The 57,671-nt window shown below is 62.0% G+C and carries 54 protein-coding genes, 3 tRNA genes and 2 riboswitches (2 of these 59 cut by a window edge); of the genes, 43 read left to right on the forward strand and 14 right to left on the reverse strand.

Features of this window, described 5'->3' with window-relative positions; all coding sequences use genetic code 11:
* The 5 genes from fdnG to AB1402_06230 form a co-directional block, all read left to right on the forward strand.
* Positions 1–1,279, forward strand: partial view of a formate dehydrogenase-N subunit alpha gene (gene fdnG, locus AB1402_06210; GenBank protein MEW6541190.1) — the final stretch only. It extends 1,814 nt beyond the left edge of the window; 1,279 of the gene's 3,093 nt are visible here — the last part of the coding sequence; the start codon falls outside the window, past its left edge; it ends in the stop codon at positions 1,277–1,279.
* A 58-nt stretch (positions 1,280–1,337) separates the two neighbouring features.
* On the forward strand, positions 1,338–2,117 hold the full coding sequence (locus AB1402_06215) for a 4Fe-4S dicluster domain-containing protein (GenBank protein ID MEW6541191.1): 780 nt from the start codon (positions 1,338–1,340) through the stop codon (positions 2,115–2,117).
* A gap of 39 nt (positions 2,118–2,156) precedes the next feature.
* Positions 2,157–3,341, forward strand: a complete 1,185-nt coding sequence (nrfD, locus tag AB1402_06220; GenBank protein ID MEW6541192.1) for an NrfD/PsrC family molybdoenzyme membrane anchor subunit — start codon at positions 2,157–2,159, stop codon at positions 3,339–3,341.
* A 513-nt stretch (positions 3,342–3,854) separates the two neighbouring features.
* A complete protein-coding gene (locus AB1402_06225) occupies positions 3,855–4,703 on the forward strand; it encodes a formate dehydrogenase accessory protein FdhE (GenBank protein ID MEW6541193.1) in 849 nt (282 codons plus the stop codon).
* Between the two features lie 66 nt (positions 4,704–4,769).
* Positions 4,770–5,453: a hypothetical protein gene (locus AB1402_06230; protein ID MEW6541194.1), complete on the forward strand. Its 684-nt coding sequence runs from the start codon at positions 4,770–4,772 to the stop codon at positions 5,451–5,453.
* Positions 5,454–5,534: 81 nt separating this feature from the next.
* On the opposite strand, the gene AB1402_06235 is transcribed toward AB1402_06230, so the two are convergent.
* The 4 genes from AB1402_06235 to AB1402_06250 form a co-directional block, all read right to left on the reverse strand.
* A complete protein-coding gene (locus tag AB1402_06235; GenBank protein ID MEW6541195.1) occupies positions 5,535–5,642 on the reverse strand; it encodes a desulfoferrodoxin FeS4 iron-binding domain-containing protein in 108 nt (35 codons plus the stop codon).
* On the reverse strand, positions 5,639–6,070 hold the full coding sequence (locus AB1402_06240) for an ACT domain-containing protein (GenBank protein MEW6541196.1): 432 nt from the start codon (positions 6,068–6,070) through the stop codon (positions 5,639–5,641). The genes AB1402_06235 and AB1402_06240 overlap by 4 nt, the downstream gene beginning before the upstream one ends.
* 3 nt (positions 6,071–6,073) lie before the next feature.
* Positions 6,074–7,399 (reverse strand): phenylacetate--CoA ligase, encoded by a 1,326-nt coding sequence (locus tag AB1402_06245; GenBank protein ID MEW6541197.1) that lies wholly within the window; start codon positions 7,397–7,399, stop codon positions 6,074–6,076.
* Between the two features lie 124 nt (positions 7,400–7,523).
* On the reverse strand, positions 7,524–8,819 hold the full coding sequence (locus tag AB1402_06250; protein ID MEW6541198.1) for a phenylacetate--CoA ligase: 1,296 nt from the start codon (positions 8,817–8,819) through the stop codon (positions 7,524–7,526).
* A gap of 276 nt (positions 8,820–9,095) precedes the next feature.
* Between AB1402_06250 and acs the strand changes: the two genes are divergently transcribed.
* The 9 genes from acs (at position 9,096) to AB1402_06295 (ending at position 20,060) form a co-directional block, all read left to right on the forward strand.
* A complete protein-coding gene (gene acs / locus AB1402_06255; protein ID MEW6541199.1) occupies positions 9,096–11,078 on the forward strand; it encodes an acetate--CoA ligase in 1,983 nt (660 codons plus the stop codon).
* Positions 11,079–11,385: 307 nt separating this feature from the next.
* Positions 11,386–11,751, forward strand: coding sequence for a DUF485 domain-containing protein (locus AB1402_06260; protein ID MEW6541200.1), 366 nt, complete (start codon positions 11,386–11,388; stop codon positions 11,749–11,751).
* On the forward strand, positions 11,744–13,825 hold the full coding sequence (locus AB1402_06265; GenBank protein MEW6541201.1) for a cation acetate symporter: 2,082 nt from the start codon (positions 11,744–11,746) through the stop codon (positions 13,823–13,825). Before AB1402_06260 ends, AB1402_06265 begins: the two co-directional genes overlap by 8 nt.
* A 56-nt stretch (positions 13,826–13,881) precedes the next feature.
* Positions 13,882–14,046 (forward strand): hypothetical protein, encoded by a 165-nt coding sequence (locus AB1402_06270; GenBank protein ID MEW6541202.1) that lies wholly within the window; start codon positions 13,882–13,884, stop codon positions 14,044–14,046.
* A gap of 96 nt (positions 14,047–14,142) precedes the next feature.
* On the forward strand, positions 14,143–16,047 hold the full coding sequence (locus tag AB1402_06275; protein MEW6541203.1) for a DUF294 nucleotidyltransferase-like domain-containing protein: 1,905 nt from the start codon (positions 14,143–14,145) through the stop codon (positions 16,045–16,047).
* A 17-nt stretch (positions 16,048–16,064) separates the two neighbouring features.
* On the forward strand, positions 16,065–16,772 hold the full coding sequence (locus AB1402_06280; protein ID MEW6541204.1) for a 3'-5' exonuclease: 708 nt from the start codon (positions 16,065–16,067) through the stop codon (positions 16,770–16,772).
* Between the two features lie 415 nt (positions 16,773–17,187).
* Positions 17,188–17,832, forward strand: a complete 645-nt coding sequence (locus tag AB1402_06285) for a DVU0298 family protein (GenBank protein MEW6541205.1) — start codon at positions 17,188–17,190, stop codon at positions 17,830–17,832.
* 284 nt (positions 17,833–18,116) lie between these two features.
* Entirely contained in the window at positions 18,117–19,607 is a 1,491-nt protein-coding gene (locus AB1402_06290) for a methyl-accepting chemotaxis protein (GenBank protein ID MEW6541206.1), read from the forward strand.
* Between the two features lie 12 nt (positions 19,608–19,619).
* Positions 19,620–20,060 (forward strand): chemotaxis protein CheW, encoded by a 441-nt coding sequence (locus AB1402_06295; GenBank protein ID MEW6541207.1) that lies wholly within the window; start codon positions 19,620–19,622, stop codon positions 20,058–20,060.
* 13 nt (positions 20,061–20,073) lie between these two features.
* On the opposite strand, the gene AB1402_06300 is transcribed toward AB1402_06295, so the two are convergent.
* From AB1402_06300 to AB1402_06310, 3 genes are all read right to left on the reverse strand, one after another.
* Positions 20,074–21,018, reverse strand: a complete 945-nt coding sequence (locus AB1402_06300; GenBank protein MEW6541208.1) for a GTPase — start codon at positions 21,016–21,018, stop codon at positions 20,074–20,076.
* Positions 21,019–21,314: 296 nt separating this feature from the next.
* Positions 21,315–22,379 (reverse strand): DUF2325 domain-containing protein, encoded by a 1,065-nt coding sequence (locus AB1402_06305; GenBank protein MEW6541209.1) that lies wholly within the window; start codon positions 22,377–22,379, stop codon positions 21,315–21,317.
* Positions 22,380–22,419: 40 nt separating this feature from the next.
* A complete protein-coding gene (locus AB1402_06310; protein MEW6541210.1) occupies positions 22,420–23,622 on the reverse strand; it encodes an MFS transporter in 1,203 nt (400 codons plus the stop codon).
* A gap of 164 nt (positions 23,623–23,786) precedes the next feature.
* Between AB1402_06310 and AB1402_06315 the strand changes: the two genes are divergently transcribed.
* Both AB1402_06315 and AB1402_06320 read left to right on the forward strand, forming a co-directional pair.
* Complete coding sequence (locus tag AB1402_06315) at positions 23,787–24,134, forward strand: DUF2512 family protein (protein ID MEW6541211.1); 348 nt, start codon at positions 23,787–23,789, stop codon at positions 24,132–24,134.
* Positions 24,135–24,311: 177 nt separating this feature from the next.
* A complete protein-coding gene (locus AB1402_06320) occupies positions 24,312–24,566 on the forward strand; it encodes a hypothetical protein (GenBank protein MEW6541212.1) in 255 nt (84 codons plus the stop codon).
* A gap of 551 nt (positions 24,567–25,117) precedes the next feature.
* Here AB1402_06320 and AB1402_06325 read toward each other — a convergent pair.
* Positions 25,118–25,573, reverse strand: coding sequence for an Rrf2 family transcriptional regulator (locus AB1402_06325; protein ID MEW6541213.1), 456 nt, complete (start codon positions 25,571–25,573; stop codon positions 25,118–25,120).
* Positions 25,574–25,716: 143 nt separating this feature from the next.
* Positions 25,717–25,911, reverse strand: a complete 195-nt coding sequence (locus AB1402_06330) for a hypothetical protein (GenBank protein MEW6541214.1) — start codon at positions 25,909–25,911, stop codon at positions 25,717–25,719.
* A gap of 381 nt (positions 25,912–26,292) precedes the next feature.
* On the opposite strand from AB1402_06330, the gene AB1402_06335 reads away from it, so the two are divergent.
* The 3 genes from AB1402_06335 to AB1402_06345 all read left to right on the forward strand — a co-directional run bounded on the left by AB1402_06335 (position 26,293) and on the right by AB1402_06345 (position 30,133).
* On the forward strand, positions 26,293–27,447 hold the full coding sequence (locus tag AB1402_06335; protein ID MEW6541215.1) for a YibE/F family protein: 1,155 nt from the start codon (positions 26,293–26,295) through the stop codon (positions 27,445–27,447).
* Positions 27,448–27,567: 120 nt separating this feature from the next.
* On the forward strand, positions 27,568–28,050 hold the full coding sequence (locus AB1402_06340; protein ID MEW6541216.1) for a metal-dependent transcriptional regulator: 483 nt from the start codon (positions 27,568–27,570) through the stop codon (positions 28,048–28,050).
* A gap of 238 nt (positions 28,051–28,288) precedes the next feature.
* On the forward strand, positions 28,289–30,133 hold the full coding sequence (locus AB1402_06345) for an NADH-dependent [FeFe] hydrogenase, group A6 (protein MEW6541217.1): 1,845 nt from the start codon (positions 28,289–28,291) through the stop codon (positions 30,131–30,133).
* 155 nt (positions 30,134–30,288) lie between these two features.
* On the opposite strand, the gene AB1402_06350 is transcribed toward AB1402_06345, so the two are convergent.
* Positions 30,289–31,128: a metal ABC transporter permease gene (locus tag AB1402_06350; GenBank protein MEW6541218.1), complete on the reverse strand. Its 840-nt coding sequence runs from the start codon at positions 31,126–31,128 to the stop codon at positions 30,289–30,291.
* Positions 31,129–31,872: a metal ABC transporter ATP-binding protein gene (locus AB1402_06355; protein MEW6541219.1), complete on the reverse strand. Its 744-nt coding sequence runs from the start codon at positions 31,870–31,872 to the stop codon at positions 31,129–31,131.
* Positions 31,873–32,017: 145 nt separating this feature from the next.
* Here AB1402_06355 and AB1402_06360 point away from each other — a divergent pair, with 145 nt between their 5' ends.
* The 5 genes from AB1402_06360 to AB1402_06380 all read left to right on the forward strand — a co-directional run bounded on the left by AB1402_06360 (position 32,018) and on the right by AB1402_06380 (position 40,487).
* Entirely contained in the window at positions 32,018–34,861 is a 2,844-nt protein-coding gene (locus AB1402_06360) for an HAD-IC family P-type ATPase (protein MEW6541220.1), read from the forward strand.
* A gap of 137 nt (positions 34,862–34,998) precedes the next feature.
* Positions 34,999–37,410: an ATP-binding protein gene (locus AB1402_06365; protein ID MEW6541221.1), complete on the forward strand. Its 2,412-nt coding sequence runs from the start codon at positions 34,999–35,001 to the stop codon at positions 37,408–37,410.
* 103 nt (positions 37,411–37,513) lie between these two features.
* Positions 37,514–37,634: riboswitch (molybdenum cofactor riboswitch) on the forward strand.
* A gap of 54 nt (positions 37,635–37,688) precedes the next feature.
* Positions 37,689–37,831: riboswitch (molybdenum cofactor riboswitch) on the forward strand.
* A gap of 144 nt (positions 37,832–37,975) precedes the next feature.
* Positions 37,976–38,821 (forward strand): substrate-binding domain-containing protein, encoded by an 846-nt coding sequence (locus AB1402_06370; GenBank protein MEW6541222.1) that lies wholly within the window; start codon positions 37,976–37,978, stop codon positions 38,819–38,821.
* Positions 38,822–38,982: 161 nt separating this feature from the next.
* Positions 38,983–39,756 (forward strand): ABC transporter permease, encoded by a 774-nt coding sequence (locus tag AB1402_06375; protein ID MEW6541223.1) that lies wholly within the window; start codon positions 38,983–38,985, stop codon positions 39,754–39,756.
* Positions 39,753–40,487, forward strand: a complete 735-nt coding sequence (locus AB1402_06380) for a phosphate ABC transporter ATP-binding protein (protein ID MEW6541224.1) — start codon at positions 39,753–39,755, stop codon at positions 40,485–40,487. The genes AB1402_06375 and AB1402_06380 overlap by 4 nt, the downstream gene beginning before the upstream one ends.
* Here the strand turns inward: AB1402_06380 and selD are convergent.
* Positions 40,484–41,551: a selenide, water dikinase SelD gene (gene selD / locus AB1402_06385; protein ID MEW6541225.1), complete on the reverse strand. Its 1,068-nt coding sequence runs from the start codon at positions 41,549–41,551 to the stop codon at positions 40,484–40,486. The two genes, AB1402_06380 and selD, sit on opposite strands and share 4 nt — an antisense overlap.
* Before the next feature lie 210 nt (positions 41,552–41,761).
* On the opposite strand from selD, the gene AB1402_06390 reads away from it, so the two are divergent.
* From AB1402_06390 to AB1402_06440, 11 genes are all read left to right on the forward strand, one after another.
* Positions 41,762–42,988 carry a glycosyltransferase family 4 protein gene (locus AB1402_06390; GenBank protein MEW6541226.1) on the forward strand — a complete coding sequence of 409 codons (1,227 nt, stop codon included), beginning with the start codon at positions 41,762–41,764 and terminating at the stop codon, positions 42,986–42,988.
* Positions 42,981–45,146: a glycogen debranching N-terminal domain-containing protein gene (locus tag AB1402_06395; GenBank protein MEW6541227.1), complete on the forward strand. Its 2,166-nt coding sequence runs from the start codon at positions 42,981–42,983 to the stop codon at positions 45,144–45,146. The genes AB1402_06390 and AB1402_06395 overlap by 8 nt, the downstream gene beginning before the upstream one ends.
* Positions 45,147–45,298: 152 nt before the next feature.
* Positions 45,299–45,826 carry a methylated-DNA--[protein]-cysteine S-methyltransferase gene (locus tag AB1402_06400; GenBank protein MEW6541228.1) on the forward strand — a complete coding sequence of 176 codons (528 nt, stop codon included), beginning with the start codon at positions 45,299–45,301 and terminating at the stop codon, positions 45,824–45,826.
* Positions 45,827–45,978: 152 nt separating this feature from the next.
* Positions 45,979–47,463, forward strand: a complete 1,485-nt coding sequence (gene gltX / locus AB1402_06405) for a glutamate--tRNA ligase (GenBank protein MEW6541229.1) — start codon at positions 45,979–45,981, stop codon at positions 47,461–47,463.
* 88 nt (positions 47,464–47,551) lie between these two features.
* Positions 47,552–47,625, forward strand: a tRNA-Gln gene (locus AB1402_06410).
* A gap of 17 nt (positions 47,626–47,642) precedes the next feature.
* Positions 47,643–47,718, forward strand: a tRNA-Glu gene (locus AB1402_06415).
* Between the two features lie 409 nt (positions 47,719–48,127).
* Positions 48,128–48,295 (forward strand): aspartyl-phosphate phosphatase Spo0E family protein, encoded by a 168-nt coding sequence (locus tag AB1402_06420; GenBank protein ID MEW6541230.1) that lies wholly within the window; start codon positions 48,128–48,130, stop codon positions 48,293–48,295.
* A 229-nt stretch (positions 48,296–48,524) separates the two neighbouring features.
* Positions 48,525–48,701 carry a hypothetical protein gene (locus tag AB1402_06425; protein ID MEW6541231.1) on the forward strand — a complete coding sequence of 59 codons (177 nt, stop codon included), beginning with the start codon at positions 48,525–48,527 and terminating at the stop codon, positions 48,699–48,701.
* A gap of 618 nt (positions 48,702–49,319) precedes the next feature.
* Complete coding sequence (locus AB1402_06430) at positions 49,320–49,577, forward strand: hypothetical protein (GenBank protein ID MEW6541232.1); 258 nt, start codon at positions 49,320–49,322, stop codon at positions 49,575–49,577.
* A complete protein-coding gene (locus AB1402_06435) occupies positions 49,561–49,809 on the forward strand; it encodes a hypothetical protein (GenBank protein MEW6541233.1) in 249 nt (82 codons plus the stop codon). Before AB1402_06430 ends, AB1402_06435 begins: the two co-directional genes overlap by 17 nt.
* 78 nt (positions 49,810–49,887) lie before the next feature.
* Entirely contained in the window at positions 49,888–50,352 is a 465-nt protein-coding gene (locus AB1402_06440; GenBank protein MEW6541234.1) for a hypothetical protein, read from the forward strand.
* Between the two features lie 78 nt (positions 50,353–50,430).
* Here the strand turns inward: AB1402_06440 and AB1402_06445 are convergent, their stop codons facing one another.
* The gene (locus AB1402_06445) at positions 50,431–50,592 is read right to left on the reverse strand and encodes a hypothetical protein (protein MEW6541235.1); all 162 of its coding nucleotides are present in this window, start codon (positions 50,590–50,592) and stop codon (positions 50,431–50,433) included.
* Positions 50,593–50,700: 108 nt separating this feature from the next.
* On the opposite strand from AB1402_06445, the gene AB1402_06450 reads away from it, so the two are divergent.
* From AB1402_06450 to AB1402_06475, 6 genes are all read left to right on the forward strand, one after another.
* Positions 50,701–51,633, forward strand: a complete 933-nt coding sequence (locus tag AB1402_06450; protein ID MEW6541236.1) for an L-lactate dehydrogenase — start codon at positions 50,701–50,703, stop codon at positions 51,631–51,633.
* A 124-nt stretch (positions 51,634–51,757) separates the two neighbouring features.
* Positions 51,758–51,832, forward strand: a tRNA-Arg gene (locus tag AB1402_06455).
* A 172-nt stretch (positions 51,833–52,004) separates the two neighbouring features.
* Positions 52,005–52,214 carry a hypothetical protein gene (locus AB1402_06460; GenBank protein ID MEW6541237.1) on the forward strand — a complete coding sequence of 70 codons (210 nt, stop codon included), beginning with the start codon at positions 52,005–52,007 and terminating at the stop codon, positions 52,212–52,214.
* Positions 52,204–52,464, forward strand: coding sequence for a type II toxin-antitoxin system RelE/ParE family toxin (locus AB1402_06465; GenBank protein ID MEW6541238.1), 261 nt, complete (start codon positions 52,204–52,206; stop codon positions 52,462–52,464). The genes AB1402_06460 and AB1402_06465 overlap by 11 nt, the downstream gene beginning before the upstream one ends.
* A 218-nt stretch (positions 52,465–52,682) precedes the next feature.
* Complete coding sequence (locus AB1402_06470; GenBank protein MEW6541239.1) at positions 52,683–53,159, forward strand: hypothetical protein; 477 nt, start codon at positions 52,683–52,685, stop codon at positions 53,157–53,159.
* Positions 53,160–53,311: 152 nt separating this feature from the next.
* A complete protein-coding gene (locus AB1402_06475; GenBank protein MEW6541240.1) occupies positions 53,312–54,226 on the forward strand; it encodes a quinate 5-dehydrogenase in 915 nt (304 codons plus the stop codon).
* 11 nt (positions 54,227–54,237) lie between these two features.
* On the opposite strand, the gene AB1402_06480 is transcribed toward AB1402_06475, so the two are convergent.
* On the reverse strand, positions 54,238–55,161 hold the full coding sequence (locus AB1402_06480; GenBank protein MEW6541241.1) for a peptidoglycan-binding protein: 924 nt from the start codon (positions 55,159–55,161) through the stop codon (positions 54,238–54,240).
* A gap of 214 nt (positions 55,162–55,375) precedes the next feature.
* On the opposite strand from AB1402_06480, the gene AB1402_06485 reads away from it, so the two are divergent.
* On the forward strand, positions 55,376–57,385 hold the full coding sequence (locus tag AB1402_06485) for an N-acetylmuramoyl-L-alanine amidase (GenBank protein MEW6541242.1): 2,010 nt from the start codon (positions 55,376–55,378) through the stop codon (positions 57,383–57,385).
* 151 nt (positions 57,386–57,536) lie between these two features.
* Positions 57,537–57,671 carry the 5' portion of a glutamate racemase gene (gene murI / locus AB1402_06490; GenBank protein MEW6541243.1) on the forward strand. It continues 687 nt past the right edge of the window, so only the first 135 of its 822 coding nucleotides appear in the window; it begins with the start codon at positions 57,537–57,539; its stop codon lies off the right edge, out of view.

Here is a 57,671-nt window from a genome sequence, read left to right on the forward strand (position 1 = left end):
CCCGGACCTCGACGCGGCCAAGATCGGCACCGAGGTGTTCCTGCTGCCGGCGGCCGGCCCGTTCGAGAAGGAAGGCACGGTGACCAACAGCGGCCGCTGGATCCAGTGGCGCTACAAGGCGGTCGATCCGCCCGGGGAGGCGAAGCCCGACCTGTGGATCGCCGACCGGCTGTTCAAGACCCTCCGCGCGGAATACAAAACCAAGGGCGGCGCGTTCCCGGATGCGATCCTGAACATGGTCTGGGACTACGGCGACCCGCCGGACCCGAACAAGGTCGCCATGGAAATGAACGGCACGAACCTCGAGACCGGTGAGCTCTTGCCGAACTTCGCCGCGATCGCGAATTCGGACCTGGGCGCCGTTTCATGCGGAAACTGGATTTACAGCGGTTTTTACAACAACGTGAACGACCCGGCCTGCAAGCGGCGCAACAAAGAGGACAAGAGCGGGCTGGCCATGTACCACAACTGGGCCTGGGCCTGGCCGCTCAACCGCCGCATCGTGTACAACCGGTGTTCCTGCGACCCGGCCGGCCGGCCCTGGGATCCCACCCGGGCCCCCGTGGAGTGGGATGGCGCCCAGTGGGTCTTGAGGGATGTACCGGACTTTAACGCCAAGGTTCCGCCCGAGGAAACGGCCGCTAAGCCCTTCATTATGCTGGCGGACGGCCAGGGGCTTCTGTTCTCCATCCCGTGTGCCGACGGCCCGTTCCCCGAACACTACGAGCCGATCGAGAGCCCGGTTAAAAACCTCGTTTCCAAGCAGCAGACCAACCCGTGCCTCAAGACCTACGGCGGCGAATTCCAGAAGTTCGCGGAAGTGGGCAGCACCGAGTTCCCGTACGTGTGCACCACGCTCCGGCTGGTCGAGCACTACCAGAGCGGCGGCCTGACCCGGAACCTGCCCTTCCTGGTGGAACTGCAGCCCGAGATGCACGTGATGATCTCGAAGAGCCTGGGCGAGAAGCTGGGCATCGAGAGCTACGACTGGGTCAAGGTCAGCACCGTCCGGGGCGCCATCGAGTGCAAGGTGGGTGTCACCCCGCTGGTGAAGCCGCTGGAGGTCGACGGCAAGCCGGTGGAGATCATCTACATGCCGTGGCACTGGGGCTTCATTGGCCTGTCCTCCGGTGCGATCGCCAACGATCTGACGCCGGCGGCCGGCGATCCCAACACGATGATTCCGGAGTACAAGGCTTTTCTGGTTAACATCGAAAAGGTCAGGGCGGGTGTGCCTCCGGCGCCGCGGACCCGGGCCCGGGCCATCTACGACCTGTAGGCGCCCGTGAGATGTCGCCGTGCAAAAAGCCGGACTCTATAAGCGGAGGTGCGAATAAGTGGGTTCATATGGAGTGTTAGTCGACATCACGAAATGCATCGGGTGTCGTGCCTGCCAGGTGGCGTGCAAGAACTGGAACGACCTGCCCGCCACCAAGACCGAGTTCCAGGCCGACGGCTCGAACCCGCCCGTGCTGGATGCGTATAACGTCACGCGGGTCGGGTTCCACACCTTGGAGATCAACGGCGAGTACAGGCAGCGGTTCGCCAAGGTCCAGTGCAACCACTGCCTGGAGCCGCTCTGCGCCGAGGTCTGTTTCGTCCACGCGTACGCGGTGCGGCCGGAGGGCCCGGTGGTCTACTTCAACCCGGAGATCTGCGTGGGCTGCCGTTACTGCCAACTGGCGTGCCCGTTCCTGAACATTTCCATGAAGTGGGACGAGACTTGGTCCCGGGTCAGGAAGTGCAGCTTCTGTTACGACCGGCTGGCGAACGGCATGCTGCCGTCCTGCGTCACCACCTGCCCGCCCGGCGCCCTGAAGTTCGGGAAGCGGGAGGAACTGCTGGCGGAAGCGAAGGACCGGATCGCGAAGAACTCGGACAAGTACGTCAACCACATCTTCGGTGAAAAAGAAGTGGGCGGCACTTCCTGGATGTACATCTCGGACGTCCCCTTCGAGGAACTGGGGTTCAACACCGACGTCATGCAGAAGAGCCCCACGCAGTACACCTGGAAGTACGTTTCCAAAGCGCCCATCCTCGCGGTGGGCCTGCCGATCTTCTTTGCGGCGCTGTACGTGTATACCAAACGGCGCGCTGAGAACGAAGACGGGCACTAGTCGGTGGCCAATACATACGGATAAGAGGAGGGTGCCCAAGTGTACGACGAAAGGTATACGAACCGGTTTGGTTTCCGGCTGACCCCGCTGCGCTGGGCCATGCTGGCCTTTCTCGTCTTCTTCGCGGCGGTCGCCGGCTACCGGTTTGCTTTCGGCCTGGGACCGGTAACCGCCCTGAACGACGAGTGGACCTGGGGCCTGTGGAAGTACCTGGTGTTCCCCGCGGTCGCGATCGCCGGCTGCGGGTACGGCACCGTTTTTCTGGCGCACATCCTGCACATCAAGGCGTTCCGGCCGGTGGTCCGGGTGGCGATGGTCGTGTCACTTCTGGGCTACACCGTCGCGATGACCGGACTTTTGTTTGACATCACTGTTTACTACAACTTCTGGCGTCCGTTCGTGTATTGGGGCTACACCTCGATCCTGTTTGAAGTGCTTTGGTGTATGACCCTGTACTGGACCATCCAGATCCTGGAGTTCGGGCACATCGCTTTCGAGCGGATTGACGCGCCCCGGCTCTACAACCTCCTGGACAAGGCGATGCCGCTTTTGATCTGCGTGGGCATCATGCTGCCGTCGCTGCACCAGGCCTCCCTGGGCGGGCTTTTCATCGCCACCGTCAACCTGTATCCCACTTGGTGGTCGACGTGGGTGCCGTGGTTCTTCCTGATTTCATCCCTATACGTCGGTCCGGCGGTGGTGGCCTTCTCCTGCTGGGCGCTGGCCCGGATCTACGGCAAGGACTTTGGCGACTACATGCCGTCCTTGAGCAAACTGACCCTGGTGGGGGCCTACCTGATGATCTTCTACCTGGTTCTCAAGGTTTGGGATCTGACGGCGCGCGGGGCCTGGGAATACGCGTTCAACGGCACGCTGCAGGCGAACATGTACCTTTTGGAGATGGTGCCGTTCTTCCTGGTGCCGCTGGCGATGTTCCTGATCCCGTCCATCCGGAACTCGGTCGGCGGGCTCATCACCGCTTCGATCTTAAGTTCGGTCGGGGTGATCTTAAACCGGACCAACGTGATCTTCACCGGGATGGCGCAGAACTACCAGATGCCCTACGCCCCGACCTGGATGGAGTGGGTGGGCTTTATCGGCCTGCTGGTCGGTGCGGTTCTGGTGATCCTCTTCTTCGTGGAGAACTTCCGCGTATTGGAAGGGGACCCCGAACATCATCACGGACACGAACCCGCGAAGGCGCCGGCAAGCGTGCATGCCTAAAAGGGGGACAGTCCCCTATTTTCCCCCTATTTTTCTGCAGAGGACCGGGGGGCGAAAGCCCCCCGGTTTCCATTCGGGGCGGCGGGGACCGCCGCTTGGCTCCGTGCTGCGCATCGACAGCGGCTTGCGGCTTGGCTCGGGGCACTGTACGCCGCCTGCGGATTGCCATCGAGGGGTGTTCAGGCTCAGCCGGCACGTCACCGCCCGAGAAGGAGTCAGTATTGGCCGTTCAGCAGGGTTGTGGTGTTGGCGTCCTCGGCGTCGGCAGTGCCGGCCTCGCCCGCGCCGGCCGCTGTTCACGATGCTTCGCAATGTCGCCTGCGCCGGCGGTCTCCCACCGCCTGAGGGCCAAAGAGGGGGGCCGCCGCTTGGCTCCGCGGCCCAAAAAAGGTGTCAGACACCTTTTTTGGGGGGACCGGGGGTGGGGGTCGAACGTCTGCAGGACGGGGAGGTTGCTTTTGCTGCGGGTGTTTGTTAGGATTGTGCTAGTCAATCAAATTAGGAGATGATAGCGTGTCCGAAAAGGAAGTCCCGTTTGTCGAACCGCACCTGCTGGACCTTTATCGCGAGCTGCGCAACGTGACGGTGCCCGCGGAGAAGCTGCAAACCGGTCCGGTAGCGCCTGAAATAATGGAAAACTGGGAGTCCGGCATCCCGATGCTCTACGGCCACCCCCCGCAGATCGAAGTGGAAAGCTTCTTTGAAGTGCTTGCAGAAATAAGCGGCATTCTCAAACAGTATCATCCCGACCGCTCAGAGGACGTGGACCGGATTCTGGCGGCCCTGCCGGCCGAGGCGGAGGCTCGGAGCAAGGCCGTGGCCGGGGTGCTGCGGCGGGACGGTGAATGGCTGAGCGATTTCGTCTCCGAGCAAGACCTCCCCGAGGAGATGGTGGGCTTCATGGTCAGCCTGACCCTGCGACCGTTTTTGCGGCATTTCTCGGCCCAGCTCCGGGAGTCGTTGGGCCTGGAATCATGGCGGAAGAGGTTTTGCCCGGTCTGCGGCGGGCACGCCAATTTCTCCCGCCTGTCAAGGGAGAACGGGGCGCGCACGCTTTACTGTTCGCTTTGCGAGACCGAGTGGCCCTTTGCCCGCATCGCGTGCGCCTTCTGTAACGAGAAGGACCAGAAGAAATTCCGGTTCTTCACGGTGGACGAGACGGAGCGGTACCGGGTGAACGTGTGCGAATCGTGCAAGGGTTACATCAAGACCATTGACGAAGGCAAGACGCCCATTGACGAAAAGATCGAGCTGTTCTGGGAGGATGTGAAGACCGTGCACCTCGACCTTTTGGCCATGCGGGAGGGGTACGAGAACAAGATCGCCGAGATTCCGGTCTACGGTGAAGAAGTGAAGAACTAGGCGCCACTATATTGTGGTATCATAATCAAAAATGAGTGTTTGGTACGTACGGTGAGGTGTTGATCAATGGGCGTGCCGGAAGATGTTCTCACCGCGGAGCAGCGACTTGCGGTACGAGAAATCGTGGAGGCCTGTCTTCACGGCCGATATCCGACCAGGGAGGACTTCTCGGAACTGAAGATGGTTGTTGCCGACCTGGCGCAGGCGCAGGTGCGCACCGAGAAGCGAGTGGAGCAACTGGCCCTGGCGCAGGAGCAACTGGCCCTGGCGCAGGAAAAACTGGCGCAGGCGCAGGAAGAACTGGCGCAGGCGCAGAGAAAGACGGAGAAGGCGGTACAGGAGCTGGCCCGTCAGGTCGGGAGCTTAAGCGAAAACTTGGGGGGCAACCTGGAGGATCTTTCGTACCAGGTGGTTCCCTATGTGCTGGAAAAAGAGTTGGGGCTTGAGTTCCCCGAGTTGGGCCGGGAGTTCCTGACCATTGACGGGAAGGAAATGGAGTTCAACATTTACGGCAAGGGCGTCTACCGGGAGCGGCCGGAACAAGAGGTGGTACTGCTGGGGGAAGTAAAGACGAACATCACTGCCCGGGAAATGACGCGGTTTGCCAGGCAGGTCGAACGGGCGCGGGTATATCTGCCCGGGGTGGAGATAATCCCGCTTTTTTTCGGGTTTCGAGCTCGGCCCGCAGTCCGGCAATTGGCTCAGGAACTGGGGATCCGCTTGGTCTTTTCGTACGGTAAGCTTTTGTAACCATAGAGAACGTGGCGAAAGCACGTCTCTTCGCCCTGGAAGGCGACCAGAACCAGCAAATATTGCGCCGGTTTTTTAAAGTTACTCCGTCTTGGTCATCGGTTTTCCGCAGCACACCAGCGTGCCCTGGCCTTCCTGCTTAACCACGACAACGTTCGTGCACACCCGGCATTGGTATGTTTCGCCTATATCTGGTGGACGATGTTGTAATCCTGGACCGTGACCCCGTTGGCACCGAGCACCTCGACCGCCCGTTCCAGATCCTCCACCTTGAGCAGCACCAAGGCGTTCCCGGCCGACTTGGACACAAACGCGTAGAGGTATTCGATATTGATGCCCGTATCGTGCAGCAGGTCAAGCACTCCGGCCAGGCCGCCCGGACGGTCCGGCACCTCCACGGCCAGTACTTCGGTCTCGCTGACGGTGAACCCGGCGTCCTTCAGCACCTGATAGGCCCGGGCGGGGTCGTTGACGATGAGCCGCAGAATGCCGAAGTCGGAAGTGTCGGCGATGGAAAGCGCCCGGATGTTGAATCCGTTGTCCGCCAAAAGCCTGGCCACCGCGGCCAGCCGTCCCGACTTGTTCTCCAGGAAAATCGAAATCTGCTTTACCCACATGCTTTATCCCTCCTGCGGTTTATTCTTCCCGGGAAGGTCACGCTTGTCAACCACCCGCTTGGCCTTTCCCTGGCTGCGCTCGATGGTCTTGGGCTCGACAAGTTTTACTTCCACCCCGATGCCCAGCGTGCCCTCGATCTCCCGCTTGATGGTCTTCCCCAGGGATTCCAGGTGCCGCACCTCGTCGCGGAAGAAACGCTCGGACACCTCCACCCAGACCTCCAGGTGGTCCAGCGGGCCCTTGCGGTCCACCACCAGCAGGTAGTGCGGCTCGGCGTGCCCGATCTCCAGCAGGACGCTTTCGATCTGGGACGGGAAGACGTTCACCCCGCGGATGATGAGCATATCGTCGGTGCGCCCCATGACCTTGGACATCCGTACGTGGGTCCGGCCGCAGGGACAGGGCTCGACGTGGAGGGTGGCGATGTCCCGGGTGCGGTAGCGGATCAGCGGGAAGGCCTCCTTGGTCAGGGTGGTGATCACCAGTTCGCCTTCCTCGCCCGGCGGCAGTTGCGCCCCGGTGGCCGGGTCGATGACCTCCGGCAAAAAGTGGTCGTCAAAGATGTGCAGTCCCGTGTTGTAGAGGCACTCGCTGGCCACCCCGGGGCCGATGATCTCGCTTAAGCCGAAGATGTCGATGGCGACGACGTTGAGTTTCTTCTCGATCTCCCGGGCCATCTGCGGCGACCAAGGCTCGGCCCCGAAGACGCCCACCCGCAGCCGGATGCGCGACCGGTCGGTGCCCGTCTCCTCGAGCACCTCGGACAGGTGCAGCGCGTAGGAAGGAGTACAGGCCAGCGCGGTGGTGCCGAAGTCCTCCATCAGCATTATCTGGCGCTTGGTGTTGCCTACCGAAATCGGCACGACCGTGGCGCCTACTTTCTCGGCGCCGTAGTGCACGCCCAATCCCCCGGTAAACAAGCCGTATCCGTAAGCGATCTGGATGATGTCGTCGTCCTTGACGCCGGCGCACATCAGGGTCCGGGCCATGACCTCGGACCAGGTGTCGATGTCCTTGCGGGTGTAGCCCACCACGACGGGTTTGCCGGTGGTGCCGGACGAGGCGTGCACCCGGACGGTGTTCGCCAATGACGTGGCAAACAGTCCGAAAGGGTAGGTCCGGCGCAGGTCGTCCTTGGCGGTGAAGGGCAGGTGCGCCAGGTCGTCCAGGGACTTCACGTCTCCCGGACGAAGGCCCGCCTCCCGGAGCACCCGCTGGTAATGCGGTACGTTTTCGTAGACGCGGCGCACCAGTTCCCGCAGGCGCTCCAACTGTAGTTTCTTGCGCTCCTCGGCCGGCATGCACTCCATTTCCCGGTTCCAGTACATTAATCTAAAACCTCCCTGATCTATCTCTGGCCAAATTCAGTCGTCGGTCGTCAGTGGTCGGTCGTCAGTGTGGTAACCACCGACCACTGACCACTGACGACCATTACGACCACCAACCACCATTCTAGACCGGCCGGCGGTCAATCACGCGTTTGGTCTTGCCTTCCGTTCGCTCCAGCGAGCGGTACTCCACCAGCTTGACTTTCGGGGTGATGTTCAGGGTACTCTGGAGGCGTTCTTTGATGTTTCTTTCGAGGGTCTCCAGGTCGCGAAAGGCCCCGGTGAAGTAGTCGGCGGCCAGTTCGACCCGCACCTCCATTTCGTCCAGGTATCCCTTCCGGTCCACAATGATCTGGTAATGCGGGCCGACTCCAGCGGTATCCATCAGGATTTCCTCCACCTGGGACGGGAAGACGTTCACCCCGCGGATGATCAGCATGTCGTCCGTCCGCCCGAATACGCGACGCATGCGCACGGTGGTCCGCCCGCAGGGGCACGGGGTATAATCCAGAGTGGTCAGATCCCTGGTCCGGTAGCGAAGGAGCGGCAGGCCCTCCTTGGTCAGGGTGGTGATCACCAGTTCCCCCTGCACACCCGGGGGCAGGGTCTCGCCGGTTTCGGGGTCGATGATCTCGGGCAGGAAGTGGTCTTCCGAGATGTGCAGCCCGTCTTGAAGCCGGCACTCACCGGACACGCCCGGTCCGATCAGCTCGCTCATGCCGTAGTTGTCGGTGGCCGCAAAACCCCAGGCGGTCTGGAGTTCCTGGCGCAGGCCCTCCGACCAGGGCTCGGAACCGAAAAGGCCCAGCCGGAGCCCCAGCCGGATGGGGTCCAACCCGTTCTCGCGGGCCACCTCGGCGATGTACAGGGCGTAAGTGGGTGTACTAACCAGCGCGGTGGTGTTGAAGTCCTGCATCAGGCGGAGCTGGCGCCGGGTATTCCCGGCGGACGCCGGCACGACGGTGGCCCCGACCCGTTCCAGTCCGTAGTGCAGGCCGAAACCCCCGGTAAAAAGGCCGTAACTGAAACAAATCTGGACGACGTCACGGGGCTTCACCCCGGCCTGGACCACCACCCGGGCCACCAGTTCCGACCAGGTGCCGAGATCTTTACGCGTGTAGCCCACCACGGTCGGCCGGCCGGTGGTGCCCGATGAAGCGTGAATCCGCACCATCTTCTCCAGGGGCACCGCGAACAGTCCGTACGGGTAGTTGTCGCGCAAGTCGTCTTTTTCGGTGAACGGCAGCTTCGGCAGGTCGGAGAGGCTCTTGACGCCGGTCGGCCTAAAGCCCATTTCCCGCAGGCGGTTGCGGTAGAAAGGCACCTTCCGGCAGACCCGGCGGACCACGGACTGCAGCCGGTCCAACTGGAGGCGCTTCATGTCGTCCCGCGACAGCGTTTCCATCCTGTCCCAGATCATTCGGTGTCAACTCCATTGTTCCGGTAAAAATACCATTCGCCAAGGGGGTCCCGGATTTCCTGCTGGCCCGACAAGGTTTTGCCGCCGAGCGGTTCGCCGGTGGAGAGTACCGTTCACCCTCAACTATCGACCGTTGGGCGCCAATATTCACCGGTAGACCTCGACATTCGGCGATTGGCCCCCGAATTCTTTTCAGTCCCCCTGGAGCACGGTAGAATCCCATTAAACACTTGAGGAATTGGTGTGAATCTCAGTCTTTGAAGGGGGAGGGTTTCCGTGGCCGTCAAGAAGGAGACTATCGAGACCCTGCTCGAGGAGAGCCGGATATTCCATCCCGACGAGCAGTTCACCCGCCAGGCCAACGTCAAAAACCGGGACATCTACGCCGAGGCCCGGGCGAACCCGCGGATTTTCTGGGCGATGCAGGCCGAGCGTCTGGACTGGTACCGCAAATGGGACCAGGTCCTGGATTGGGAGCCCCCGTTCGCCAAATGGTTCGTGAACGGGAAGCTGAATGTGTGTTACAACTGCGTCGACCGGCACCTCAATTCCTGGCGGAAAAACAAGGCCGCCATCATCTTTGAGGGTGAACCGGGGGATAGTCGAATTCTGACCTACTGGGACCTGTGGCGTGAAGTCACCCAGTTCGCCAACGTGCTGCGCATGTTGGGGGTCCGGAAGGGCGACCGCGTGGCCATCTACCTGCCCATGATCGCCGAGGCGGCCATCGCCATGCTGGCCTGCGCCCGGATCGGCGCGCCCCACAGCGTGGTGTTCGGGGGGTTTTCCGCCGAGGCGCTGCGCGACCGCATTAACGACGCCGGGGCGAAGCTTCTGATTACAGCGGACGGCGGGTGGCGCCGGGGCAAAATCGTGCCCCTGAAGCGGAACGCCGATGCCGCCCTGAAAGAGTGCCCGTCGGTCGACAAGGTCCTGGTGGTCAAACGCACCGGCCAGGAGGTGCCGATGCAGGAAGGGCGCGACTACCGGTACGACGACCTGGTGGTCGGGGTGACCGTGGGCGGGCCCTGCGAGGAAATGGACTCCGAAGACATGCTCTTCATTCTGTACACCAGCGGTACCACCGGCAAGCCCAAGGGTGTGGTCCACACCACCGGCGGCTACCTGACCGGGGTTTCCACCACCCACCACATGGTGTTCGACGTCAAAGACCGCGATGTCTTCTGGTGCACGGCGGACGTCGGCTGGGTGACCGGGCACAGCTACGTGGTGTACGGACCGCTGGCCAACGGGGCGACCACCGTGATTTACGAGGGGGCGCCCGACTTCCCTGAGTTCGACCGCTTCTGGGCGATCATCGAACGCTACGGGGTCAACATTTTCTACACCGCGCCCACGGCCATCCGCGCCTTCATGAAGTGGGGCGACGAGTGGCCCGCCCGGCGCGATCTTTCCAGCCTGCGCGTTTTGGGCACGGTCGGCGAGCCGATCAACCCCGAGGCCTGGATCTGGTACCACAAGTACATTGGGTCCGAACGCTGCCCGATCGTGGACACCTGGTGGCAGACCGAAACCGGGATGATCATGATCAGCGCCCTGCCGGGGATCATCTCCACGAAGCCGGGTTCAGCATCGGTACCGCTTCCGGGCGTGGAGATCGACGTGGTCGACAAGGAAGGAAACTCGGTGATGCTGGGCAAAGGCGGCTTCCTCGTGATCAGGGAGCCCTGGCCGTCAATGCTCCGCACCATCTACGGCGATAACGAACGGTACGTGCGCGAGTATTGGGGCAAGATTCCCGGCCAAACACTGTACTTTGCCGGGGACGGCGCGCGCCGCGACTATCACAATTATTTCTGGATTTTAGGCCGGGTGGACGATGTGATCAACGTGGCCGGACACCGGCTGAGCACGATGGAAATCGAGAGCGCGCTGGTCGACCACCCCTGGGTGGCCGAGTCGGCGGCCATCGGCAAGGCGCACGAAATGAAAGGGCAGGCCATCTCGGTGTTTGTGACCCTAAAAGGGAAGTACTTCAAGGAACTCAAAGACGGATCGAAAACCAGGGGCGAGTTTGCGTCCGACCTCAAGGCCCACGTGGTGAAGAAGATCGGAGCGATCGCCCGGCCGGACGACATCTTCCTGACCGCCGAACTGCCGAAAACCAGGAGCGGCAAGATCATGCGCCGCCTGTTGCGGGATATCGCCGAGGGCCGGGCCTTGGGCGACACCACCACATTGGCCGACCCCGCGGTCTGCCGGGAACTCAAAGAGAAGTACGAGAGCAAGGAATCCTAGGATGACATCAACCTCAACCGGGGGGCAAACCCGATAGAGGCGCATCCGGGTTCGCACCTCCCGGACTAAGTGTTCGCCGGTGAAACGCCGCATCAACCTGGAAGAACTGACCGCGGTCATTGTGTTCGCACCCTCCCGGACCAAGTGTTCGCCGGTGAAACAGACAGGCACCGGCACGGTTTCCCGGGGAAAGGCGGTCTGCAGGCCGCCGTCAAACCATAGACGGAGGATTGTCCGCTACGCAGGGACAGATCAGCCGCTATGGTTTTTTATAGAGGGCAAGAGATTTGTTTAAGGGGGTTTTGGAATGGGCGACACGCCTCCGGGTACGGGACCGGGCACCCCCGCGAATGCGGGGGGTACCGCTCCCAGGTATGAGGTGCACAGCGAGCAATACCTGCACCTGGTGATGAGTGCACAGTTGAAGCTGAGTCTGAAGTGTTTTGCCATTTTTGTGGTGATTCTGGTGGGGATTCCACTGGCCAATTTCTACCTGCCCGAGATCGCCAACACCCGTATCTGGGGGTTCACCCTGAGCTGGCTGTTCCTGGGGGTGTTGTTTTATCCCTTGACCTGGATAATCGCCCGCATCTACGTCTCCCGGTCCCTGGCCCTGGAAGACGAAATCATCGCCCGGGCGACATGGGAAGAGGGGAGGATGAGCGGTGGCTGATATCGCCTGGATTCCGCTGATCTTCGTAACGCTTCTGGTTATCGCCACCGTAGGACTGGGAATCTGGGTGCAGCGTTCGGTACGCAGCACCGCCGACATGTACGTCGCCTCCCGCGCGGTAAGTGTGCCGATGAACTCGGCGGCCATTTCCGGTGAGTACCTTTCCGCGGCTTCCCTGATGGGCATCGCCGGCATGGTGATGAAGTTCGGTTACGACGTGCTCTGGTACCCCGTGCTGTACGCGGCCGGCTACCTCTTTCTGCTGCTCTTTATCGCCAGTCCCCTGCGGCGGTTCGGGGCGTACACCATCCCGGACTTCGCCGAGGGCCGCTACTCGAGCGCCGCCTTCCGGAAGATCGCGGTGGTGTTCGTGCTGACCATCGGCCTTTTTTACACCATGCCGCAGATGAAGGGGGCCGGCGTGGCCCTGGTGAATATCCTGCACACCCCTTACTGGGTGGGCGTGGTCCTGGTCGGTTCGGTGATCACCTTCAACGTGGCGCTGGGCGGCATGAAAGGCATCACCTTCGTGCAGGCCTTTCATTACTGGATAAAGATGTTCGCGGTCTCGGTGCCGATGTTCGTCCTGTTTGCCTTCGTGGGCGGCTACCCGGGCCAGATGGCCCAGTTCGGGAACGAGGGTGAAGCGGGGAAATCATTGCCCAGGTTCCACGATGACCACCAGATAACATACCGGCCGGTGGCCCCGGCGAACGAGGTTGTGTTTCCCGATGCCATCTCGGGCCGCTTCGCCGGCGGAGCCGAGGTCATCGTCACCACCTCCGCGGCCCTGCCGCCGGGCAGTGACCCGATCACGCCGGCGGACCTCGTGGCGTCGGGGTTGCCCGCCCAGACGGTGGCCCGGGAAATAGCGGGCCAGGAACGCACGCTCTACGTGTTCCCGGCGGGGGCCGAGTTCACCACCACCCGCCCGGTGACCGTGACCAGAAACGGCGAACCGGTGATCGTCACCGACCCTTCGACCCGCAAGAAGAAGGAACTGGTTGTGGCGGCGAAACTCCAGTTGTTCCCGGTGCCGGGAGAGGAACGGGTGGTCGTGCAGTACGCCCGGGGCGAGGTGGTGCCGAACGCGCCCGCCGACAAGACCTGGCTGGAGCCGTTCGGGCCGCTGACCAACAAGTACGGTTACCCGGTGTTGTACACCTACTCGCTGATCCTGGCCATTATCTGCGGCACCGCCGGGCTGCCCCACATCCTGGTGCGGTTCTACACCAACCCGGACGGCCGGACGGCGAAACGGACCGCCTTTTGGGTGTTGATCCTGCTCGGCTGCTTCTACCTGTTCCCCCCGATATTCGGGGTGATGGGCCGCAATGCCGTACCCCAGCTCTACGCCATCACCGGCGGCGCCTACAGCACGGACTCAGTGATCCTGGTCCTGCCCAAGATCCTGAACCAGAATATGGTCTACCTCGGCGACATACTGTCCGGCATCACCTCGGCGGGTGCTTTCGCCGGGTTTATGACCACCTTCTCGGGGCTCTTGGTTTCGATCACGGGCGCTTTAGCCCACGACATCTACGGGAACATGCTCAATAAGAAGGCCACGCCCAGGCAGCGGATCAAGGCCTTCCGCACGGCGGCCGTCCTGGCCGGCTGTGGGGCGATGATCCTGGGCACGTTCGTGGAGAACTTCGACATCAACATGATGGTGGGCTGGGCGTTCGCGATCGCGGCGGCCTCGTACTTCCCGATGCTGATTATGAGCGTCTGGTGGCGCCGGGCAAGCGCGGCCGGCGCGGCCATCGGGATGCTGGTGGGCGGGATCTCGGCCCTGATGGCGATCGTGTCCACGATGCTGGCCGACAAACAGGTGCTGCCTTGGTTGGCCGTATGGTACGCGGACAACCCGATCTACCGCACCCTGGCGGAACAGCCGGCGATCTGGGCGGTCCCGCTGGCCCTGTTCTTGATCTTTACGGTGTCTATGTTGACCCCCAGGGGGGTGCCGCACGACGTGCACCATAAGATGTTGGTGCTGCACGCACCCGAGGAGCTTGGGCTGAAAGACGAATACATCAAGGAAGAAACCGCGCCGAAGCCGGCCCGGTAGCGGGGGTGGCGCCAAACGCCCCACCTTCATACCGGAACAGGGAGGAATTCTGTCGCATGGGTGGAACGCTTAAGAGGAACCTGGCGATATATTCGGTATACCTGGGCTTGCTGGCCGTGATCGGGGTTTCCGTTCGCTACCTGGGCCTGGACATGACGGTCGGCATCTGGTTCGCCATCGGGGTGGCTTGCGTGTTTGCAGTGTTCTGGCCGCGCTGGTGAAGCGGTGGGAGGCCGCCGCTTGGCTCCGTGCTGCGCGTGGACGTCGGTCACGGGCGCGGTTTGTAGGACTGTGGGTTGGAAGGGGGCGTCAGGAGTATGGATTACTACAAATTGTTGAAGGACACCCCGCCGTTTTCGGCTCTTCCGGATGAACGGATACGGGAATGCGTTCCCCACCTGACGACCAAGGACTACCTCAAAGGAACCTACATCTTCCGGCAGGGGGAGCCCCATCAGGAGCACTTGTTTTTCCTGTTGTCCGGCCTGGTGGAAATCCTTCTGGTCGGGGACCACGGCGAGGAGCGGGCGGTGGGCCTCTTGAAGCCGGGCGATTTCTTCGGGGAGTGTCTCTTGTTTACCGACTCCTACCCAACCACCTCGCGGACGGTGGAGGATAGCCGTTGCCTGCTTATCCCGGAGGTCTGCTTCGAAGACCTGAAGTCGGATCCGGATTTCGTCGGCTTTTTTAGTCACGCGCTGGCGGAACGGATGCGGTACGTGTACCAAGAGGTGGCCCGGGAACAAAACTGGCCGCCGCCTTGGGAGCCCCAACACTACCGGAGGCGGCTCTACGAGATAATGTCGTCCCCGGTGGTTACCTGCCTCGAGGAACACCGGGTCACCGAGTTGGCGCAGTTGTTTGCCGAGCGGGAAATCAGCGCGGTGGTAATCTTGGATCGCGGCGGCATCCCCCGCGGGATGCTTACGGCGAAGGATCTGGTGCGCCGCGTTCTGGCCGCGGCGGATTTCGAGCACCAGGCCCGCCGACCGGCGGCCGTCTTGATGAACGAGAAACTGGTGCTGCTGCCGCCGGAGGCGCATATCTACGAGGCGTTGCTGGCGATGATGCGCAATAATGTGCGTCACGTCCTGGTAGAGAGCCAGGGGATGCTCTTGGGCATCGTGACGATGGGTGATCTGGTCCGGGCCCAGCACCTGGACGTGCTCCGGACCGTGGACGCCGTCGAACGCGCTCCCAGTATCGAGGGGATAGCCGCGCGCATGCCGGACATCGACCGCGTGGTGGGCGACATGGTGAGCGGCGACGCCTCATCGGAAGAGATCTGTACGCTGGTTACGGAGTTCTACGATCGGGTGACCTGCCAGTTGATCCGGATGGTGGAGGAACAGATGTTCGCCGAGGGCAAGGGCCGCCCGCCGACGAGTTATTGCTGGTTGACAATGGGTAGCGGGGGCCGCCGTGAACAAGTCCTGCGTACCGACCAGGACAACGCCTTGATCTACGACGATCCCCAACCGGGAGAGGAAGAGAAAACGGCGGCCTACTTCCTGGAGTTGGCCGGCCGGGTGGTTTCCGGTTTGGAGCAGTGCGGGTTCCGGCCTTGTCCCGGTCAGGTGATGGCCGGCAACCCGGACTGGTGCAAGCCGATGCGGGACTGGTTCCCGACCTTGAAGAAATGGACCTTGGACCTGAACCCGCAAATGCTAAGGCTGATGAGTATTTTTCTTGATTTTCGCCCGGTATACGGCCAATTCGCCATGGCCCATTCTTTAAGACGCTACTTTTTCCAACGGTTGGAAAAGGCGCCGGTGGTGCTGCATTTCATGGCCCGTGACGCCCTTTCCAGGAAGGTGCCGTTAAACCCGCTCCGGCAGGTGATAACCGAACGGTCCGGCCCCCACAAGGATCAACTGGACCTTAAACGGGCCGTGTTGATCCACGTCGTGGACGCTGTGCGTTTGTTTGCGTTGCGCGACGGCCTCCTGGAGACTTCGACGGTGGGCCGGCTCCGCCAATTGGTTGACAAGGAGGTCCTGCCCAAGGACGACGCCGAGGCCTTTCAGGTGGCCTACGACAGCATTCTGATGCTCCGGCTGCGGTTGAATTTGCGCCGCATGGCCGAAGGGAAAAAACCATCCAACTATGTGAGTCCCCGGAAGCTGACCAGAAGGGAATTGGCGATGGTGAAGGACGCCATGATGGCTGTTTCACGGTTGCAGAAGTTTACGGGCGTGACTTTCCGGGTGGAAGGGTACTAAAAGGGGTTGAGTGCATCGTGAGTATCGCCGCCAATTTCTCCGGCCTTTGGAGAAATAATTCCAGCGCGGTCCAGCCGGGTTGCGACGACCTTACCCCGGAGCTGGTTCAACTGTGCAGCGCCAAGCCGCCCGAAGATGTGTCGCTGTATAACATTGTGTACTCCGTGATTGACACCGAGACCACCGGGTTGCGGCCCGATACCGGGGATGAAGTAATCTCGGCGGCCTGTGTCCGGGTCGTGGCGGCCAAAATCCAAAACGATTATTTCTATACCCTGGTTAATCCTGAACGTGAGGTGCCGGAGTTGGCCACCACGATTACGGGAATCACCACTGAAGGGGTGCGGGGACAGCCGGTGCTGGAAAAGGTGTTACCCCGCATGCTTCAGAAAATGGCCGGGGGGCTCATCACCGGTTTTAACATTCAGTTTGACCTGGTGTTTTTGAATAACGGGTTGAAAAGGAAGTGCGGCGCCATCCTTAATCCGGCGGTGGTGTTGGATGTTTTGTCTTTGTGCCGGATCCTCAAACCCCGCGCCCGGACCTTCGGCCTCGGGGCGATGGCCCGGGAATATCAGATTTCGGTGAAGGACCGGCATAACGCTCTCGGGGACGCCCTGATCACTGCCCGGCTGCTGTTGTGCCTGCTCCCCGAATTGGAGGCGCGGGGGGTGCGGACCCTACGGGATCTACGCCATTTTCTGCGCTACCACGCGTTGTACTAGTATATTTGTCCGTGACAGTTCGCGCCCGCAACGGGTATAAGATGTATGGGCGCAGCGTGTAGGCGGTCCAGGCTGCTTGGGCAGTATTAAGGTGGGCCGCTGCGGAGCAATGTGTCACCTTCCGGTGGAGGCGGCAGTGGCCAGTCGCCCGCGGCGGTTCGACGGCCTTGAGGGCTGTTTATTGTATTATGTATACAGCATATAAGCACATAATACCAAAAAAGGTTTTCTGAGGACAATAGACCCCTTAATTAGTTATCATATTTAAAATTCCGTTTGTACTAACGTTAATGCCAAATACGGCCTCCGGGCCTTAAATTTATTTTGTTTTTAAATGGGATGTTAGCGCCGGCGAAAAAAGTGTAAAATAGGGGTAGGATAGCTTTGGAAAATTATTTCTGGGAGGCGAAGCTGTTTGGTCAAAGACCAAGTACGGCGGTTGCTCGAGGGCCGGCAGTATGATGGGTTACTGCAGTTGGCGAAGGAAGACCCGGAAGTGGTCACGCATTTGGTGGCTTTTCTGGACAATCGGGAGGGCCTTCTGCGCTGGCGGGCCATTGAAGGTTTGGGGCACGTGGTTGCCGGGCTGTCGCGCAAGGACGAGAACTTCGGTCGGGAAATCATCAGGCGTTTTAGCGTGGATAACCCCGCGTCGGGAGAGATCGGCTTTAGTGCACCGGAGGCGGTGGGGGAGATTATCAAACACCAGCCGGAGCGTTATGCCGATCTTGTTGCTCACTTCGTCAGCCCGCCGTATAGAGATGATGTTTTGCGACGCGGGGTGATCTGGGCGTTGGGTAGAATCGGGAAGCGCAATCCTGCATTGGTTGCCGGCGGAATGCCCATCCTGCTCAGGGCCCTGGGGGATCCGAACCCGGAAATCCGAGGCTTGGCGGCTTGGTCCCTTGGGGAAATCGGAGTTCAGGAAGCGGCCTCGGCCCTTGGGGATTTGCGCGGGGACCACCAGGCCGTGACCATCTATGAGGCCGGCAAGCTGTGGCAGCGGACCGTGGGCGAGGTGGCCCTGGACGCCCTGGCGAACATCCGGGCGCGGGCTTAGCCGGAAAGATGGGTCTTTAGTACTCGTACAGAGTTGATTGAAGACCTCCTGAGGGGGCGAACATATTTTTCGCCCCCTCTTTATTCGCGAACCTCCCGGTGTTTGTTTAAGTTTTCCGCCAATGAACCGAATAGAGGAAATAAGGCGACACTGGTCGTCAAGAAAGAGATTGTAGGGGGGGGGAAGCGATGAGGTTCAAGTCTATTGCTTCCATGTCACTCAAATTCAAACTGGCTTCAGCATTTGTCGTTATTCTGGTTCTATTTTCGGTGGCGTTACTATTGGTGGTTAACAAACTGATAACGTCCACCGCTGAGGAGTCGGCCACCGAGAAGGCCCGTGGCGATCTGGCCACCGGAGAAGTTATCATCAATCAGATGTACCCTGGAGCATGGCGGGCGGATGGTGACCGGCTCTACAAAGGTGAGGTGTTGATGAATGACAATTTCCACATCGTCGATTTTATCGGCAAGCTGACCGGAGATACAGTAACCATTTTCCGGTGGGACACCAGAATCGCAACCAACGTTATTACGGCTGAAGGTAAGCGTGCGGTTGGAACCAAGGTGGCGGACAATATCGCCGAGGCCGTATTGAAGCGGGGGCAGGAGTATTACGGGACGGCTCAGGTCGTGGGCAACTGGTATCAAACGGCGTACAAGCCGATCAGGAATGATTCCGGCCAGATCATCGGCATCTGGTATGTTGGAGCGCCGAAGAGTTTCATGGATGCGCTCATCACCCAGGGAAGGCTGACCGTCATCGCCGCCTGCGGCCTGACAACGATAATCGCCGTCGGTGTGCTCCTGTTCTTTTCGAACCGGACTATCGCCAAACCGATCAGGCAGCTCGAGATCGCGGCGGCAAAAATCGCCGCCGGGGAGTTGGACTACCGGGTGCCGGTGCGCGCCCGGGATGAGATGGGAAGACTCGGGATGGCTTTCAATCAGATGAGTGAAAACCTCAAAAACGTGATCGACAGGGTACGGGAGAGCTCCTTCCAGTTGGCATCTCACAGCCAGGAGCTCTCGGCCGCTTCGGAAGAAGTCAGCGCGGCGGTCGAAAACGTGACCAGCACCTCAGCCGAACTCTCCGCCTCGACCGAGGAAAGCGCCACTAACGCGACCCAGGCGGCGGAAGCGGCACGCGCCACCGAAAGAGCGGCGGAGGCGGGTAATCAGGCGGTTTACCAGGCGATCAAAAAGATCACCGCCATCCAGGAAACGGTGGCTTCCAGTGCCAAGTCGGTCCAAAACCTGCATCAGAGATCGGAGAAAATCGGACAGATTGTTCAGGTCATCAATGATATTGCCGATCAGACCAACCTTCTGGCCTTAAATGCCGCTATTGAGGCGGCACGCGCGGGAGAACACGGACGTGGTTTCGCGGTGGTGGCCGAAGAAGTGCGCAAGTTGGCTGAAAAGTCTTCCGGTGCCACCAAGGAGATCGAAGATATTATCCGGGCCATCCAGCAGGAGACGGTAAAGGCGGCGGAGGCAATGCAGGCCGGTGCCGGGGAGGTAAGCGACGGCGTCAAGATCATCAAAAGAGCCGGCGAGACTTTGGAGAATATTCGCGAGCATGCCGGGAGGAGCACCGGTCTTGCCGAGCAGATCGCCGGCATGGCCGAGCAGAATAGTCACGGAGTCCAGAACCTTGCGGCCACGTCTGAACAGGTAAGCAGTACGATACAGGAGATGGCGGCCAATGCCAACAACCTGGCCCGGATGGCCGATGACCTTGAGAGTATCGTGAAATCATTGAATAAAGCCTAGGAGGTGTAGGCCGTGGGTTCCACCGTTGCCAATGAGCAGCTGGTAATCTTCGATCTCGGTGGGCAAAAGTACGCGATCCCGGTACTCAACACCCAGGAGATCATAAAAATGATCGACATTACTCCAATCCCCAGGTCCGACAGTTTCATAGAGGGGGTCATTAACCTGCGGGGCCGGATAGTCCCCATCATTAACCTCAGCAAGCGGCTGGACCTTGCTCGGAGCCAGGCGACCCGGGATACGCGGATCATTGTGGTGGAGCACAATGAAACCAGTGTCGGCATGATTGTGGATCGCGTCCAGGAAGTGGGCCGCTACAACCGGGACGAAATCGAAAAGTCGGAATCGGTGATGAAAGAAAACGAGTTTGTCGGCGGGGTGGTCAAGAAGGACAACGCCCTATGGCTCTTGTTGCGGCTTGAGAAGGTTCTGCCCAACGTTGCCGCGCATTAGTTCGAAACCTATACTAGACCACGATTTCGACGATGTCACGGTCCCGCAGCTCGTAGTTGCGGGGGACGGATTGCCCGTCGAAACGGGCCGAACCCCATACCCGGGCCGTTTTTAGAAGCCGCGGGAAGTCCCGGTGAATGGCAGCCGCCAGTTCCAGCACCGTGCTTCCGGAAGGCAGCACGAAGGGCGTTTTCAGATCGGGCGGCTTTCCGGGGGTTTTGCCGAAAACGCGGATAATACTCAGCACTTCGAAGATCCGGCGGCGTAGGAGTTCCATGTTCTGACCGGTGGTGGTTGAGACCGGCAGGATCTCTACGTTGGGTCTCAATTCTCGCAATACGGCCAGGTTTTCCTCGCTTCCGGGCCGGTCGGCCCGGGTGCCCGCGATTAAAGAAGCCCCCCCGACCCTCTTCCGGTTCAGGAAGTCAAGTGTGCCCTCCAACTGCTCAAGGCACTCGGGTGTTCCCAGGTCAATGGCCAGTAGGAGAGCGTCCCCATTGCGCAAGGTGTTCAGCAAACCCGGTGGTACCATTTCCGGGGTGAAGGGTGGAGTATCCACCAACTGGACCATGATCTCTTCGTACGGCATCATTCCCGCAAACGGGACCGTGGTGGTGAACGGGTATTCAGCCACCTTGACCCTGGCCCTGGACAGAGCGCCGACAATGGCCGACTTTCCGGTATTAGGGTAGCCGGTGAGCACCACCTGACCTGCGCCCTGCCTTTCTACGTTGAAAGGGTCTTGACGGCTGACCTTGCTTTTCTTCCGGCTTTCCTCACGGAGCCGCGAGAGGCGCCGCCGGATATCGGCCTGCAGCTTTTCGGTGCCCTTGTGTTTGGGGATTACAGCCAGCATTTCCTGAAGGGCCGCGATTTTGTCCTCAATAGTGACTGCCTGCCGGAATGCTTCCTCGGCGGCGTAGTACTGGGGCGTGAGATTGGCGGGCAATGCGATCACCCCCTCCGGGTGGTGATTAGTTCGCTTACCATTTAAATGACACCGGCTTGTTTCCCTGCTTTACCGAAAAAAATGGCGCCTGTCACGAGGCGCCCCCCAAGATAGCCGTGCACTTGAAGAAGACTTGAATTGCGGGAGGAGTCGCTCACGACGATTCCTCATCGCTCATGCGGGGATGAAAATATGGCCTGTTTTCGAAGCAGCATAAACTCGTTTTCGAACCGGCCTTCACCACTTGCGGCGAAAAACCGCCGCCGAAGTAGAAAAGGAATGTTTCCTCGTGCTCCCCCGATGGTCTAAAGTCTTTCCAGGACTTCGCGCAGGGCGCCGGAGGCGCCGCGGGACGGGGCGTATACGTAAGGGCGCCCCAAGCGTTCGCAGATCGCTTCCACATCCGGCATTTTGTGCTTCATCGCCTCGGTGACGATTACCACGATATCGGCCCGGCGCACCTTTCCCTCCAGGAGTTTTCCGACCATAAAACCCGATTCCCAGCTGAAGGTGGCCCCCCGGCGCTCGAAGACCCGTTTGAAGGACTCCTTGTAGCTGTCGGCGCCCACCACCAGCACGCTTTTGCCCAGGAGGTCCTGCGGTTCGACCGCCTGGGGGACGGCCCCCTCCTTCTTTTTGTCCCGTTTCGGTGCCCGCTTCAATTCCCGGATTTGCAGGAACGGGTCGTCTGGATCATACCTCCAGGCCAGCTTGGCCGAGGAAGGGTCGCCGGCCATGTAGGCGACTTCCACAAGGTCCCCTTCGTCAAGACCAAGGGACGAGACGTCTTGGTCGGGGACCGTGATGAAGGACTCCTCGTCCTCGCTGTACACGCCCCAACCACTCCCTGCGTGTTCCAGCGGCGCCACCAGGCAGACGCGTTCGGAGGTATGGCCCAACTCCCGTCTTTGCAGCACCCGGAAGAAATAGAGCGCCCCGCCGCGGTCGGTCAGGCCTTTTTCCTGGGCACCAACCAGGTCCCCATGCTCTACGCCTTCAGCACGCACCGCCGCCTCGGGCACAAACACTTCCCGGCCGCTGCGGTGGTCTTTTACCACACCCCCGCGCGGCAGGCGGAAAAACTCACCGGCCACCTCCCAGTTTCCGCCGGCGTACAGGGCGTCCCAGTCCGGGGCCAGGATCTTTTGCCGGGCCGGGCCGGCTCGGCCCCCACCCCCTCCGGCACTGTCGGCGTCATCCAACCCCTCCTCGTTCTCCTGCAGGATCTCCTCGGCCAGCAGCAGGTCGGCGGCCCGGTTCACCATCGTCCGTTCCTCCGAAGTCCCCACCTGTTCGGCCAGTCTGCGGTACAGTTCCCGGCGGGTCCGGCGCAGCCGCTCGATAACCTGCCTGGAGGCCTCACGTGTCATCTATGGGGCACCTCCTCTCAAGAGAATCAGTCGTTCTTGATCAATCCCGAATCCTGAATCCGCCGTCCCGCCCCATCGTCGCCAGGTAGGCAACCAGCCCCAGCAGGGCCGCCCCCGCCGCCACCAGGTACATCTCCCGGTAAGCCAAATACTGCGACAAAAGGCCCAGCAGGACCGCACCCGTACCGATCCCGAGGTCGAAAGCAGTGGCAAAGGTGGCGCTGGCCGCCCCCCGCCGGTGTGGGGCACAGCGCGCATAGGTCATCGCCTGCAAGGTGGGGTGGGTCGCACCCAGCCCGGCGCCGCTGATCACCGCGGCGGCCAGAAATCCGCTCAGTTCGGTGGCCAGGGCCAGAATCACCGTTCCGGCCGCGATCGCCGCCAGGCCCGGCACCACTACCAGGCGATGCCCCCGCCGGTCATACAACCGTCCGCAAAACGGACGGGAGGCAACCACCGTCAGGGCGAAGGCCGTAAAGTAAATCCCCGCGTTCATGATCCCGTGTTGGGCCGCATGCAGGGCGATGAAGGTAGCAACGCCGCCGTAAGTGAAAGTCACGAAGTAGATCACCAGGGCCGGTCCCAATGAAGTCCGTTCATAAAGCGCCGGGCGGTGACCGGCGACGGCCGGGGTAAACGGCGGCATCCTGATCGTTTTGACCACTAGAAAGGCGACGGCCGCCAGCACCCCGCACACCACGAACAACGCGGTGAAGCCGAATCGATTGGCGATAAAAAACCCTGCCGCCGGGCCCACCGCCATGCCCAGGTTCGCCCCCAAACCAAAGTAGCCCATGCCCTCTCCCCGGCGGGGCGGCGGTACGATGTCGGCCACCGCCGTGGCCGAAGCCGTGGTCACCATCCCCCAACCCCCGCCGTGGATGATCCGGAGCATGAACAGCAGCGGGACGGTGAGGGCCCAGACGTACCCGAAAACAGCCAGGGTGAAGACCGCCGTACCGAGAAGCCACAAACTCTTGCGGCCGTGACGGTCGAGGGCCAACCCCGTCCAGGGTCGGACGGCCAAGGCCGCCACCGTGAAGATACCGTTGATCAGGCCGATAATCAGCGGGGTGGCCCCCATCCGGTCCACGAATACCGGAATGGTCGGCATCAGCATCTGAAAACCCGTAAAGATCACCAGGGTGAACAGGCAGGTTAGCGCAAAATCCCGCGTCCAAAGGACCGGACGGGGTGCCCCCGCCGCCGGGAAGCCCGGTACCGCCGGTGCTGGCCGACTCAATAACTTTACCCCCCCCGACAGCAACCTCAGCAGAATTATTCGTGATCAATCTCACTAATACCTGCCGGCAAAGTCCGGGCCAAGGCCATCCGAACCAAACCGCATAAACCCGTCCGTATCAACAGATACTGGAACTTGAAACGTTCTTTTCGGGAGGACAGACCTTGGCTTTTGCCGTCGTACTCGCCGTGAAATTCGTCTACACCGCCGCCATCCTGTTTGGAGCACTCGGTCTCTTCGGCCATTTTTCCCCCGGAAATATTCTGGTCACTGCCGCGGTGCTCGCCGTTTTTCTGTACGCGATCGGCGATCTTTGGGTTCTACCCAACTACGGCGTCTGGTCGGCCACGGCCGTCGATGTGCCGTTGGCCGGTTTGATCATCTGGGCCACCGAACTGATTCTGGGCGGTCTGGGCGTTCCCATCCTTAACCTGGCGGTGGCGCTGGGAGTAATCGCGGTAGCGGAACACCTTTTTCACCTGTACCTGTCCGAGGCCGGGCTTCCACAATAAGCAATCCTGAGGTATTCCGCATAATCTAAATGGTAGTAGCCAAAAACCCGCCGGCTTGACTACTTCTCCCCTCAAAGCAGCATTTTCTATTCATGCCATTGAGTGGTAGTATATTGGCATATATTTCCTGAAAGGGTGAGGAAAATCAAGAAGTTCTTTTCTTGGAGCACCCTGGCGTTGATTTTGGCTTTTCTTGCGGGGGGACTGGCGGAGAATCAACTACGGTTGATCGCGGCGGTCTCGGGGAACCTGGGAGGTTTGTTCGAGTTCCTTGCGGTTCAGGTATCGATCCTATGGGCCGTATTACTGGCTGTGGCTGGAGCCGGACTGATGGCACTGGCGATCAGGATTTCCGGGGGACGGCGCAGCGGCGAACCGGCCCGCAATTACAACCTTAGCACCCGGGTCCGCAAACGCGAACGGACCGGCTGAATAATCATCCACTCTACTGATTTCGGCCGCCGTCGTAGCGCGGCCCAGGGTAAGACGACTCCGCTTGCCGCCCCCCGCCGGGAAAGCCCCGTCGCCCTCAGAACGTGGCGTGGGACGGTTCGGGTTTGCCGAAGCTGCACGCTGAACCGGTGAAGGCGTCGCTCGGATAGGGCTGCCATAAAAAGAAAACCGGTCCTTTGAAGGACCGGGTACGGGCTCCCGCAGTGGTTAGTTGACCATTTTCTTGCCGGGCGAAACCGCCCAATGATAAACCCGCTTCTGCCGGCGCTTACGCTTCCACTGGGACCGGGTCCGGACGGCCGGGATCTCTTTAGTGGAACTGAGCTGCAAAATACGCCTTTTTGTAAGCAGCGGGTTAACGCCCTGGCTCTCACAAATCATTTCAAAGAGCGGCGTACGCAAAAAACCCACCGCGGAAACGTAAGGAGAACGGTTCCCTCCACGGGGGCCGCCCCGAATATCCCGTACCACTTCCCTTAAAATCGCAGATCCCAGCCGGACATATGCCTCCGTCATGTTTCCCCTTCTTTCTAGCAACCCGCCCGCCGGTTTTCCGGTCGGCATTGGTTGTTAAGCATTTCCGCCTGCTCTTGTACCATGTCGGCCAAGGTTGTGGAACTAACCACTTTCGAGACGGCATCGGAAAGCCGGCACCAGAAGTTGCGCATTCCGCACGCGTCCGCCCGGGAACAGGAACCCGGGTCACCAACACAGTCCACCACTTTGGCTTCCCAACCCAGAGTGGTCATAACTTCCATCATACTGATCTCCGCAGGGTCACGGGCCAGGATAAAACCCCCGCGCGCGCCCCGGATGCTGCGTACCAAACCGGCCGCCTTCAAAAGCAAGATCAGTTGTTCAAGATAAGGTTGGGATACCTTCTGCCTGTGAGCGATGTCCCTTAGGCATACCGGACCGTTGCCGTGGTGCTCCGCTATATCCACCAGTGCCCGGGTGCCGTAACGCACGCGCGTCGACATCCTCATCTCGTACCGCGTCTCCTTCCGGCTCACCGTCAAGGCCCGATACATAATTAGGTATAAACACTATTATTTTAGTCAAGATTATAGCACGTTGATCAGTATGCGTCAAATGACAAAAACTCACAAGAATCGGCCGAATTCGACGCCTATCGCCTGTTTATGCGGTCCAGGAGCCTGCCAAGGATAAACGCCAGTACCAGGCTGCCGAAGCCGACAACCAGAAACACCAGGGCCATCAACTCCAGGGTCCGGTTTCCATCGGCCAAGTTGTAGATTGCCGCCGCCGCCGCGATGAAAAGGATGGCGGACACTGTTCGTAGGATAAGGTGTCCTTGCGACATGTCTGACCTCCCCGGCACAAACCCACTCTTGGGTTGTTTTTCGACCATTGTCTTATTTAATTGGCCGCCGCCCGCCGGCAATCCTTTTTTCCCCGCCGGTTTTCTCTCCCCACCGGCAGGAAAACCGCAGGCCGGCATTCAATACTAACTAAAGTTGTCCTGTCGACCCCTCCATAGTTATCCGGGAGGTGTTGCCCTGAAGCGTTTCCCGGCGCTCTTTCTGGTACTGGTTTACCTGGGAGGGGTAGCCGTAACATCCTGGCCCGGTGTTCGTCTGCCCGTTCTTAATAATCGGCGCGGGAATTCCCATCTCCTTCAGGGGATTGAGAGTGTCACTGAGGTATTGTATCTGAAATTCTCACCAGGCGGGAGAAGCATATCTTGTTTTACAAAACGGCGCTGCTGACGGCGGTATTGGCGGCAACTCTAACTCTTATGACAATGGGGTTTTGGTGCGACAGCGGGGAAGCGGGCACTGAAAAGCGCGGGACGGAAACGTTTTTCCGGGCACGGGTGCTGACGGTGGAGAAAGCTGAAACCGAGAACGAAGCGGCGCCCGGTCTTGTGCTGACACAGCAGACGCTTACCGTTCAAATCATCGGCGGGCCGTATGACGGCCGGCAGGTTACGGTCGTGGATAGTCACACCGGGCACCCGGCTTACGATTTTCACGTGCAGCCCGGGGACAGGGTGTTGGTCTCGGCCGAAGTGGCCGGCGGGGAGTTGATCGGTGCTTACCTGGCCGATTATGCTCGGGATCACTATCTCTTCTACTTGATCGGGGCCTTCGTCCTGGTCCTGGTGCTGACCGGTGGCTTGAAGGGTGTGAAGACGGTGGTCACCCTGCTGATCACCGGTCTGGCGGTCGGCTGGGTTCTGCTGCCGCTGCTGTTGAAAGGCTATAACCCGATTGTCTTGGCGGTGCTGGTGTCGGCCGCGGTGGTGGCGGTGACGTTCGCCCTGATCGGCGGTCTCGGTGTCAAAACGCTGGCCGCCACCATCGGCACGACCGGCGGCGTGATAGTGGCGGGGCTGATGGCCTTTCTGGCCGGATCGGCGGCCCAGTTGAGCGGGTTTGCCAGCGATGAGGCCGTAATGCTCTTGTATGTCCCCCAGGCGGTGCAGTTCGATTTCCGGGGCATCCTGTTCGCCGGGATGATCATCGGGGCCCTGGGCGCGGTAATGGACGTCGGAATGTCCGTGGCCTCCGCGATGGAAGAAGTCAGGAAGGCCAACCCGGCCGTGCGGCCGCGGGACCTGTTTCACGCCGGCATGAATGTGGGCCGGGATGTGATCGGGACCATGGCCGACACGCTGATTCTCGCGTACACCGGCGCGGCCATCCCGCTGCTCCTGGTGTTTCTCGCCTATGATACTCCGTTTTTAAAGATCATCAACCTCGACCTGATCGCCACCGAGGTGATACGCGCCCTGGCCGGCAGCATCGGGATGATCTTGAGTGTACCCCTGACCGCCGTGGCCGCCGCTCTGCTGATGGGTCGGCAGTCCGTAGATCCCCGCGCTTCCCGCCCCTAAGCAATTCAGTAACCCTTTCTTGTGCGGATTGGGCTGTATAAAACAACCGGAGCCGGACTAATTTACGATGGGGGAGTATTGGGTTATACTTATCTAAAAGCGGCCGGGAGGCACCATGCCATGACCGGGTACTCCCAATCGGTGGAAGACTATCTGGAGACCCTGTACGTGATCGGGCTGGGGCAGAAAGTGGTCCGGGTGAAAGACGTGGCCCACGCCTTGGGGGTGACCATGCCTTCCGTGGTCGCCGCCGTCCGGACGCTGTCCGAAAAGGGCCTGGTTGAACAGGAGAAATACGGGCACATTGAGCTGACCGAGAAAGGTCAGGCGGTGGCCGCGGAGGTATATGCCCGGCACCAGATGCTGTTCGCCTTCTTCAGCGAGATTCTGGGGCTCGACCCGGTGGTGGCCGAGCAGGATGCCTGCCGGGTGGAGCACCACCTATCCCCGGAGGCCCGCGAGCGGCTGCTGAAGATGGTGGAGTTCGTCCGCTCCTGTGAGGATGAGAAAGTTCGCTTTTTGGACCGCTTTATTCAGTTTGCGGAAACCGGCGAGCACGGCCCGTGCCGGGGCTGCCCGCTCGGCGAAGCCCCGAAAGAGTAAAGCACGATTCACATTGAATCGCGCCCGCATATGTCTGCCTGCCTTGTCTTCCGGTCACCCATTATAAAAGCCGAATATTCATTGTCATCGCCGATTGCTACAGGGGCCGAAAAGGGGCCAGGACCCTTTTTCGCCTTTTGGTGATTTGGTGTACCGGTATTAAACTGCGCTCAACGCTAAAGAATATCCACAAACAGCAAATGGCCACTATTGCCCAGTGTTAAGACGGAGGTGCGCGGTGCGGCAGGAGACCACGACGGAAACCGGGTTGAAGCGGGAGGCCGGCAAGAAGACGCGGGCCGGCGAGCGGATGGTGGGACTGACCATCGACGACCGGGAAGTGACTGCCCCGGAAGGCGCCAACTTGGTAGACATCGCCCGGGAGCACGGCATTGATATTCCGACCCTCTGCTACCTGAAGGGCGTGAGCGAGCCCGGGTGCTGCCGGGTGTGCGTGGTGGAGGCCGAGGGGGCGCGCACCCTGCCGGCGGCGTGTGTTACGCCGGTGCGTGAGGGAATGGTGGTCCGGACCAACACGCCGCGGGTGCGGCGGACCCGCCGCCGGGTGGTGGAACTCCTGCTGACCGAGCACTACGCGGAGTGTCCCGTCTGTCCCCGGGCCCAAACGTGCGAACTGCGGGCGGTGGCGGCCCGGGTGGGCCTTAATCGCCTCCGGTTGCCGAACCGCCGGCGCCGCCGCCAACTGCTTGCCGAAAACCCGTTTATGGTCCGCGATCCCGACAAGTGCATCAAGTGCCGCCGTTGCCTTGAGGTCTGCCGCAAGGTCCAGGGCGTGGACGCTGTCGGCGCGGCCGGGCGCGGGTTCGACACGGTGATCGGCCCGGCCTTCGGGGACGCCCACGTCGAGGCCGCCTGCGTCAGCTGCGGGCAGTGCCTGATGAGTTGCCCGACCGGGGCGCTCACCGAGCGGGAATATATCCACGAGGTGTGGAAGGCGATCGACGACCCCGACCGGCAGGTGGTGGTACAGACCGCACCCGCCATCCAGGTGACCCTGGGCGAGGAGTTCGGAATGCCGGTCGGCACGGTGGTTACCGGCAAGATGGTCGCGGCTTTGCGCCGCATCGGTTTTGACACCGTGTTTTCCACCGAGTTCGCCGCCGACCTGACCATTATGGAGGAAGCCCACGAACTCCTCGAACGGCTGGAAGGGAAGGGGGATTTGCCGCTGATCTCCTCCTGCAGCCCAGGCTGGGTCAAGTTTTGCGAGCACTACTACCCGGAGTTCCTGGACAACCTGTCCACCTGCAAGTCGCCCCAGGAAATGCTGGGAGCCCTGGTTAAGAGTTACTACGCCGAGAAGGAAGGGCTTGACCCCGCCCGCCTGATGACCGTGGCCGTCATGCCTTGTACGGCCAAAAAGTTCGAGGCCTCCCGCCCCGAACTGGTCTCCCGGGAAGGGCGGCGCGACGTGGACTTTGTGCTCACCACGCGCGAGGTGGCCCGGATGATCCGCCAGGCCGGCATCGACCTGGAAACCCTTGAAGACCAGGAGTTTGACCAGCCGCTGGGCATCGCCACCGGGGCCGGGGTGATTTTCGCCGCCACGGGCGGGGTGATGGAAGCGGCCGTCCGTACCGCCTACGCCCTGACCGAAGGTGAGGAAATGGCGCGGGCGGACTTCCATGCCGTACGCGGTTTGAACGGCGTGCGCGTGGCCGAGGTGCACCTGCGGGGCCGGATCCTGAAACTGGCGGTGGCGCACGGCACCCGCAACGCCCGGCGCCTGATGGAGCAGATCAAGGCCGGGGCCGAGTACCACTTCCTCGAGATTATGGGTTGCCCGGGAGGCTGCATCGGCGGCGGGGGGCAGCCGATAGTCGGTGCCGGCCGGCGCGAACCGGCTCAGGAGTACCGGCGCAAACGCGCCGAGGCGCTTTACAGTATCGACCTGAGGCGGGAGTTGCGCCGGGCACACGAAAATCCGGCGGTGCGCAAACTCTACGACGAATACCTGGGCCATCCCTTAAGCGAAAAGGCCAAGGAGCTTTTGCACACTACCTATACCCCGCGGGGCCGCTACCCCAGGGGGCGGCCGGAGAACACCGCCCGCCTGCACTAGCGCCCACCCTTCCCGCCGCGCATGTTTCGCCCGCCCGAGCCAAGCCGTAATCCGCTGTCGACGCGGCGCACGGAGCCCAGCGGCGGTCCCCGCCGCCTGCCGTTTCCGCGGGCGCCGGACATCCGGCTATGTTATGACACTTGGCGGTTCGACCCTCAGGCGGATGGGCGGAGCTTGTTTCGCAGGTACTGAATCCGCCCGCGCCGGGGAGACAGCGCAAAGGCCAGGAAAAAGAGGGCGGTGGCGCACAGCACGATGGTGGCGCCCGAGGGCAGGTTGAAGACATAGGAAAGCATGAGCCCGGCTATGGCGGAGAAAACCCCGCTGCCAACGGAGATCGCCAGCATCCCCCTGAAGTTCCGCGAGAGTTCATAACCGGTGACCGCCGGGATGACCAAAAGAGCCGAGGCCAGCACGATCCCCAGGATCTTTACGCTCACCACCACGGTTACGGCGATGACGGTCAGGAGCGCATAGTAGAGAAAGGTGACCGGAATGCCGGCGGCCCGCGCCGACTCCTCGTCGAAGCACACAAACAGAAGTTCCTTGAAGAAGAAGATCAAGAACAACGCGATCACCGTTCCGCTCGCGGTGAGCAGGACGATGTCCGTCCATGTGACCGCCAGGATGTTGCCGAACAGGAAGCCGAAAAGCTCCGGCTGGTAGCCCGGGGCTAAGCTGATCAGGGCGATGCCCAAAGCCATGCTGGCGCTAAAAAAAACCCCGATTACGGTGTCCGCGTGCAACCGCCCTTTCTTGCTCACCAGCCCGATGGCCCAGGCCACCACGGTGCAGAAGGCGGCCGCCGAGAACACGGGGTTCACTCCCAGGAGCACGCCGACGGCGATCCCTCCGAGCGCCGAGTGCGAAACTCCCACGCCCACGAAAGACATCCGCTGCAGGACGACAAACAGGGAGACGAAGGAACAGAGCAACCCGGCCAGAATCCCGGCCAGAAACGCCCGTTGCATAAACTCGTACGCCAGGAAGTCCATCTAGAGCCCCCCCCGCGCCGGAAACCCAAGAGGCTGGGCGCCGTAGGCTTGAGCCAGCCCGGGACTCGCCAGCACTTCCCGGGCGGTGCCCCGGGCGTGCACAAAACCTTTCAAACAGATCATTTCGTCCGCGCAGTCGGCCACGCTGGTGATGTCGTGGGAGACGACCAGGATGGTCAGCCCGTAGTTTTGCTGCAACTCCCGAACCACCCGGTAGAAAGTGCGCTGGGCCACCAGGTCCAAGCCGTTGGTCGGTTCATCGAGGATCAAGAGCCGGGTGTGGCTGCACAAGGCCCGGCCCAGAAAGGCCAACTGCTGCTGGCCCCCGGACAGCTCGCCGATGGGCTTTCCGATCAGGCGGTCCTGAAAGCCGATCCGGCGCAGGGTTTCGGTGGCCGCTTCCCTGTCGGTCCGGGAAGGAAAACGGAAGAGGCCGATGCAGCCCACCCGGCCCATCATCACGACGTCGTGGGCCGAAACGGGGAAACCCGGGTCGAACTGCTGCCGCTGGGGCAGGTAGCCCACGAGGTGCTTCCGGTTCTGCGGGCCGTTCGGGGGTTTGCCGAACAAGAGCACCCGGCCGGAGTCCGGCCGCACCAAACCCAGGATCGCCCGCACCAGGGTGGTTTTGCCGGCGCCGTTGGGGCCGATGACCGCCACAAACGCGCGCTGGGCCACGTCCAGGTCGATGCCGTCCAGGACACGTACTCCCCGGATCGAGACGCTCACTTGTTGCAGGGACACGGCCGCTTCGTTTTCCGGTGTGATGCCGACCGCCCTCCATTTCCTTAACTAGTGTATATCCGAATCCGCCCGGCCGCAAGACTCACGAGCGTCACGCGACTAATCGGCCGACGCCGGTGCCGGTCATCCAGGATGCTGGTTGTAAATGACGATCATCGAAAAGCTATTAGCTTCGGGCGGGCGTGAGAACCGGTTTTTTGGGCGGCGTATATTTTGGAACCGCCCAGGTACGCTAGAACAGGAACACGGTGGCAAGGGGGAAGTTCGACTGTATCACCGTCTGGACCGGGAAGAAGTTTTCAACAAGTTGAAAACCGGCCCCGAAGGCCTTTCAGAGAAAGAGGCGGCCGAGCGCCTGCGCACGGTCGGCCCGAACACCCTGGAAGCCGAGGAGCGGTTCAAGCCGCTCCAGGCTCTCCTGCGCCAGTTCACCGATCCCCTCATCTATATCCTGCTGATCGCCGCTGCCTTTACCGCCCTGATCCGCGAGTTCATCGACATGTGGGTCATCCTGGCCGTCGTGATCGTCAATGCCGTCATTGGTTTCACCCAGGAACTCAAGGCCGAGCAGGCCGTCAGGTCCCTGGCGGCGTTGACCGCGCCCCGGGCCCAAGTGATTCGCGGCGGCCGGGAGGTGGAAATCGACGGCGTCGGCCTCGTACCGGGGGATATCGTCCTGCTGGCCTCGGGAGCCCGGGTGCCGGCCGACCTCCGCCTGATCGAAGTAAACCGGCTGGAGATCGACGAATCGGCCCTGACCGGGGAATCCCTGGGCGCAAGCAAGGACGTGCGGCCGTTGCCGGCGGAGCGCCCGGCCTTGGGGGACTTGAAGAACATGGCCTTCATGGGCACCCTGGTGCTGTCCGGAAGGGGGCGGGGGCTGGTCACCGGCACGGGCGCGGCCACCGCCCTCGGCAAAATCTCGGAGCAGGTGCAGCAAGTGAAATCGGCCCCCACGCCCCTCCAGGTGCAGCTCGGGCGTTTCGGCCGCTGGCTGGGCTACGGCATCCTGGCCGTTTCCGGGGCGGCCGTACTGTTGGGTCTGGCCTTGGGCCGGCCCGTGCCCGAGATGCTTTTAACCGGCATCGCCCTAGCCGTGGGTGTCATTCCCGAGGGTCTCCCCGTGGTGGTGACTCTCACGCTGGCCATCGGGGTGAGGCGGATGGCCCGGCGGAACGCCGTTGTCCGGCGCCTGCCGGCCGTGGAGACCCTTGGTTCGACCACAGTGATCGCCTCGGACAAAACCGGGACCCTGACCAAGAACGAGATGACCGTGCAGGTGATTGCCGCCGGCGGTGTCACCTACCAGGCGAGCGGCGTCGGTTTCGCGCCGGAGGGCCGGATCACCGGTCCGGACGGGGAACCGGCGCGGCTGCAGGACCACCCGGCCTTAAGACTCTGCCTGCGGGCGGGGCTTTTGGCCAACGAGTCCAAACTCGGCTTTGAGGAAGGAAGGGGGTGGTTTCCGCAGGGAGACCCCACTGAGGTCTCCCTGATCGTGGCGGCGCGCAAAGCCGGGATGGATCCGGACCGGGAGGCGCGGTCCTATGCGGTCGTCGACCAGATCCCCTTCGAATCGGACCTGATGTACATGGCTTCACTCTGCCGACACCCGCGCGGGGAGGGCAAGTTCGTGTTCGTAAAAGGGGCTCCCGACCGAGTCCTCGAGATGTGTACGCACGTGATCATCGGCCCCGGGGGCGAGGCCGCGCCCCTGGAGGACCGGGAGGCGGTCCTGAAACAGTACCGGGTCCTGGCCGGCGACGGGCTGCGGGTGCTGGCCTTCGCCTACCGGAAGGAACCGGCGGCGGTCGAGGTGCTGTGGCCGGCCTCGGTGGAGGAAGGGCTCACCCTGATCGGGTTCCAGGGAATGCTGGACCCGCCCCGGGAGGAGGCGCTGCAGGCGATCAACCAGGCCAAGCAGGCCGGGGTGCGGGTGATTATGGTGACCGGTGACCACCAGTCCACCGCGGTGGCTGTCGCCCGCCGCTTGGGGATGGTCCGGGGGGAGGCCGTGCCGGTGCTCACCGGCCCAGACATTGAGGACATGCCGGACGAAGAGCTGAACCACAAGATGCGGTACGTGAACGTCTTCGCCCGGGTGGCGCCCCTGCATAAACTGCGCATCGTGCAGCAACTGATCAAGCGGGGCGAGGTGGTGGCCGTGACCGGGGACGGGGTGAACGACTCCCCGGCCCTGAAAGCGGCGCACATCGGCGTGGCGATGGGGAGGACGGGCACCGACGCGGCCAAGGAGACGTCCGACATGATCGTCACCGACGACAACTTCGCCGGCATCTTCGCCGCGGTGCGCGAGGGGCGGGTCGTTTTTGACAACATCCGCAAGTCGGTCCTTTTTTTGCTGTCCACTGGCTTGGCGCAGATCATCCTGATCCCCGCCGCCCTAGTGCTGCTTTTGCCGCTGCCGCTTCTGCCCGCCCAGATCCTGTGGCTGAACCTGGTAACCAACGTGCTGCAGAACGCGGCCCTGGCTTTTGAACCGGGGGAGAAAGAGATTGTGAACCGGCCGCCGCGCCGGCGCACCGAACCGGTGATTTCCCGGCTGATGGCCGAACGGCTGGTGATCATCGGGGCGGTGATCGCGGTGGGTACCCTCTACACTTTCCTCTGGGCCTTAAACCAGGGGTACGGCCTGGAACACGCCCGCACCGTGGCCCTGACCACCATCGTGTTTTTTCAGCTGTTCAGCGTGTTCAACGTGCGCTCCGAGGTTGAGTCGGTCTTCCGGATGCGCTTTTTGTCGAACCCCTTCCTGTTCTTCAGCGTGGTGGCGTCGATCATCGCCCAGATCGCGGTCGTCTACGCGCCCGCCTTCCAGTTCGTGTTCCGCACCGCCCCCTTGAACGCCCAAGATTGGGTGGTAATCACTCTAGTGGCCACCACCGTGATTGCGGCCGTCGAGGTCGAAAAGGCCCTGCGCCGCTTCGTGCGGGTGAAGCGGGCGGAGGCCCTCGCCCGCCGCCGGTAATCCGCCGGTAATCCGCCGCCTATCCGCCGCCGGTAGTCCGCCGGTAATCCGGCTCCTCGAAACAGCAGGAATATTCTCCAAAAGCATTGAATAAAAATAATAGTTTTACTTCCTGACGGAAGGGGTGTCGCGGTCCGGTGAATAAAGCCACGGCCGAACAGGTGCGCCGAGTCTGCGCGCCGGAGAGCCTCGGTTTCGCCCACACCGACGAGTTGCCGTCGCTGGAGGGGATTATCGGGCAGGAACGGGCGGTGAGAGCCCTGCACTTCGGTCTGGGGATCAAGGGGCAGGGTTTTTCCGTCTTTGTGGCCGGACTTCCAGGCACCGGCAAGATCACCGCGGTGCAGAACTTCATCGAGGAGTTGGCCGCCGGGCAGCCGGTCCCCGCGGACTGGTGTTACGTTCACAATTTCCGGCAGCCCCAGCGCCCCCGGGCCCTGGAACTCCCGACCGGGAAGGGGGCGGGACTGCAGGATGACCTGCAGCAAATCATCGCCCTGGTTCAGCGGGACATCCGCCGGGCCTTCAACAGCGAGGAATACGGGCGCCGGCGCACAGAGCAGTTGGAGGTGTTCGCCGCCCGCCGGAACGAACTCTTAAACGCCCTGGGAAAAGCGGTGCACGAGAAGGGGTTCGCGCTGCAGGTCACCCCGGTGGGCTTCATGGTCACCCCCCTGGTGGACGGTCGGATGGTCAAGGAAGAAGAGTTTATGAGTCTGCCTTTGGAGGTCCGCGAAGGCTTCGCCCACCGCAAAGACCAGTTGCAGGGCACCATCCAGGACGCCATGCGCCAGTTGGGCGGGGTCGAACGGGAAGCCCGCGAGGCCCTGGAGAAGCTGGACCGGGAAGTGGCGGAATTCGTGGTGGTGCCCTTGGTGGCCCCGCTGCAGGACAAGTACGGGGAGTTGCCCGCGGTCCTGGAGTACCTGGACGAGGTCCGCGAGGACCTTTTAAAGAACTACGGGCTGTTCAAGGAGGCCGGCTTCGAGGCCGAGCCGCGGGAGCAGAAGGGGGGGCATTCGCGAACGGACTCCGTCCGCAAGTACGAAGCGAACGTGCTGGTCGACAACTCCGGGCGCCAGGGCGCTCCGGTGGTGATGGAGGTCAACCCGAGCGTGCCAAATCTGGTGGGCCGTATCGACCGGGAGGCGCAGTTCGGGGCACTGGTGACGGACTTCACCATGATCCGCCCCGGCTCGCTGCACAACGCGAACGGCGGCTACCTGGTCATCCCGGTGGACGAGCTGTTGAAAAACCCCCTTTCGTGGTCGGTCCTGAAGCGGGCGATGCGCAACGAGAGGATTTCAATCGAGGACTTCGGGGACCGGGCCGGGATCCTGTCGGCAAAAAGCCTGCAGCCGGAACCGGTGCCCTTCCGCGCCAAGGTGGTGCTGCTGGGCAGCCCGGATTTGTACCGGCTGTTTTACCTCCTGGACCCGGAGTTCCAGGAGTTGTTCAAGGTTAAGGCCGAGTTCGACAGCGTGATGCCGCGGAACCCGGAAAACGTGCGCCAATACGCCGCTTTCTTCGCCACCCTGTGCCGGAAAGAGGGGCTTAGGCACATCGATGTCTCGGGCATCGCCCGCCTGGTGGAGTACGGCTCCCGGATGGCCGAGGACCAGGAGATGCTGTCGGCCCGGTTCGCCGACATCGCCGACGTGGTGCGGGAGGCCAACCACTACGCGCTCTCCGAAGGGGCGGAATATATCTTAAGCGCGCACATCCGGCAGGCGGTCGGCGAGCGGTTGCACCGGGTGAACCTGGTGCAGGAGAAACTCGCCGAGTGGCTGGACCGCGGCGTCCTGCTGGTGGAGACCGACGGAGCACAGACCGGCCAGGTGAACGCCCTGACCGTGGCCGACCTCGGGGACATTTCCTTTGGCCGGCCGGTCCGGGTCACGGCCGGCGTGGCGGCCGGCCGGAGCGGCGTGGTCGACATTGAACGGGAGGCCAGGCTCGGGGGCCCGGTGCACACCAAGGGGGTCTTGATCCTGGGCGGCTTCCTCGCCGAGCGCTTCGGACGGGACGAGCCCTTAACCCTGGCGGCGCGGTTGGTCTTCGAGCAGTCCTACGCGGGCGTGGACGGGGACAGCGCCTCGGTGGCCGAGTTGGCGGCGATAATGTCCGCCCTCACCGGCGTGCCGGTCCGCCAGGGGATCGCCGTGACCGGGTCGATGAACCAGAAGGGACGGGTACAGGCGGTCGGCGGCGTCAACGAAAAGGTGGAGGGCTTCTTCGACCTCTGCTGGGCCCGCGGGCTGACCGGCGGGCAGGGAGTGGTCATCCCCCGGGCGAACGTCCAGAACCTGATGCTGAAGGAGGAAGTGGTCGAGGCCGTGCGCGCCGGGCGGTTTGCCGTCTTTCCGGTGGATACGGTGGACGAGGCCTTGTCCGTCCTGACCGGAGAAGCGCCCGAGAGGCTGCAGGCGCTGGCCGAAGAACGCGTCAAGGCCCTGCGCGAGATACTCCGCGACCACGGAGAGGACGGCGCGGCGGGCGACGCGGGCGGCTGCGACTCCTGCGGCGCCGCTGGCCGGTCAACCGGCTAGCTGAATCAGGAGGCCGCTCGGGTGTGCCCCGGGGGCGTTAACGCCAAATTAGGCAATTCCGGCCGGCAGGAATCCGGCCGGTGAAGGCGAACTGGTAAAACTCAAGTCCAGCTTTCTTCGAGTTCACGGCCTAAGGCCCGCAGGGTTAGGGCCGGCGAACCGGCAGGGTGTGCCGGGAAACGGGCACGCCTCCCGTTGCGGAAAGGAGAAGGGCGGTTTCCGGTTGGCAGAACCGGGCCCGGCTTTTCCGTGCGGCCCGGTTTTTTTGTTGGCTAAAACTTGATCTGGGTGCTCCGAGCCTCTGTCCCTAAAGGGGACCCCCTGCTTGTCAGGAAGGGGGCCCCCAAGGGCGGCGGCCGATAGGGTGTGCCGGGAAACGGGCACGCCTCCCGTTGTGGAAAGGAGTTCCGGACCGGATTCGTAGTCCGGCCGGCGGTGTCTTTTCCGCCGGCCGGACGTTTTTCGTTCCGGGACACTTCGAGGGGGTGAGTTAGGGCCGTCCAGTCACATTATCGCGCAGCGTTCCGGAAATAGGCCAAAACATGACACTAAGGAGGAATTAGCCTTGACCTTAAGGAAAAGTGTAGTGCTCTTTGCGGCAGTGGTCTTTTTAACGGCGGCGTTCCTGGGCGGGTGCGGCGGTCAAGCGCCGCCGGCGCCGCCGGCGCCGGAAGCGAAGGAACTTAAACTGGCCACGACCACCAGCACGTACGACTCGGGTCTTCTGGATGCGTTGCTGCCGGTCTTTGAGGAAAAGCACAACTACAAGGTGTCCGTGATCTCGGTGGGCACCGGGGCGGCGCTGGAGACCGGCCAACGCGGCGACTGCGACGTGCTCCTGGTCCACGCCAAGGAGAAGGAACTGGCCCTGGTGGCGGAAGGACATTTTGTCGACCGCCATGACGTCATGTACAACGACTTCGTGCTGGTCGGCCCGCCCGACGACCCGGCGAACATCGCGGGCGGCCGGGACGTCAAGGAGGCGTTCGGCAAAATCGCGGCCGCTCAAAGCGTGTTCGTTTCCCGCGGTGACGATTCGGGCACTCACAATGCTGAACTGAAGATCTGGAAGGGAGCCGGGCTTGAACCCGCGGGCGGCTGGTACCACTCGGTCGGCCAGGGCATGGGCGACACCCTGCGGATGGCCGGCGAACTAAAAGGTTACACCCTGGCCGACCGCGGTACCTGGGTGTCCCTGAAGGAAGAATTGGACCTGAAAGTCGTGTTGGAGGGCGACCCGGCGCTTTTTAACCAGTACGGGGCCATGGCCGTTAACCCGGCCAACCACCCGCACGTGGACTACGAAGGGGCGAAGAAGTTCGTCGACTTCTTGGTCTCGGATGAAGGGCAGGGCCTGATCGCCGGCTTTGAAAAGCACGGTGAACAGCTGTTCGTGCCCAACGCTTCCTAAGACCAGGGGTCAGACCGCAAAACTTTAACTTGTCCGGGCCGGCAGCCGGACCCCACCGCGCTCCTGGCCCGGACCCCTATATAAGTATAAGGGTCAGGACGGTCAGGACCAGAACTTAACAGAGCCGCGGCTTGTTACTCTGAAACCTGGGGATACCCCGAGTGGCGTTTGCGCGTGGTATGGTTGTCTATCCCTTGGAAGGCCGATGGTATGGTTTCCAGCCGTGGACCAGGAAGGGAAGTGGGACTATCTGGGATGGGATCGTTGAGGCCTTCGGGCTGGTGGTGGCCCGTGACCCCAAGCTCATGCAGATCATCCGGCTTTCACTGCAGGTGTCGGGGGTGGCCATCGGCCTCGCCGCCCTGACGGGCATTCCGCTGGGCACCTGGCTGGGGATGCAGCCGGTCCGGCGGGTGCGCCTGCCCGCGCTCTTCCTCTACACCTTCATGGGGCTGCCGCCGGTTCTGGTCGGGCTTCTGGTCTACCTTCTGCTCTCCGCGCGGGGACCGTTCGGCGTGTTGAGCCTGCTCTACACCCCCACGGCCATGGTCATCGCCCAGACCATTTTGGCGCTGCCCATCATCGCCGGCCTGACCATGGTCGCCGTGCGCGCCAAAGACCGGGAGATCAGGGATACCGCCGTCTCGCTCGGGGCGGGCGCGTGGCAGGTGGCGCTCACCGTTGTGCGGGAGGCGCGGGTGGCGATCGTCGGCGCGGTGGTGGCCGGCACCGGCCGGGTGATGGCCGAGGTGGGGGCGGTGATGATGGTCGGCGGGAATATCGAGGGCAAAACCCGGGTAATGACCACCGCCATCGTGCTGGAAACCAGGCGGGGCAACTTCGAAATGGCCATCGGTCTGGGGATGGTGCTCTTGTTCCTGGCCTTCGTCATCAACACGGCGCTCTACCGCCTGCAGGGGGTGTCCAGGAATTGAGCGAGGCGGTGCTCACGGTGGACAACGTCAGCAAACAGTACGGGCCACGCGAGGTGCTGCGCGTGGAGCGGTTGTCGTTTGCCGCTGGCCGGATTCACGGCGTGATGGGGCCGAGCGGGGCCGGGAAGAGCACCCTGCTGCGGCTATTAAACCTGCTGGAGCGGCCGACGGCGGGCCGGATTCTCTACCGCGGGCGGGACGTGCACGCTTACCGGCCGCGGTTGGAGCTGCAGCGCCGGATGGCCATGGTATTTCAAAAACCGGTGCTCTTTGACGGAACGGTGTACGAAAACGTGGCCTACGGGCTGCGGGTGCGGGGCGCGCGCGGTCCGGAAGCGGCCGGCAAGGTGGATGACGCCTTGCGGCGGGTGGGACTGGAGCCGTTGCGGCGGGCGCGGGCGCTGACCCTGTCCGGCGGGGAGGCCCAGCGCGTGGCCATGGCCCGGGCGCTGGTGCTGGAACCGGACGTACTGCTGCTGGACGAGCCCACTTCGAACCTGGACCCCAACAACGTGGCGCTTCTGGAGGGGTTGATCCGGGGCGCTAGCGGCGGCAACGGCACGGCGGTGATCCTGGTCACGCACAACGTGTTCCAGGCGCAGCGCCTGGCTGACCGGGTGATCTTCCTCTATGAGGGGCGGGTCGTGGAAGAGGGACCGGCGGCGCAAGTGTTCGAAGCCCCTGGGGACGAGCGCACGCGGGCCTTCATTCGCGGAGAGATGGTTTACTAGGGCGCCCCCGCCCCGTTGCCGGCCCGGACCACGATGCGGCCCGGAGGAAGCGCGTCGGTCACCTCGCCGACCACCCGCGCTCCGAGCACCCCGTACTCCGCCAACTTGCGCATCAGTGTGTGGAGCTTCTCCCCCGGAACGGAGATCAAGAGCCCGCCCGAAGTCTGAGGGTCGAACATCAGGTCTTGGACCGCCAGCGGCACGTCCTGTTCGAAGGACACGTGTTCCCCGATGAAGCAGCGGTTGGCGTGCGCTCCCCGCGGGATCAGTCCCAGCGCGGCGTATTCCGGAGCCCGTTCGATCAGCGGCAGACTGCCGGCCTCGAACCGCAGGCCCACCTGGCTCCCCCGGGCCATCTCCAGCGCGTGCCCCAGGAGTCCGAAGCCGGTGATGTCCGTGCAGGCCGAAGGTCCGGTTTCGCGCATGGCCCGGGCCGCCCGGTCGTTCAGGGCGGCCATTTGAACCGCTACCGCCTCCTGGATTTCGGCGGGCACCATGTTCGCTTTCGCCGCCGAGGTGACGACGCCGGTGCCCAAAGGCTTGGTCAACACCAACCGGTCTCCGGGCTGAGCCGTGCTGTTCCGCACCACCAGCCGGGGGTGCACGATTCCGGTGACCGCCAGGCCGTACTTGGGTTCCTTGTCCTCCACGCTGTGCCCGCCCACGATCAGGGCGCCGGCCTCCCGCACTTTTTCCGCCCCGCCGATCAGGATTTGGGCCAGGACGTCCAAGTGCCCCTCTTTGGTGGGGTAGCAGATGATGTTCAGGGCCGTGAGGGGGATGCCGCCCATGGCGTAGATGTCGCTCAACGCGTTGGCGGCCGCGATCTGACCGAAGCGGCGCGGGTCGTCGACGATCGGTGTGAAGAAATCGACGGTCTGCAACAGCGCCGTCTCGTCATTGATCAAATACACCCCGGCGTCGTCCGACGTCTCGATACCCACCAGCAGCCGGGCGTCTTCCATGGCCGGCAAATGATTCAAAACTTGGGCCAGAGCCTCAGGCCCGACTTTGGCCGCTCACCCGCCGCCGACCGTGAGGGAAGTCAATCTGGGAGCGTCCACGCACGCCACTCCTTAGTCCAAACCTTTCCTCAATCTTATCATTAGGAATTAATTTCAACCATATTATTATCCTCTATATAAAAAACTTTTATTGAAAGAGCCATGCGCGCCGGAGTCAGGGTCCCGGGACGGGGCATATGGCCGGCCCCCGGCGATAAGTATTAGTGTGCGAGATTTAGAACTTGCACTGCAGGGGAGGATGGGGAACTTTTGCGTATTTCGAAGTTGCACTGGGCCTTTCCGCCGATTATCGGCGGGGTGGAAACCCACCTGATGATGCTGGGTCCGGAGTTGGTGGCGCGGGGCTTAACCGTCAACCTCCTGACCGGGTCCGTCGACGGCCGTGAAACCATTGACTATCAGGGGATGACGGTCACCCGTACCCCGTTGATGGACCTCAACGGCCTGGGTTCGCCCGCCGGGATTCAGGAGTTGGCCCAAGACATCCGGGACGAGTTGGCCGCATTTGTCAAAAAGACCCGGCCCGACCTGATTCACGTCCACAACATGCACTATTTCAGCCCGGTGCACGCCAGGGTGCTGGCCCGCATCAGCCGCCGGGAGAATATCCCGTTGGTGCTGACCGCTCACAATGTCTGGGACGACGAATTGTGGTGCGAGATGTTGTCCTTCCGGCCGGTCTGGGACGCGGTGATCGCCGTGAGCCGGTTCATCAAGCGGGAACTGGTGAAGAACGGGTTTCAAGCTTCCCGGGTGCATGTCGTGCACCACGGCATGGACCTGGAGCGTTTCACCCCGGTCGGCGCCGCGAAACGGGAAGGGATTCTCGGCCGGCATCCTGCGCTGCGGGGCCGCCGGGTGATGTTCCACCCGGCCCGGATGTCTCTGGCCAAAGGTTCGGATTTCGCGGTACGGGCCTTCGCGGAAATGAAGAAGAAGCTGCCGGACCTCTGCCTGGTGATGGCCGGCACGGAGAAGACGGTGGACTGGGGCAGTTACCAGGGGCCGGAGATCCGGAAGATCAACGCCCTGATCAGCAGCCTGAAACTGGCGGACGACGTGTACATTCGGTTTTTCCCCTGGGACGAGATCGCCGACATGTACCGGGTGGCCGACGTAGTCGTGTACCCGTCGGTTTTCGAAGAACCGTTCGGGTTGGTGATGCTGGAAGCCCTGGCTTCAGGCATCCCGATCGTGGTGACTGAATCCGGCGGGATGCCAGAGGTGATTGAAGACGGGTTCAACGGTTTCGTCGTGCCCCGCCGCGACCCCCACGCGCTGGCCCAGCGCTGCCTGTTGATCCTGGACGACCCGGTCGTGGCGGCCCGGCTTGCGGCCAACGGTCTGCGTCGTGCCCGGGAGAGGTTCTCCTTGCCGGCGATGATTGATAATACGCTGGACGTGTACCGGCGGGTGGTGGCGGACCGGGAACGCGCCGTGACTTCCGGCGAACTGGTGCTCGGGGCGCATGCTTGAGCTGCGGGTGGCGCCCCGGGAAATCGAAGAATCCTTCGAGGTCTTGAAGGAAGGCGACCTCTTTTTGACCAGCCTGCCCGGGGGGGACATCCCCGGGCACAGCATGGCCGGTCTCGGCCTGTACTATCGGGACACTCGTTTCTTAAGCCGCCTGGAGCATTTTATCGGCGACAACCGCCCGGTGTTGCTTTCTTCATCCACCCGCGGCAGCCATCTCGAGCAGGTGGAACTGACCAACCCGGAATTCGAGGCGGCCGGGGGGGTGCGGCTGCCGCTGCAAAGCCTGCACCTGCGCCTGCTGCGAGTGGTGCGCGACTCCCTGTACCAACGCCTGCGGGTGGTGAACTACAACCAGTTTGAGGTGCCGGTGCCTTTGCGGGTGCTTATCGGCGCCGATTTCCGGGACATCTTCGAAATCCGGGGGGCGCGGCGGCCGGAGCGCGGAGACTTTCTGCCCGCAGTGCGTTCCGGGAGTTCTTTCTTGCTGCGTTACCGGGGGCTGGACGGCATTGTCCGGGGCTGCCACGTGGTATTCGACCCGCCGCCGGCTGAGATTCGTGAAACCGGGGACGGGATGCTGTGCACCTTTGACCTGATCCTGCCCCCGCAGCGCAAAGTCTACCTCACCTGGCTGGTCCGGCCGCTTTTGGAACCGGAGGCGGGGGTGGTTCAGGAGTGGTCCGGGCGGCGCCTGGACGTCGTTTTTCGGGCGGCCGCCGGTGAACAGGCCGAGGAACACCGCCGGTGGCGCAACCGGAGCACCCTGTTCACGAGCGACAACGAAGTGTTCAACCGGATGCTGGAACGGTACACTTCGGATCTGCGGGCACTGTACGCCGCCTATCCGGACGGACGCATCGTCGAGGCGGGCATTCCCTGGTACGCGGCCCCGTTCGGCCGCGACTCCCTGATCACCGGCATGCAGACCCTGATCTTGAACCCCGACCTGGCCCGCGACACGCTCCGTTTCCTGGGCCGCCACCAGGGGCGGACGGTCGACGAACGGCGCGAGGTCCAACCGGGCAAAATCCTGCACGAATTGCGGCGCGGCGAAATGGCCAACTGCGGGGAGATCCTGCATACGCCGTACTTCGGGTCGGTCGACGCCACGCCCCTGTTTGTGGTGCTGTTGGGCAAGTACTTCGCCTGGACGGGGGACCGGGCGCTGTTGACCGAGATGCGGGAGAACCTGGAGTCCGCGCTGGCCTGGTGCCGGGAATACGGGGACCGTGACGGGGGCGGTTACCTGGAGTACCACGGACAGGCGGAGGGAGGGCTGAACAATCAGGGCTGGAAAGATTCCTGGGACGCCGTGGTTGATCCGGAGGGGCGCCCGGCCGACCCGCCGATCGCCCTGGTCGAAGTCCAGGGGTACTGGTACCAGGCCCTGGAGCACGGGGCCCGGCTCATCAAGGTGCTTGGGGACGAACACGGGGCCGAGCAGCTGCGGGCCGAGGCCCGGCAGTTGAAAGCGCGTTTTATCCGGGACTTCCAAGTGCCGGGGGAGGATTATCTGGGATTTGCTCTGGACGGAAAGAAACGGCTGCTGTCCACTGTGGTTTCGAACATGGGGCATTGCCTATGGAGCGGCATTCTCGACCCGGGGCCGGCCGCCGGGGTGGTGCGGCGGATGTTTCGGCCCGACATGCATTCGGGCTGGGGCATTCGGACCATGAGCCGCTGGGAAAAGGCGTACAACCCGATGAGCTACCACAACGGATCGGTCTGGCCCCACGACAACGCCATTATCGGTGCGGGCTTGCGCCGGTACGGCCTCCTGACCCACCTGGAACAACTGTTCACCGGCTTCTTCGAGGCGGCGCAGTACTTTCCCTACCAGCGGCTACCCGAGCTTTTCTGCGGTTTCGCGAGGCGCCTCACCGGAGAACCGGTGCGCTATCCAATCGCCTGCGATCCCCAGGCCTGGGCGATCGGGAGCATATTCATGTTCCTTCAGGCGGCACTGGGCCTGAACTGCTCGAAAAAGGGCCTGCACGTCGCGAAGCCGGTCCTGCCGGGTTGGCTGCGGGAACTTACCGTTGAAAACGTGCGGGTGCGCGGTGGCACGGTCGACCTGCGGTTCAGCCGTTCCCGCGGGACGACCCGCTGCGAGCTGCTTCGTCAGGAGGGTCCGGTGACGGTTTCCGTTGAAGAGTGAGCCCGCAGCAGGAGACAGGAATCTTCTTGCAGGGTGGAGAAGGAACCCATTTAAGAGTTGGATTCTGCTGAAAGCCGCAGGTATGCCGGCGGTTGGCACTCGATTCCTAAGAGTTGGTTTTTCGGCGGAATCGTCATCGGGAGGTGTTCCGCATGCAGGTGGTGGTGGTACGGCTGCAGGCCGGTTGGGTCGGTTTCGCCCGGTCGGAGTCCGGCCTGGCGGCGTTGACCTTCCCGCGGGCCGGGGCGGGGGAGGCGCGGGCCGAGCTTGCCGGCCTCGGTGTACCCGGAGAGGAGACGGTTTTGCCGGCCGAACCGCTGGACAGGCTCTTGACGGACCGGCTGGAGGCCTACTTCTCCGGCCGGATTGTGGATTTATGCGCCATACCGGTCGACTGGTCCGGCTACACCCCTTTTCAGCGCGCCGTGTTGGAGGCCGCCCAAAAAGTGCCGTGGGGGGAGACGCGCACTTACGGGGATCTGGCCCGGATGGTGGACCGGCCCCGGGCGTCTCGGGCGGTGGGCAACGCCTTGGGCGCCAACCGCACGCCGCTGGTGGTGCCCTGCCACCGGATTGTCCGTGCCGACGGCGAAAAAGGGGGTTTCGGCGCTGGTCCCGAGTGGAAAGAACGGCTCTTGCGGCTGGAAAGTGAACCCGGGGCTTTACATGCGCCAAAATGAGGAATTATAATACTGAGGTTGGCACCTCGGGCGGCCGGGCGGCCGGGAGGCCGGAATTTAAGGAATATAAAGGCGACAGAGAACCGTCCCCTGTCGCATCCCCTGTCGCACTCACGGCCTGAGTGAATTAGGAGGTTTTAAGCAGGAGATCTATGGATACGGTACGGGTTAGATTTGCGCCCAGTCCTACAGGGAGCCTTCACATCGGTGGCGCCCGGACCGCGCTTTTCAACTGGCTCTTTGCCCGGCACCACGGGGGGGTCTTCGTCCTGCGGCTGGAAGACACCGACACCGGGCGGAACATAGAGGAGGCGGCCGTCCAGATCGAGTCCAGCCTGCGCTGGCTGGGTATTGAGTGGGACGAGGGCTACGACCGTGGGGGTCCTTTCGGGCCGTACCGGCAGTCGGAGCGGTTCGGGCTGTACCGGGAGGAGGCCCGCCGCCTGCTGGAGAGCGGCCATGCCTACTGGTGTTACTGCACCCCTGAAGAGTTGGCCGCCCAGCGCGAGGAGGCCCGCCGGCGCGGCGAGGTGCCGCGCTACGACAGCCGTTGCCGCGACCTGACCGGCGATAGGCGGCGGGCGAAGGAAGCGGCCGGCATCCAGCCGGCCCTGCGCGTGAAAATGCCGAAGACCGGGGCCACGGTGGTCAAAGACCTGATCCGGGGCGAGGTCGGCTTCGACAACGCCACGCTCGACGATATCGTCATATTGAAGTCAAATGGCGGGCCGACGTACAACTTCGCCTGCGTGGTCGACGATGGGGCGATGCGGATCAGCCACGTCATCCGGGCTGAAGAGCACCTCTCGAACACGCCGAAGCAGATCGTCCTGTTTAACCTCCTGGGGTATGCGCTGCCGGAGTTCGTGCACGTACCCATGATCCTGGCCCCGGACCGCTCCAAGCTCTCCAAGCGCCACGGGGCCACCGCCGTGGACGAGTTCCGGACCGGCGGGTTTTTGCCCGAGGCGCTGGTCAACTACTTGGCGCTTCTGGGCTGGTCGCCGGGGGGCGAGCGGGAACAGTTCTCCCGGGAGGAACTGGTGGCCTCCTTCAGTCTGGACGCCGTCTCCAAACATGCCGCCGTTTACGACGTGAAAAAGCTGACCTGGCTCAACGCCCAGTACATGAATTCGCTGCCGTTGGAACGGGTGGTGGAGCAAGTCCGGCCGTTTATGCAGGAGGCGGGGTATTTGAGTGCCTCACCGGATCCGGCCGAGCTCGACTACCTGAACCGCGTAGTGGAGGCGGTGCGCAGCCGGATTCACACCCTGGCGGAGCTGCGCGACGCGTCGGCCTATTTCTACCGGCCGGATTTTGAATACGAGGAAAAAGGCGTGCGCAAGCACTTCACCAAGCCCGGGGTGACCGGCATCCTGGCCCGGGGCCGGGAGGCCTTGTCCGCATTGCCCGCCGGCCGGTTCACCGTCGAGGGCACGGAAGAAGCCTTCCGGCAGGTGATCGAGGAACTCGGCGTTTCCGGCGGCGCGTTGATTCATCCGGCCAGGCTGGCGCTTTCGGGCCGAACCGTAGGACCCGGTCTGTTTGATATCATCACCGTCCTCGGGAAGGAACAATGCCTGTTGCGGCTCGACCGGGCGATCGCCTGGATCAAGAACAACTTGGAACAGGCATGACAAAGCCTAACCGCAGCACCCGCAAAAAGGCATCGCCTAACTTGCGCGGCGGGCCTTCATATGCTACAATGTAAACCGTGACTTACCCTGCGGGATGGTGTAACGGTAGCACGGGTGACTCTGGATCATCTAGTCTAGGTTCGAATCCTAGTCCCGCAGCCACAATAAATCTCATACGCGGCCCCATCGTCTAGCGGCCTAGGACACCGCCCTCTCAAGGCGGAGACACGGGTTCGAGTCCCGTTGGGGCTACCAGCAGTATCCAAACTTTTGCCGCCGGGGTCCTTGGGCGGCAATTTTAATTTCCAGACCACTTTCAGGCCGGGATCATAAACGGCGTTGTAAATGGTTGCTGCAGTCAGGTTTTATGCCTTGCTCGTATACGATTCTGTAAAGGTTCTGCAACATTCTCTGTTCTCCCTTGCCCGAGCGGGCAGCGCGGACATTTTATGGGACTGTCGTCCTCATAACGTGTCGGCCGGTGTGTCACGGGATAACTTGTTCACCAACAGTCTAGCATAAAGTTGCATTAATCGACAGTTCCTTACTGGAACTGTACGAATACACAATTTGGTTGACAAAAGTTCCCGATTGGAACTACAATAATAGACAAGAAATGCTTATTTTGTTATCAGGAGGGATATTAGTGTTTTCTGGCAGGCAAATGGAGTTGCTCGCAGAAATAGAACGGTTGCGACGCACGATCCAGGAACTTGTCGAAAACAAGGACACGCTGCAAGATCAAGAGATTCAGTTGGTAAGCAGGAAGCTGGATTCAGTCCTGAACGAGTACAACAGGCTGATCGGCGTGATCGGCGGAACACGTTCTTAGCTGCCGCTCTACGATCCACCGGACCCTGGACGACGGTAGGCGTTCAGGAATGCCGGCCAGCGCAGCACAAGGGCCAGGCCGGCCGCCTCCTGGATGTCCCGTACGAACTGATCCATAATCTCACCGTTCAGCCGGCGCAGTACATATGCCGGATGATATGCCGGGGTTTCCTTACGCTCCGTATATTCGTTAACGGCGGCGCACATGCTAGGAATACGAGGTGATGTACATGGCTGACGACCTGAAAACCGGGAAGGACGAAAAGGAGTTGCACCGGACCCACCACGAAGGCAAAAAGGACAAAAACGACAACGTGTTTTCCCGCACCTGGGAAGCGGCCAAGGAATCCCTGGGCTTGGGGACTTGGACCGACAAGAGGGAATCTGACGCTGAAAGGAAAAGGTAGCGGCCGGTCGGCGGCCATCAGGTGCCGGCCACACGCGGGCGCCCCCGGTTTAGACCGGGGGCGCCGCCTTGTTCGTTGGGCTGGTAACGGCCTATCGAGGGGGGCAGCCGAAATCGGGCCGGTTCAAGTCTGTATTATCCGGGTTAACTCGGGTGGTGTTACCGGGATCGGTAACCTCGGGCGCGGCCAAAATGTTGTCATCAAGGTCGTCATTGGGATTCACAATCGGGTTCACATCGGGATTGGTCAGCCTTTTGTTGTTCCTGTTTCCGGTCAATTTCCTATCCTTGGGAGACATGTAACCACTCCTCTGTCCGTTTGTTTGAATAGAATGCCCCCTTCGTCTCGGCTGTAGTCAAGCGGGTTCTGGCAAGGGAACAAGAAACACCCTTCTCATTCCGAGGAGCGTGGTGTTTTGAACATGTAACTGGTAAAATATAATTCAGTACGGTTCGATTGACGGAAAGGCGGGTATGCCGATGCGGTTGACGGAAATCATACTGCTGGTCGCGGTGGTGATTGCGTTCTTTTGGATAATGCGCAGCTTCGGCGGGGGTTGACGGTAGGAATCGGGGGCGCCGGCGGCGTCCCACGAATATGATGATTGGAGGGATCCTGGTGGAATTGTATTCACCGCTCCGGGAAGAGTTCTTCCGCTGGTGCGACCAAACGGTCGCGGGTGCGGTCTTGGCGCCGGAAAACACGCTCAACTACTGGCGGCCGAAAAAGCGCGCCTCCGGTGCGGGTTACGACCTCGTATTCGAGGTCGGCGGAGGCACGGGTCAGGAGCCAAAAACCCACGTGATTCCGATTCCGGACAAATACTCAAAACTGTTGGACAGGGAGTATTCCAGTCACGATGACGGCCAAGACTGACGAAAAACAGCCGCGCCGAAAAGGCAACGTCTACCAGTTTGATCCCGCCCGCAAGCGAAAGACCGGGACCAGTTTTGACGGTGACCGGATCAAGTTGGAGCTGCCCCGGGGGAAAAAGGCTTCCCGGCCAAAACCGCCAAGCCGGGTGTTACGGCACGTGGCGGTCTTTGTGGCGGCGGTATTGGCGCTCACCTTCATTGTAAGGTGGTTCGGGCAGCTTTCGGCTCCGTGAAGTTCGACAGATATTAGGGTTTTTATCTGGTAGCGCCGGCCCTGTACTATTTGGTAAAATATTACAGGGTGAGCCTTTTTGAAACGATACTTGATCTATGGCCTGATCCTGGCTGGGTTGGGGTTGCTGATTCTCTTCCGGCCTATGATTTTGGACGGTCAGACCGGTCACCACGGCGGGCAAGCCGGCGACGAACGGGACATCGAACGGCTGATCGAACGCGCGGTCGGGTCGCTGGAGTATACGCAGGCCACAAACCGGGCCGAGCTGGAACGTATCCTGGCGGGGATATACACGGAGCCCGCCTTGAGCACCGTGAGCGAAGCGGTCTGGGAGCAGTGGGGGACCGACAACGTCAATCCGGCGTCGGTGCTAAGGTGGACGGATTTTTGGATCGGCAGGGACCGGGCCCGGGTTGCGGCCGACCTCTATTTCCGGGACTGGACCGACAACGCCGAGTTCTTTGGCGAAGGGCGTTGGGAACTGGTCCGCACCGGTTCCGGCTGGCGCATTGCCGACTTCGAGTACCACTGGGGCTACTGACGGGGCGACCCCCGACGCTACTTGAGTTTACGCATTCGCCATCACGTTCCGACCTGTTGTCCCAACAAGTTGTCCAAGCTACTTGAGTTTACGCATTCGCCACCACATGCCCACCTGTTGTCCGAACAAGTTGTCCAGAGTGAAGACCCTGGTCGTCCGGCGTCGAACTCCGCCCATGGCCGTGTTCCAGACGAACCGTACCAGAAGCGCTTTCAGAATCCAAGAGAGCGTCCTGAGCATTGTGCTTGTACTCCTTTCTCGAAAAGGGTTATACTCTTAAAAGTATTTACGCTCCTAAAGGGCGCTATTCCGTGGTTTTGGGAGCGCTGGTCCGGAGGCGGACATTCCATGGCGGTAAAGATAGCGGTTATCGGCGCGGGAGCCGTGGGAGCGACAGTGGCCTACACTTTGCTGACCGCGGACCTGGCCAATGAACTGGTCCTGATCGACATCAACCGGGAGCGGGCCGCAGGAGAGGCGATGGACATCGCCGACGGCACCCCTTTCACCGGTCCGGTCCGAATTTACGCCGGCGATTACGAAGACTGCCGGGAAGCCTTGATCATCGTGTTCACCGCCGGCGCGAACCAGCACCCCGGGGAGACCCGCTTGGAACTCGCCGCCCGGAACACCAAGGTGGTACGGGAGGTCATCGACCGGCTGCTCCGGCACTGGAGCGGCGGAGTGCTGCTGATGGTCACCAACCCGGTGGACGTGCTCACTTACGCCGCTCTGCGCTTTTCGGGACTCCCCCAAAACGCCGTCATCGGTTCCGGCACCGTCCTGGACAGCGCCCGCTTCCGGCACCTGCTGAGCCGCCATTGCCGGGTGGACGGCCGGAACGTGCACGCCTACGTGCTGGGAGAACACGGTGATTCGGAAGTGTTTGTCTGGAGCCGGGCGGCCATCGCCGGCATCCATGTGGACGAATTCTGCGACCGGCGCGGGGTGCCGCGGCCCGACCGGCGGGAGCTGTCAGAGCGGGTGCGCCGGGCGGCCGCCGAGATCATCGCCCGCAAAGGAGCCACCTATTACGGGGTGAGCTTAAGCGTGCGGCGGATTTGCGAGGCGGTGGTCCGGGACCAGGAAAGCGTGCTGACCGTCTCCGGATTGGTGGAAGGGTACTGCGGGGTAACGGAAACGGCCTTCAGCCTGCCTACCGTCGTGGGCCGCCGGGGGCGGCTGAAGGTGCTGGACATACCTCTTGCGCCGGAAGAGCAACAAGCGCTTTGCCGCTCGGCCGGCATCCTGAAGCAGGCGCAGCGCGACAACGGGCTGTGAAAGTGAAAAGCCATTTGCGTGGGCCCGCGAGGCTCTAGCCCACAGTCGCAAGCTGGCCGGGCGGTTATGCCCTTTTTAAAGGGTTGCGTTCGGGTTGGATTTGCGGTATACTAATTTGTGCATTGCGCCCGTAGCTCAGTGGATAGAGCGCTGGCCTCCGGAGCCAGGTGCGCAGGTTCGATTCCTGCCGGGCGCACCATAATAGTGACGCTAAACCCGCAAAAATAAAGGCTTTGCGGGTTTCTGACTGGGAAGGGCGGGTATATAGTCCCATAAGGTGCACTAGCCCGTTTAAATGCGGGTTGCGATTTCCAAAAATAAGGGGAGCGCTTGGAAATCATTCGGGTTATAATGATTATGAGGTGATGATGATGGCCATACCACGCGAGCATGTAAAGGCCCTTATCGACTGGCTGACCGATGAACAGGTTCAGGCCCTGTACGTGATATTGGAGTCTATGGCCTGGCCGACAGAGAGAATTACTCCGGAAGAAGCAGCGGAAATCGAAGAAGGTTTTGCTGAAATCGAGGCAGGTAAGGGTGTGAAAGCTGAGGATGCCTGGAAAGAGCTTGGAATTTGAAATAATCCTTTCTATCAAGGCTTTACGGCAGCTCAAGGCTCTGGACAGGCCGGTGCAGAAAAGGGTAAAGGTGGCGATCGAGAGGCACCTGAAGCATTTCCCACCTCGCGGGGATATTCTTAAACTGGAGGGTATGGAAGGCAAGTTCAGGCTTCGGGTTGGTGATTGGCGCGTGACTTTCCGCTACCAGTTTTCTGAAAGACAGGTGCATATTGCCGAGGTGGTTCATCGAAGCCAAGTCTATCGTTAGCATTTCAACCTTTTAGTTAATCAAAGCGGTCCCGAGAGGGGGGCCGCTTTGGCATTTGCCAATAGATTATCGGGCACGAAAGATTTCTCCTTGAGTTTGTTGTGGGCGGGAACCGGCAACGAAGACCGATCCCAGGAGGAGAAGCGCGGCGAATGTAGAAAGCAGTCTTGCTGTGTTATAAGGAGAAGTAAGCAGAGCCCCTGCGGAAGGAGGTCCCTATGCGGAACACAAGTGCTCCCGACCACTTTGTCTTTGTGGCTGCGCCGGTTCAGTCGGACAAAGGCCGGATTTCCGGCTACGAAATCTGGAAGATCCTCACCGAGGAGCTGGTATGGTACACCACCGCTTCGGCCCCGTATCGGAACCGGATCAAGGGCGGCGACCGGATCTTGTTTTACCTGGGAGGCAGGCCGGGAGGCGGCCGTTTTGTTGCTCAGGGCCTGTGTTCCGGCCCGGTTGGCCCGCTCTTGGCGGAGGACGAGGTGTTTCTGGCCGAGAGGGGCATCACCCGTTTCACCGGCCGGATCCCGCTGCTCCTCGTGATCTACTGGCTCGACGAAGTCCTCTTGAAACCGCTCGTGCCGGAACTGGCCTTCATCAAAGACAAGAGGCACTACGGCCTGTACCTGCGCCAGGGGATCGTGCCGATCGGCGAGAACGATTTCGACCTGATCGTCTCGCAAAGCGCCGAGTAGCGGAGGCTAGGCTGGATACTCAGGGTTTAAGAGTAGTCATCAGATGCTCCCCGCCGCGGAAGGGAATAATACGTTATACTTTGCATTTTGGCCCTGCCTTAGCTAAAATTGACTTGGTGTGAAATGCTTAGTACAAACGGGGGCGCAGACGCTTGAAAAGGGTGGTCAGTGTCAGCCTGGGGTCCTCCCGGCGCAACAAGACCGTACGGGTTGAACTTTTGGGTGAGGAATTCGAAATCAGCCGCGTCGGAACCGACGGGGACTTCCGGAAGGCTCTGGCCACACTTCGCGAATTGGACGGAAAGGTCGATGCCATCGGATTGGGGGGCATCGACGTTTTTTTGTTCATCCGTGACCGCCGGTACGCCATCCGCGACGGCTTGAAACTGATGAACGCCGTGCGGCGGACGCCGGTGGTCGACGGCAGCAGCCTGAAACGGACGTTGGAGCGTGAGGTGGTCCTTCACCTGTCCCGAAATACCGACCTGATCCCCCCCGGCACCCCGGTGCTGATGGTCAGCGCGGCCGACCGCTTCGGCATGGCCCAGGCGTTCGTGGACGCCGGCTGCCGCACTGTCTTCGGGGACTTGATCTTCGTTCTCGGCATCCCCTACCCGATCCGTACCGTGGACCTGCTGGAGAAGCTGGCCCGGGTGATCCTCCCGGTGGCGACCAGACTGCCCTTCCAACTGCTCTACCCGACCGGAAAAAAACAGGATCTGATCAATGAATCCAAAAGTCGCCGTTTTGCGTCCTATTATCAGGAGGCCCGGGTGGTGGCCGGCGATTTTCACCTGATCCGGCGCTATCTGCCGCCCACCCTGGACGGGAAGGCCATCGTGACGAACACGACCACCAGCGCGGACGTGGAACTGCTGCGGGAGCGCGGGGCTTCACACCTGGTCACGACCACCCCCGAGTACGAGGGCCGCTCCTTCGGGACGAATGTTCTGGAGGGTGTGTTCGTGGCCCTGATCGGCAAGCCGTGGGACCAGATCCGCCACGAAGAATACCTGGAACTCCTGCGGCGGCTGGACTTCAAGCCCAGGATCGTCGAGTTGAATTAAGGTCCCGGTGCTTAGAGGCCCAACAGGTCGTACATCTCACGGTCCACCCGGTTGTCGTGGCGCAGGTTGTGGTCCTTGCGGAACTGGACCACCGCTTTCTGGAGGCCGGAGCCGAAAATGCCGTCGATGGGACCGTCATAATACCCGTGCTTTTGCATCAGGCGCTGCATTTCCAGCACCCCGGATTCGCGGTCCCCGTGGACCAGAGTGGGACGGTGCGTGGTGCCCATGATGTTGCCCACGATGTGCACAGGCGTGCCCTCTTCAACCCACGGAAAGAGTTCCTCGATGTGCCGGTTGAACATCCGGATGCAGCCGTGGCTGGCCCGGGTGCCGATGGAGTAGGGCTTGTTGGTGCCGTGAATGCCGTAGATGCCCCAGTCGACGTTCAATCCCAACCACCGGGTGCCGAAACCGGTGCCCCAGTTCCTCGCCTTGCGCCGGATGCTCCAGTTGCCCACCGGGGTAGGGGTTTCGCTCTTACCGACGGCGCACGGGAACTGCTTATACGGGTAGCCGTTCTCGATTACGGTCAGGGTGCGTTTCTGGACGTCGATGATGATTTCCACCTCGCCGGTGGGCGGGGGCAGCGGTTCACCAGTCTTCACCGGGGTGGACATCAGGGCGATCAGGTACCAGGTTTCGGCGTTGACCACCCCGCTGGGTTCAATTCCGTTTGCCTCCTGCAGGCTTCTGACCGCTTCGGCGGTAACCGGGCCGTACGCGCCGCTTACCGGTCCCCGGAACAGACCGGCGGCCTGAAGTTGTTTCTGGAGTTCACGGACGTCATCGCCCTCCAGGAGTCCGGCACTGTCCACGTAGAGCGGACGCTGGTGCTCGCAATTCAGCGGGCAAACCAGGTGGAACTCCCCGCCTTCAGCCGGACCGGCGGTCAGAGAAAAGGCCAGAAACAGAAAAAGCGCTTTCCACCACATGCTTTCCAACGCTCCTTTTCAACTATTCTTGGGTTGACAACGGGCCTTTTATGCAGGCGAACCCAAATCGGGCGTGCCGCCGGCAAGATCAGACTTTGTTCTGCCGGCATTACTTCTTGAGTGCAGGCAGAATATGACGTTTTTTCCTAAATAGCAGGATATTGGCAGAATGATGTCGAATGGTCGTTCAGCTTACAGCAAAGGAGTCGACAGAATGCTTAATCGGCTGGTCTTAGTATCCGTCTTCTTGTTCCTGCTTACCGGCTTGGTCGGAAAGAGTGTTGAGGCAAGTCAGGTGGCGGTGGTTACTGGTTCGACGGTGAATTTGCGGGGTGGTGCGGGCACGAGCCACCCGGTGGTGGGTCAGGCGGCCCAGGGTGCACGGCTGCCGGTAGTGGGCAAATCGGGTGACTGGGTGCAGGTGCGCCGGGCGAGCGGCCAGCCGGCGTGGGTGGCGGGCTGGCTGATACGGGTGGAGGCGGCCCCGGCTACGGCGGTCCCGGCGCAGCCGGCTGGGGCGTTCGGGGGTCAGGTGGCGGTGGTTACTGGTTCGACGGTGAATTTGCGGGGTGGTGCGGGCACGAGCCACCCGGTTGTGGGTCAGGCGGCCCAGGGTGTACGGCTGCCGGTAGTGGGCAAATCGGGTGACTGGGTGCAGGTGCGCCGGGCGAGCGGTCAGCCGGCGTGGGTGGCGGGCTGGCTGGTGCGGGTGGAGGCGGCCCCGGCGACGGCGGCCCCGGCCCAACCGGCTGGGGCGTTCGGGGGTCAGGTGGCGGTGGTTACTGGTTCGACGGTGAATTTGCGGGGTGGTGCGGGCACGAGCCACCCGGTGGTGGGTCAGGCGGCCCAGGGTGTACGGCTGCCGGTAGTGGGCAAATCGGGTGACTGGGTGCAGGTGCGCCGGGCGAGCGGCCAGCCGGCGTGGGTGGCGGGCTGGCTGATACGGGTGGAGGCGGCCCCGGCTACGGCGGCCCCGGCGCAGCCGCCGCCGGCCCCGGCCCAACCGGCGCCTACAGTACCGGCCACACCTCCCGGTTCCTCGAATCCGGTCACCCCGCCGGACCTTACGGTGCGGGCTCTGGTCGGGACTGCGGTAGTGGACGTGGCTGCGGTGGACATCCGGAGCCAACCCGGACACCAGCACGCGGCCATCGCCCAGGCGACCCGGGGCTTCCGGCTGGCGTTGGTCGCCGAGCGGGGGGACTGGTACCAGATCCGGCTGCCGAGCGGCACCGTCGGTTGGCTGGAATCTTCAACGGTGCGGGCGGAGATCGACACTTCCGACCTTCCTCCGGTAGACGGCGGCACCGACCCGCAACCGGATCGCGGCGGCGAGATTTCGTTCGACGCCAGGCTGTCCGGAGATCGGGTGATCATCACGGTCAGTTCCACGGCGCCCATTGAGTATACGGCTTTTCGCCTGCCGAACCCCGGCCGGATCGTAATCGACGTTGATGGTTCTGCCGGCGGGCAGGTACCGGCCAGCCAGACCCTGCAGTCACCTGTGGTGGGAGCGATCAGGACCGGGGAAGCGGACGGGCGCTTCCGATTGGCCTGCGACGTCCCACAGGGGCTTGCCTATACCCGCTACCGGACAGAGCTTGCGGCGGACCGGCGGACTCTGACGGTGGAGATCTTCGCGGTGGGGAACATAATGCAGGACCGGGTGATCGTCCTTGACGCCGGACATGGCGGACGCGATCCGGGCGCGATTGGTCCCACCGGTGTGCGGGAAAAAGACGTCATCTTGGCCATCACTCTGGAGGCAGCCCGCCTACTCAGACAGCAGGGAGCCGAGGTGATTCTGACCCGCCAATCGGATGCGGCCGTGGAACTCCTGCAGCGAGCCGAGATCGCGAACCAGGCCGGCGCCGACGTATTCGTCAGCATTCACGGCAACGCTAACGTTGATCGCTCCAAGCACGGCACCAGCACCTACTGGTGGCCCTATCCGGACGTCACGACTCCGGGCCAAATTGCCGCCAGAGAGAGACTGGCGGGTGCGCTTCAGGCCGCCCTGTTGGGCGAGTTGCAAAGGCACGACCTCGGCCTGTACCAGGCGCGGTTCGCGGTTCTGCGGGCCACGAACATGCCGTCCGTTTTGTTGGAGGTGGCCTTTGTGTCAAACCCCGTTGAGGAGAGGCTCCTGGCCGACCCTGCCTTTCAGAACCGGGCCGCGGCGGCCATTGCTGCCGGATTGCAGGCTTACTTCCAGGAATACTGACACCCGGTCAGCTTTGAACAAACCCGAACCCCCGGCGCTGTCCGGGGGTTTTTGGCCGGTTCCGTGTAGGCAGGAATTGCTTGCGCCAGAATAGAAATATGTTAGACCCGCGAACGGGTCGCATCGAGTGCCCCTTTAGGAGGAGAAGTGTTTGGCAAAAGGCACGGTCGGCCTGTTTGATTCCGGGGTGGGGGGGCTGACGGTTGTCCGGGAAGCAACTGAATTGTTGCCGGGAAAGCGGCTGGTTTACTTCGGTGACACCGCCCACGTTCCGTACGGGGACAAA

This window comes from Bacillota bacterium, from assembly GCA_040757205.1.
Taxonomy (GTDB): domain Bacteria; phylum Bacillota; class Desulfotomaculia; order Desulfotomaculales; family Desulforudaceae; genus Desulforudis.

What these genes read in the sequence shown, in the direction of transcription:
- AB1402_06230 (MEW6541194.1), top strand. Translation starts at nt 4,770, where the DNA reads ATGGGCGTGCCGGAAGATGTTCTCACCGCGGAGCAGCGACTTGCGGTA.
- AB1402_06240 (MEW6541196.1), bottom strand. Translation starts at nt 6,070, where the DNA reads ATGTGGGTAAAGCAGATTTCGATTTTCCTGGAGAACAAGTCGGGACGG.
- AB1402_06245 (MEW6541197.1), bottom strand. Translation starts at nt 7,399, where the DNA reads ATGTACTGGAACCGGGAAATGGAGTGCATGCCGGCCGAGGAGCGCAAG.
- AB1402_06250 (MEW6541198.1), bottom strand. Translation starts at nt 8,819, where the DNA reads ATGATCTGGGACAGGATGGAAACGCTGTCGCGGGACGACATGAAGCGC.
- AB1402_06260 (MEW6541200.1), top strand. Translation starts at nt 11,386, where the DNA reads ATGGGCGACACGCCTCCGGGTACGGGACCGGGCACCCCCGCGAATGCG.
- AB1402_06270 (MEW6541202.1), top strand. Translation starts at nt 13,882, where the DNA reads ATGGGTGGAACGCTTAAGAGGAACCTGGCGATATATTCGGTATACCTG.
- AB1402_06275 (MEW6541203.1), top strand. Translation starts at nt 14,143, where the DNA reads ATGGATTACTACAAATTGTTGAAGGACACCCCGCCGTTTTCGGCTCTT.
- AB1402_06305 (MEW6541209.1), bottom strand. Translation starts at nt 22,379, where the DNA reads ATGACACGTGAGGCCTCCAGGCAGGTTATCGAGCGGCTGCGCCGGACC.
- AB1402_06325 (MEW6541213.1), bottom strand. Translation starts at nt 25,573, where the DNA reads ATGAGGATGTCGACGCGCGTGCGTTACGGCACCCGGGCACTGGTGGAT.
- AB1402_06330 (MEW6541214.1), bottom strand. Translation starts at nt 25,911, where the DNA reads ATGTCGCAAGGACACCTTATCCTACGAACAGTGTCCGCCATCCTTTTC.
- AB1402_06340 (MEW6541216.1), top strand. Translation starts at nt 27,568, where the DNA reads ATGACCGGGTACTCCCAATCGGTGGAAGACTATCTGGAGACCCTGTAC.
- AB1402_06350 (MEW6541218.1), bottom strand. Translation starts at nt 31,128, where the DNA reads ATGGACTTCCTGGCGTACGAGTTTATGCAACGGGCGTTTCTGGCCGGG.
- AB1402_06360 (MEW6541220.1), top strand. Translation starts at nt 32,018, where the DNA reads ATGACGATCATCGAAAAGCTATTAGCTTCGGGCGGGCGTGAGAACCGG.
- AB1402_06395 (MEW6541227.1), top strand. Translation starts at nt 42,981, where the DNA reads ATGCTTGAGCTGCGGGTGGCGCCCCGGGAAATCGAAGAATCCTTCGAG.
- AB1402_06400 (MEW6541228.1), top strand. Translation starts at nt 45,299, where the DNA reads ATGCAGGTGGTGGTGGTACGGCTGCAGGCCGGTTGGGTCGGTTTCGCC.
- gltX (MEW6541229.1), top strand. Translation starts at nt 45,979, where the DNA reads ATGGATACGGTACGGGTTAGATTTGCGCCCAGTCCTACAGGGAGCCTT.
- AB1402_06420 (MEW6541230.1), top strand. Translation starts at nt 48,128, where the DNA reads ATGGAGTTGCTCGCAGAAATAGAACGGTTGCGACGCACGATCCAGGAA.
- AB1402_06425 (MEW6541231.1), top strand. Translation starts at nt 48,525, where the DNA reads ATGGCTGACGACCTGAAAACCGGGAAGGACGAAAAGGAGTTGCACCGG.
- AB1402_06435 (MEW6541233.1), top strand. Translation starts at nt 49,561, where the DNA reads ATGACGGCCAAGACTGACGAAAAACAGCCGCGCCGAAAAGGCAACGTC.
- AB1402_06445 (MEW6541235.1), bottom strand. Translation starts at nt 50,592, where the DNA reads ATGCTCAGGACGCTCTCTTGGATTCTGAAAGCGCTTCTGGTACGGTTC.
- AB1402_06450 (MEW6541236.1), top strand. Translation starts at nt 50,701, where the DNA reads ATGGCGGTAAAGATAGCGGTTATCGGCGCGGGAGCCGTGGGAGCGACA.
- AB1402_06460 (MEW6541237.1), top strand. Translation starts at nt 52,005, where the DNA reads ATGGCCATACCACGCGAGCATGTAAAGGCCCTTATCGACTGGCTGACC.
- AB1402_06470 (MEW6541239.1), top strand. Translation starts at nt 52,683, where the DNA reads ATGCGGAACACAAGTGCTCCCGACCACTTTGTCTTTGTGGCTGCGCCG.
- AB1402_06480 (MEW6541241.1), bottom strand. Translation starts at nt 55,161, where the DNA reads ATGTGGTGGAAAGCGCTTTTTCTGTTTCTGGCCTTTTCTCTGACCGCC.
- AB1402_06485 (MEW6541242.1), top strand. Translation starts at nt 55,376, where the DNA reads ATGCTTAATCGGCTGGTCTTAGTATCCGTCTTCTTGTTCCTGCTTACC.